General features: G+C 58.3%; 57 protein-coding genes, 1 tRNA gene and 1 other RNA gene (2 of these 59 only partly in view). 32 read left to right on the forward strand and 27 right to left on the reverse strand.

Annotated features, from left to right (window positions below):
- Positions 1-168: the end of a ComEC family competence protein gene (locus tag NZ705_02060; GenBank protein MCS7291746.1), read on the forward strand. Its footprint begins 2,067 nt before the window's first position; the window shows 168 of its 2,235 coding nt (coding positions 2,068-2,235); its start codon lies off the left edge, out of view; the stop codon is at positions 166-168.
- Here the strand turns inward: NZ705_02060 and NZ705_02065 are convergent.
- On the reverse strand, positions 157-1,581 hold the full coding sequence (locus tag NZ705_02065) for a TM0106 family RecB-like putative nuclease (GenBank protein MCS7291747.1): 1,425 nt from the start codon (positions 1,579-1,581) through the stop codon (positions 157-159). The genes NZ705_02060 and NZ705_02065 overlap by 12 nt on opposite strands.
- A 166-nt stretch (positions 1,582-1,747) precedes the next feature.
- On the opposite strand from NZ705_02065, the gene NZ705_02070 reads away from it, so the two are divergent.
- The 3 genes from NZ705_02070 to NZ705_02080 all read left to right on the forward strand — a co-directional run bounded on the left by NZ705_02070 (position 1,748) and on the right by NZ705_02080 (position 5,201).
- Positions 1,748-2,476 (forward strand): Crp/Fnr family transcriptional regulator, encoded by a 729-nt coding sequence (locus NZ705_02070; protein ID MCS7291748.1) that lies wholly within the window; start codon positions 1,748-1,750, stop codon positions 2,474-2,476.
- 36 nt (positions 2,477-2,512) lie between these two features.
- Positions 2,513-3,727 (forward strand): lipid-A-disaccharide synthase-related protein, encoded by a 1,215-nt coding sequence (locus NZ705_02075; GenBank protein MCS7291749.1) that lies wholly within the window; start codon positions 2,513-2,515, stop codon positions 3,725-3,727.
- Between the two features lie 208 nt (positions 3,728-3,935).
- Positions 3,936-5,201: a serine/threonine protein kinase gene (locus NZ705_02080; protein ID MCS7291750.1), complete on the forward strand. Its 1,266-nt coding sequence runs from the start codon at positions 3,936-3,938 to the stop codon at positions 5,199-5,201.
- A 1-nt stretch (position 5,202) separates the two neighbouring features.
- Here the strand turns inward: NZ705_02080 and NZ705_02085 are convergent, their stop codons facing one another.
- On the reverse strand, positions 5,203-5,967 hold the full coding sequence (locus NZ705_02085) for an ABC transporter permease (GenBank protein MCS7291751.1): 765 nt from the start codon (positions 5,965-5,967) through the stop codon (positions 5,203-5,205).
- Positions 5,968-5,971: 4 nt separating this feature from the next.
- A complete protein-coding gene (locus tag NZ705_02090; GenBank protein MCS7291752.1) occupies positions 5,972-6,955 on the reverse strand; it encodes a 30S ribosomal protein S1 in 984 nt (327 codons plus the stop codon).
- A gap of 99 nt (positions 6,956-7,054) precedes the next feature.
- On the opposite strand from NZ705_02090, the gene rnpB reads away from it, so the two are divergent.
- Positions 7,055-7,405: RNase P RNA component class A (gene rnpB / locus NZ705_02095), an RNA gene on the forward strand.
- Between the two features lie 5 nt (positions 7,406-7,410).
- On the opposite strand, the gene NZ705_02100 is transcribed toward rnpB, so the two are convergent.
- Complete coding sequence (locus NZ705_02100) at positions 7,411-7,833, reverse strand: hypothetical protein (protein ID MCS7291753.1); 423 nt, start codon at positions 7,831-7,833, stop codon at positions 7,411-7,413.
- 511 nt (positions 7,834-8,344) lie between these two features.
- On the opposite strand from NZ705_02100, the gene rpiA reads away from it, so the two are divergent.
- The 10 genes from rpiA (at position 8,345) to NZ705_02150 (ending at position 16,292) form a co-directional block, all read left to right on the forward strand.
- A complete protein-coding gene (gene rpiA / locus NZ705_02105; GenBank protein MCS7291754.1) occupies positions 8,345-9,055 on the forward strand; it encodes a ribose-5-phosphate isomerase RpiA in 711 nt (236 codons plus the stop codon).
- Positions 9,056-9,070: 15 nt separating this feature from the next.
- Entirely contained in the window at positions 9,071-10,123 is a 1,053-nt protein-coding gene (gene plsX, locus NZ705_02110) for a phosphate acyltransferase PlsX (protein MCS7291755.1), read from the forward strand.
- Complete coding sequence (locus NZ705_02115; protein MCS7291756.1) at positions 10,123-11,106, forward strand: ketoacyl-ACP synthase III; 984 nt, start codon at positions 10,123-10,125, stop codon at positions 11,104-11,106. Before plsX ends, NZ705_02115 begins: the two co-directional genes overlap by 1 nt.
- 61 nt (positions 11,107-11,167) lie before the next feature.
- Positions 11,168-11,911 carry a F0F1 ATP synthase subunit A gene (atpB, locus tag NZ705_02120; GenBank protein MCS7291757.1) on the forward strand — a complete coding sequence of 248 codons (744 nt, stop codon included), beginning with the start codon at positions 11,168-11,170 and terminating at the stop codon, positions 11,909-11,911.
- Between the two features lie 93 nt (positions 11,912-12,004).
- Positions 12,005-12,253, forward strand: a complete 249-nt coding sequence (gene atpE / locus NZ705_02125; protein ID MCS7291758.1) for an ATP synthase F0 subunit C — start codon at positions 12,005-12,007, stop codon at positions 12,251-12,253.
- A 4-nt stretch (positions 12,254-12,257) separates the two neighbouring features.
- Positions 12,258-12,719, forward strand: coding sequence for a F0F1 ATP synthase subunit B' (locus NZ705_02130; GenBank protein ID MCS7291759.1), 462 nt, complete (start codon positions 12,258-12,260; stop codon positions 12,717-12,719).
- Positions 12,720-12,722: 3 nt separating this feature from the next.
- The gene (locus NZ705_02135; GenBank protein ID MCS7291760.1) at positions 12,723-13,241 is read left to right on the forward strand and encodes a F0F1 ATP synthase subunit B; all 519 of its coding nucleotides are present in this window, start codon (positions 12,723-12,725) and stop codon (positions 13,239-13,241) included.
- A complete protein-coding gene (atpH, locus tag NZ705_02140; GenBank protein ID MCS7291761.1) occupies positions 13,238-13,792 on the forward strand; it encodes an ATP synthase F1 subunit delta in 555 nt (184 codons plus the stop codon). Before NZ705_02135 ends, atpH begins: the two co-directional genes overlap by 4 nt.
- A gap of 21 nt (positions 13,793-13,813) precedes the next feature.
- Positions 13,814-15,328: a F0F1 ATP synthase subunit alpha gene (gene atpA / locus NZ705_02145; GenBank protein ID MCS7291762.1), complete on the forward strand. Its 1,515-nt coding sequence runs from the start codon at positions 13,814-13,816 to the stop codon at positions 15,326-15,328.
- A gap of 10 nt (positions 15,329-15,338) precedes the next feature.
- Positions 15,339-16,292, forward strand: coding sequence for a F0F1 ATP synthase subunit gamma (locus tag NZ705_02150; protein ID MCS7291763.1), 954 nt, complete (start codon positions 15,339-15,341; stop codon positions 16,290-16,292).
- A 77-nt stretch (positions 16,293-16,369) separates the two neighbouring features.
- Here the strand turns inward: NZ705_02150 and NZ705_02155 are convergent, their stop codons facing one another.
- Both NZ705_02155 and NZ705_02160 read right to left on the reverse strand, forming a co-directional pair.
- Positions 16,370-18,508, reverse strand: a complete 2,139-nt coding sequence (locus tag NZ705_02155; GenBank protein MCS7291764.1) for a hypothetical protein — start codon at positions 18,506-18,508, stop codon at positions 16,370-16,372.
- Positions 18,505-19,509, reverse strand: a complete 1,005-nt coding sequence (locus tag NZ705_02160; GenBank protein MCS7291765.1) for a pentapeptide repeat-containing protein — start codon at positions 19,507-19,509, stop codon at positions 18,505-18,507. The genes NZ705_02155 and NZ705_02160 overlap by 4 nt, the downstream gene beginning before the upstream one ends.
- A gap of 111 nt (positions 19,510-19,620) precedes the next feature.
- On the opposite strand from NZ705_02160, the gene NZ705_02165 reads away from it, so the two are divergent.
- From NZ705_02165 to NZ705_02185, 5 genes are read left to right on the forward strand one after another with little or no spacing between them, the layout of a single operon-like run.
- Complete coding sequence (locus tag NZ705_02165; protein ID MCS7291766.1) at positions 19,621-23,001, forward strand: tubulin-like doman-containing protein; 3,381 nt, start codon at positions 19,621-19,623, stop codon at positions 22,999-23,001.
- A gap of 38 nt (positions 23,002-23,039) precedes the next feature.
- Positions 23,040-23,966 (forward strand): GDP-mannose 4,6-dehydratase, encoded by a 927-nt coding sequence (locus NZ705_02170; GenBank protein ID MCS7291767.1) that lies wholly within the window; start codon positions 23,040-23,042, stop codon positions 23,964-23,966.
- 27 nt (positions 23,967-23,993) lie between these two features.
- On the forward strand, positions 23,994-24,377 hold the full coding sequence (locus tag NZ705_02175) for a single-stranded DNA-binding protein (GenBank protein MCS7291768.1): 384 nt from the start codon (positions 23,994-23,996) through the stop codon (positions 24,375-24,377).
- Complete coding sequence (rdgB, locus tag NZ705_02180; GenBank protein MCS7291769.1) at positions 24,361-24,936, forward strand: RdgB/HAM1 family non-canonical purine NTP pyrophosphatase; 576 nt, start codon at positions 24,361-24,363, stop codon at positions 24,934-24,936. The genes NZ705_02175 and rdgB overlap by 17 nt, the downstream gene beginning before the upstream one ends.
- Entirely contained in the window at positions 24,933-25,820 is an 888-nt protein-coding gene (locus NZ705_02185; GenBank protein ID MCS7291770.1) for a hypothetical protein, read from the forward strand. The genes rdgB and NZ705_02185 overlap by 4 nt, the downstream gene beginning before the upstream one ends.
- A 299-nt stretch (positions 25,821-26,119) precedes the next feature.
- On the opposite strand, the gene purN is transcribed toward NZ705_02185, so the two are convergent.
- Both purN and NZ705_02195 read right to left on the reverse strand, forming a co-directional pair.
- Positions 26,120-26,722 carry a phosphoribosylglycinamide formyltransferase gene (gene purN / locus NZ705_02190; GenBank protein ID MCS7291771.1) on the reverse strand — a complete coding sequence of 201 codons (603 nt, stop codon included), beginning with the start codon at positions 26,720-26,722 and terminating at the stop codon, positions 26,120-26,122.
- A gap of 9 nt (positions 26,723-26,731) precedes the next feature.
- Complete coding sequence (locus tag NZ705_02195) at positions 26,732-27,028, reverse strand: hypothetical protein (protein MCS7291772.1); 297 nt, start codon at positions 27,026-27,028, stop codon at positions 26,732-26,734.
- 110 nt (positions 27,029-27,138) lie between these two features.
- On the opposite strand from NZ705_02195, the gene NZ705_02200 reads away from it, so the two are divergent.
- Genes NZ705_02200 through mutS form a run of 3 tightly spaced genes read left to right on the forward strand, consistent with a single transcriptional unit; the run spans position 27,139 to position 33,677 of the window.
- Complete coding sequence (locus tag NZ705_02200; GenBank protein ID MCS7291773.1) at positions 27,139-29,715, forward strand: TIGR03960 family B12-binding radical SAM protein; 2,577 nt, start codon at positions 27,139-27,141, stop codon at positions 29,713-29,715.
- Positions 29,715-31,082: a tRNA uridine-5-carboxymethylaminomethyl(34) synthesis GTPase MnmE gene (mnmE, locus tag NZ705_02205; protein MCS7291774.1), complete on the forward strand. Its 1,368-nt coding sequence runs from the start codon at positions 29,715-29,717 to the stop codon at positions 31,080-31,082. The genes NZ705_02200 and mnmE overlap by 1 nt, the downstream gene beginning before the upstream one ends.
- A 42-nt stretch (positions 31,083-31,124) precedes the next feature.
- Positions 31,125-33,677 carry a DNA mismatch repair protein MutS gene (mutS, locus tag NZ705_02210; GenBank protein ID MCS7291775.1) on the forward strand — a complete coding sequence of 851 codons (2,553 nt, stop codon included), beginning with the start codon at positions 31,125-31,127 and terminating at the stop codon, positions 33,675-33,677.
- Here mutS and NZ705_02215 read toward each other — a convergent pair.
- Entirely contained in the window at positions 33,661-34,797 is a 1,137-nt protein-coding gene (locus NZ705_02215) for a SpoIID/LytB domain-containing protein (GenBank protein MCS7291776.1), read from the reverse strand. The genes mutS and NZ705_02215 overlap by 17 nt on opposite strands.
- An 86-nt stretch (positions 34,798-34,883) precedes the next feature.
- On the opposite strand from NZ705_02215, the gene NZ705_02220 reads away from it, so the two are divergent.
- On the forward strand, positions 34,884-35,885 hold the full coding sequence (locus NZ705_02220) for an agmatine deiminase family protein (GenBank protein ID MCS7291777.1): 1,002 nt from the start codon (positions 34,884-34,886) through the stop codon (positions 35,883-35,885).
- Here NZ705_02220 and NZ705_02225 read toward each other — a convergent pair.
- The 9 genes from NZ705_02225 to NZ705_02265 are packed head-to-tail and all read right to left on the reverse strand — an operon-like array spanning position 35,882 to position 45,051.
- Positions 35,882-36,877: a pentapeptide repeat-containing protein gene (locus NZ705_02225; protein MCS7291778.1), complete on the reverse strand. Its 996-nt coding sequence runs from the start codon at positions 36,875-36,877 to the stop codon at positions 35,882-35,884. The two genes, NZ705_02220 and NZ705_02225, sit on opposite strands and share 4 nt — an antisense overlap.
- Before the next feature lie 2 nt (positions 36,878-36,879).
- A complete protein-coding gene (locus NZ705_02230) occupies positions 36,880-37,941 on the reverse strand; it encodes a hypothetical protein (protein MCS7291779.1) in 1,062 nt (353 codons plus the stop codon).
- Positions 37,942-37,972: 31 nt separating this feature from the next.
- Positions 37,973-38,581, reverse strand: a complete 609-nt coding sequence (locus tag NZ705_02235) for an ATP synthase F0 subunit B (protein MCS7291780.1) — start codon at positions 38,579-38,581, stop codon at positions 37,973-37,975.
- The gene (gene coaD, locus NZ705_02240) at positions 38,551-39,060 is read right to left on the reverse strand and encodes a pantetheine-phosphate adenylyltransferase (protein MCS7291781.1); all 510 of its coding nucleotides are present in this window, start codon (positions 39,058-39,060) and stop codon (positions 38,551-38,553) included. Before coaD ends, NZ705_02235 begins: the two co-directional genes overlap by 31 nt.
- A gap of 52 nt (positions 39,061-39,112) precedes the next feature.
- The gene (locus NZ705_02245) at positions 39,113-40,123 is read right to left on the reverse strand and encodes an ABC transporter permease (protein MCS7291782.1); all 1,011 of its coding nucleotides are present in this window, start codon (positions 40,121-40,123) and stop codon (positions 39,113-39,115) included.
- Positions 40,124-40,126: 3 nt separating this feature from the next.
- Complete coding sequence (locus NZ705_02250; protein ID MCS7291783.1) at positions 40,127-40,642, reverse strand: adenine phosphoribosyltransferase; 516 nt, start codon at positions 40,640-40,642, stop codon at positions 40,127-40,129.
- 30 nt (positions 40,643-40,672) lie between these two features.
- The gene (gene uvrA / locus NZ705_02255) at positions 40,673-43,516 is read right to left on the reverse strand and encodes an excinuclease ABC subunit UvrA (protein ID MCS7291784.1); all 2,844 of its coding nucleotides are present in this window, start codon (positions 43,514-43,516) and stop codon (positions 40,673-40,675) included.
- 12 nt (positions 43,517-43,528) lie between these two features.
- The gene (locus tag NZ705_02260; protein MCS7291785.1) at positions 43,529-43,873 is read right to left on the reverse strand and encodes a phage holin family protein; all 345 of its coding nucleotides are present in this window, start codon (positions 43,871-43,873) and stop codon (positions 43,529-43,531) included.
- Complete coding sequence (locus NZ705_02265; GenBank protein ID MCS7291786.1) at positions 43,867-45,051, reverse strand: hypothetical protein; 1,185 nt, start codon at positions 45,049-45,051, stop codon at positions 43,867-43,869. Before NZ705_02265 ends, NZ705_02260 begins: the two co-directional genes overlap by 7 nt.
- Before the next feature lie 134 nt (positions 45,052-45,185).
- Between NZ705_02265 and NZ705_02270 the strand changes: the two genes are divergently transcribed.
- The 4 genes from NZ705_02270 to proC all read left to right on the forward strand — a co-directional run bounded on the left by NZ705_02270 (position 45,186) and on the right by proC (position 47,812).
- Entirely contained in the window at positions 45,186-45,449 is a 264-nt protein-coding gene (locus NZ705_02270) for a PipX family protein (GenBank protein ID MCS7291787.1), read from the forward strand.
- Positions 45,446-46,120 (forward strand): YggS family pyridoxal phosphate-dependent enzyme, encoded by a 675-nt coding sequence (locus NZ705_02275; GenBank protein MCS7291788.1) that lies wholly within the window; start codon positions 45,446-45,448, stop codon positions 46,118-46,120. Before NZ705_02270 ends, NZ705_02275 begins: the two co-directional genes overlap by 4 nt.
- Before the next feature lie 327 nt (positions 46,121-46,447).
- Positions 46,448-47,014 carry a cell division protein SepF gene (locus tag NZ705_02280; GenBank protein ID MCS7291789.1) on the forward strand — a complete coding sequence of 189 codons (567 nt, stop codon included), beginning with the start codon at positions 46,448-46,450 and terminating at the stop codon, positions 47,012-47,014.
- Between the two features lie 3 nt (positions 47,015-47,017).
- A complete protein-coding gene (gene proC, locus NZ705_02285) occupies positions 47,018-47,812 on the forward strand; it encodes a pyrroline-5-carboxylate reductase (protein MCS7291790.1) in 795 nt (264 codons plus the stop codon).
- Here the strand turns inward: proC and NZ705_02290 are convergent.
- Complete coding sequence (locus NZ705_02290) at positions 47,809-48,636, reverse strand: tetratricopeptide repeat protein (protein ID MCS7291791.1); 828 nt, start codon at positions 48,634-48,636, stop codon at positions 47,809-47,811. The two genes, proC and NZ705_02290, sit on opposite strands and share 4 nt — an antisense overlap.
- 92 nt (positions 48,637-48,728) lie before the next feature.
- On the opposite strand from NZ705_02290, the gene NZ705_02295 reads away from it, so the two are divergent.
- From NZ705_02295 to NZ705_02305, 3 genes are all read left to right on the forward strand, one after another.
- Complete coding sequence (locus NZ705_02295; protein MCS7291792.1) at positions 48,729-49,217, forward strand: CGLD27 family protein; 489 nt, start codon at positions 48,729-48,731, stop codon at positions 49,215-49,217.
- Positions 49,202-50,167, forward strand: coding sequence for an asparaginase (locus NZ705_02300; protein MCS7291793.1), 966 nt, complete (start codon positions 49,202-49,204; stop codon positions 50,165-50,167). Before NZ705_02295 ends, NZ705_02300 begins: the two co-directional genes overlap by 16 nt.
- A gap of 47 nt (positions 50,168-50,214) precedes the next feature.
- Positions 50,215-50,288 (forward strand) — tRNA-Met (locus NZ705_02305).
- Here the strand turns inward: NZ705_02305 and NZ705_02310 are convergent.
- Entirely contained in the window at positions 50,262-50,390 is a 129-nt protein-coding gene (locus tag NZ705_02310; GenBank protein MCS7291794.1) for a hypothetical protein, read from the reverse strand. The genes NZ705_02305 and NZ705_02310 overlap by 27 nt on opposite strands.
- 40 nt (positions 50,391-50,430) lie before the next feature.
- Here NZ705_02310 and NZ705_02315 point away from each other — a divergent pair, with 40 nt between their 5' ends.
- Complete coding sequence (locus NZ705_02315) at positions 50,431-51,177, forward strand: phosphoribosyltransferase (GenBank protein ID MCS7291795.1); 747 nt, start codon at positions 50,431-50,433, stop codon at positions 51,175-51,177.
- A 272-nt stretch (positions 51,178-51,449) separates the two neighbouring features.
- Here the strand turns inward: NZ705_02315 and NZ705_02320 are convergent, their stop codons facing one another.
- The 7 genes from NZ705_02320 to urtB form a co-directional block, all read right to left on the reverse strand.
- A complete protein-coding gene (locus NZ705_02320) occupies positions 51,450-51,998 on the reverse strand; it encodes a fasciclin domain-containing protein (GenBank protein ID MCS7291796.1) in 549 nt (182 codons plus the stop codon).
- 85 nt (positions 51,999-52,083) lie between these two features.
- Positions 52,084-52,431 carry a carboxymuconolactone decarboxylase family protein gene (locus tag NZ705_02325; GenBank protein MCS7291797.1) on the reverse strand — a complete coding sequence of 116 codons (348 nt, stop codon included), beginning with the start codon at positions 52,429-52,431 and terminating at the stop codon, positions 52,084-52,086.
- Between the two features lie 11 nt (positions 52,432-52,442).
- Positions 52,443-53,030, reverse strand: coding sequence for a radical SAM protein (locus tag NZ705_02330; protein ID MCS7291798.1), 588 nt, complete (start codon positions 53,028-53,030; stop codon positions 52,443-52,445).
- An 82-nt stretch (positions 53,031-53,112) separates the two neighbouring features.
- Positions 53,113-53,817: an urea ABC transporter ATP-binding subunit UrtE gene (gene urtE, locus NZ705_02335; protein ID MCS7291799.1), complete on the reverse strand. Its 705-nt coding sequence runs from the start codon at positions 53,815-53,817 to the stop codon at positions 53,113-53,115.
- Positions 53,801-54,559 (reverse strand): urea ABC transporter ATP-binding protein UrtD, encoded by a 759-nt coding sequence (gene urtD / locus NZ705_02340; GenBank protein ID MCS7291800.1) that lies wholly within the window; start codon positions 54,557-54,559, stop codon positions 53,801-53,803. Before urtD ends, urtE begins: the two co-directional genes overlap by 17 nt.
- Positions 54,540-55,682 (reverse strand): urea ABC transporter permease subunit UrtC, encoded by a 1,143-nt coding sequence (urtC, locus tag NZ705_02345; GenBank protein MCS7291801.1) that lies wholly within the window; start codon positions 55,680-55,682, stop codon positions 54,540-54,542. Before urtC ends, urtD begins: the two co-directional genes overlap by 20 nt.
- A gap of 4 nt (positions 55,683-55,686) precedes the next feature.
- A protein-coding gene (gene urtB / locus NZ705_02350) for an urea ABC transporter permease subunit UrtB (protein MCS7291802.1) crosses the window boundary here: on the reverse strand, positions 55,687-56,593 show its 3' portion. The gene runs 245 nt beyond the window's last position; the window shows 907 of its 1,152 coding nt (coding positions 246-1,152); its start codon lies off the right edge, out of view; the stop codon is at positions 55,687-55,689.

Consider the following 56,593-nt stretch of genomic DNA (forward strand, 5'->3'; position numbering starts at 1 on the left):
CAACCTTACGGCGCGATTGCCTCCAACTTCCGGGTGCGCCGAGGGGAGATGGGCCGTTTAGAGCGACTCAAGATTCGCACCTTTGTCACGGGCCAGGCGGGAGCGGTGCAGTGGCAACCGGGGCGAGGCTTTAGCGGCGGGCGCCAGGAACAGGGCTCAGCCGGTTGAGGGCACAAGGGTTTGTTTCTGCATAAATTCCACCAGCCAGCGGTACAGGTGGTAGGTGGCCAGGCAATCGTCGTAATTGTAGCGTTGGAGCGCCTGCAAATAGCTGCGGTCGCCGGTTTGGAGCCACAGGTTGTACCACTGGGTGCATTGGACGCCGTCGGCGCGGGGATGGTGCCACTGAAACCCTAACCAGCGAGCAATCGCCTTCAAGGTGTAATTCTCCACCGGTAAGACCACTGAACGCACCAAGCGGGCGTGCAAATCCACGCAGCGCTGGCGAATGGCCTGCACCCGCTCCGGGGGCGTGCGATAGCGCTGGCCCAACCGCTGGATAGTCTGAGGTTCAAACGGGCAGAAGTGATAGATGGGGGCTTGGGGATAACGCTCCAGCACCTGCAAGAGCTCCTGCCAGATGCGCCCTTCGTCCTGCACCCGTTCTGCCACCAGGGAATAGAACTCTTGTCGCTGGGGAGTGATCAGGAGCACCCCGTGCAAGTACACACAGTCCAGGAAGGGGTCGGCCTCGATGTCAAAAAAGTAGCCGATGGCGGCCCGAGGCAAGCGGGTAATCGGCGCAATCGCCAGGGCCTGCTGCTGGGCAATCGCCTGGGCTTGGCGAACGAGCTTGTTGCTGCTGTTGAGACCCAAACTGGTGCGCCGGTGCAACTCCAACGGGTTCACCTGGGCCAACTGCTCAATGCGGGTCAACCCCAAGCTTTGCAGCTCCTGGTAACGCCGGTGGGTGACGCCGGGCACCAGACTGAGGTGGTGGGTTCGCTTGGCGACCGTACTGCAATCGTCCAGCCAGGGACACTGGTGACAACGGCTGCGGCTGATGAACACTTCCGGCGCTTCGGTTTGCTTTAGGGTTTCCAGGCAAGCCGCCAGCATCTGATGCATCGAAGGCAGCGCCTGCGCCAAATTCACCCGCAAAAACCGGGGACCTGGGAGTGCCAGTTCACCCCACAACGGCCACACCCCCTGGATCTGGGCAAGCAACCAACTGTGGAACGCCGCGACCGCCTGGTACTCCGGTTTCAAGCGCTGACCAAGACGAATCTCCAAAGGCCGGTAGTGCCAATCCCCCCAGCGGGATGCCCCCGGTTCGCGAATCAGCAGGTCCGGGCGTCCGACCAGCACAGCGGCGGGCGTTTCCACTCGCAAAACCCCCTGATGAATGGCGGGCACCCCCTGTTGCATGAGCGCCACCGTCGCCTGAAACCCCTTTTCCCAATCCGGCGGCTGGTAGGCCGGTCGCACACCAGGCCAGCGCTGGTAAATTTCTTCCCGGTGACGCGAGCGCTCCAGTTGATGCACCACCCCCTGGCGATGGTCCAGGAAACTGCGGCGGGCGCAGCGATGGTAATAGAACAAATGCTCGGTCACCACCACCGGGCGCGGGTGAGGAGCCATCCTCAACCCCCTTGACGGCAGTGACGATCCACGGTTTGCTTGAATAGTAGAGAAACCATGAGTAAACTCCCCACCCGCTGCGGTTTGTGTAGATGCTTTCTGTACAGACTGTAGCATACGGCCAAGTGACATCACGGCGATGACCTACCAGGAGGGCCGGTGACCGGTGGACAAAGCAACGCCTGACATCCTCACTGCCCTGCGCCGTTCGCCTCTGTTTGAGGGTTGGGAACCGGCAGCCCTGGAGCGCCTGAGTCAACGGATGTCCCTAGCCCATCACGAGGCCGACAAACTCCTGATTATGGAAGCGGAAGGGGGCGGGACGGTTTATTTCATCATTGAGGGATGGGTCAAAATTCGCACCCACAATCGCGACGGGCGGGAAATTACGTTGAACATCTTGGGGCCGGGGGAGATTTTTGGCGAAATGGCGGCTCTTGCTGCCTCGACCCGCTCCTGTGATGTGCTGAGCGTGACACCGGTGCTGGTGGGGAGCCTGTCGAGTCGGGACTTTATGCACGTGGTCCAAACGGAGCCGCTGATGGGGTTGCGGTTGTCCCAGTTGATGGCGCGGCGGCTGCGGCAGTTGAACCGGCGGTTGCGGGTGCGGGAGTCCGATAGCGTGGCGCGGGTGGCGGATGTGCTGCTGTTTCTCGCGGAAGGTCAAGGACGCACCAGCGCTCAGGGGATTGAAATTCCCAATTTGCCTCACCGGGAGCTGGGCAGCTTGAGCGGCCTGACGCGAGAGACGGTCACGCGGGTGCTGCGCAAGTTGGAACAGGAGGGCGTCATCGAGCGCATCAGCGGCAAACAGGCCCAACGCGCTGACGAGACCACCGGGCGCGGGTTGATTCGCGTGCCCAACCTGGCGGTTCTGGAGTCCCTGCTGAATTAAGCGGTAAGATGCAGTCCAGACATCGCGCGGCTGACCATGCGGTTGTTGTGCTTGAGTAACGGGCATGGGGAAGACCGGATTGCTGGCACCATCTTGACCGCCCTGCAGCAGGAACAGCCCGACGTCGTATTGCGGGCGTTGCCGTTGGTGGGTCGGGGGGAGACCTACCGGCGGTTGGGAATTCCCCTGATTGGGCCAGCGCGGGACTTGCCCTCGGGAGGCTTCCTACCCAAGGGGTGGTGGCAGGACCTGCGCGCAGGGTTGGGAGGGTTGGTCTGGCAACAATGGCGGGCGGTGCGGCAATGGGCGCGGGCGTCGCCCCAGGGATGGGTGCTGGCGGTGGGGGATATTTGGCCCCTGGGGTTGGCCTGGCAAAGCGGTCGCCCGTTTGTGTTCGTGGCAACGGCCAAGTCAGAGTACCACCTGCGGGACGAGCAGGGTCCCTTGCCCAAAACCCACTGGTTGGAAGGCTGGGCCGGCTCGGTGTTTTATCCCTGGGAGCGCTGGCTCATCCGCCGCTCGCGGGTCACCTTTCCACGGGATGAATTAACCACCACCTGGCTGAAACGCTGGCAATTGCCGGTGCTGTGGGTGGGCAACCCCATGATGGATGGTCTCGAACCGACGGGACAGCTATCGCTACCGCCGGCGTTTGCTGATGCCCTAGTGATTGTGCTACTCCCTGGTTCCCGCGTCCCTGAAGCCTACCGCAACTGGGAATTGATCCTGCAGGCCTTGCCGGGAGTTGTGGAGCACCTGACAGCGCCCCAGATTTTGTTCCTGGCGGCGATTGCCCCTACGGTGGACCCACGCGAGATCGAGAGGGCGTTACGTCGGCACCGCTGGCCGGTCTATCCAGGGGTGGGATTCGGTTATGGTCAGGTGGGATTGATGGTCACCCAGGGTTGCTTCAACGACTGCATACACCTGGCCCATGCGGGGATTGCCCTGGCGGGAACCGCCACCGAACAGTTGGTGGGCTTGGGCAAGCCGGTGGTGAGTTTTCCAGGACCAGGCCCCCAGTACACGCGCCATTTCGCCCGTTACCAGCAGCGCCTGCTCGGCCCTTCGTTGCGCTTGGTGGATCAACCGGAGGCCGTTGGCCCTGTGTTGCAAGAAATGCTCAGCGACCCCGATACCCTGCACCTGATTGCCCGCAACGGTCGCCAACGGATGGGCACGCCGGGCGCCAGTCTTGCGATTGCGCGCTGGCTGGCTCAGCACCTGCGCAAAGCTTCGCTAGACCTGTGACCAGGAGGCGCAGGTTCCATCTCGTTCACCCGTCCTTCTGACTACAATACAGGTAACCTGGTCGTGGCCAGGCACTACGTGAGCATTTATTCATGGGTTCATGGATTTTTACTGCACTCGCCCTGGCTGTCCTGGCCCTCTGAACCGCCTGGAAATAGACGAAGAGCAACTGCGAAGTATTCCCCAGCTTTACTGTCAAAGCTGCCAGATGCCCTTGATTTTAGCGGGGGCTTATATTCCCATTCGTCCGCTGGGGAAAGGGGGGTTTGGAGCGACCTACCTGGCGATTAATCGCTACTTGCCCACGATGGAATACTGCGTGGTCAAGCACTTTCGCCCCGAGGGCATGGACGCAGAAGAAGTGGCGATGGCCAAGCGGTTATTTGACCGGGAAGCGCGGGTGTTGCAGCAAGTGGGCAACGAGCATGACTGTATCCCCGACCTGTACGCCTATTTCCCCTTGGCGGTGCCCAAAATGGGCAATTCCCAACGGATGCAAGAACACTTTTATCTAGTGCAGGAATATATCGACGGCGAGGATTTAGAGCAGGAGCTGCGCCGTTTGGGACCCTACGATGAGCAAAAAATTATTGAGCTATTAAAAGCGCTGTTGCCAATTCTGGATTTTGTCCACGGGCGCAACATCATCCACCGTGACATCAAACCCGCCAACATCATGCGGCACCGGCACACGGGCAAAATTTATCTGCTGGATTTCGGGGCGGTACGGGATGTGTTTGCCGGCTCCAAGTGGACCACGATTGGCACGGTGGGCTACGCCGCCCCAGAGCAGTACCACGGGGGGGAAGTGTATCCCTCCACTGATTTGTACGGTCTTGGTGTCACGTGCCTGCGGCTGTTGACCGGACTGCCGCCGGAGGAGCTGTACGACGCCTACCGGGGGACATGGCAATGGCGGGATAAGGTGCGGGTGAGTCCAGAACTGGCGCAAATTCTCGACCGGATGGTGCGGCCGGTGGTGCAGGAGCGGTTTCCCAGCGCCCAGGCGGTGCTTGAACGGCTCAACCAGATGCCCCGCAAGGTGCAGTTGCCCCCTCATTCCAAGCCCTTGCGGCCCACGACGCCCCAGTCAACAGCGATTCCTCAACCATCTGGGCGGCCCGCAGCCCAGGCTTTACCACGGGTAACCCCACCCACTTGGGTAGAGCTGGGACAGGCGTTTTGGCTGGGTGCGGAAATTGGTCTCGGTGTGATGGCGGCGGGTGTGCATGGGGGCATCGCGCCAGGTCTCAGTCTCCTGCTGGGATTGCTCCTGTGGGGATGGGTTTGGTTTTGGGGCCGGAGTTGGTTGCCGGTATGGGGCTTGGCGGGCCTGTGGGTTGTGACCCTACTGGTGTTTGCCGTTTTCCAGCGGCAGGCTCTCCTCCGCCTAGCAATCGGGTCGCTGTTGTTGGGCCTGATCCTGACCGGCATGGTGGCCCTGCTGCAGTGGCTGTGGCGAAGTCTGCGTTAGGTCAATCCTGTTGGTGCGAAAACTGATAGGCGCCGATCCCCGCCAAAATGCTCCCAATCCCCAACAAGACCAGCGGCGCGTACCATGGGAAGGGCGCTCCTAGTGCGCTGGCCCGCAACCCAATACTGGCATAGGTCAGGGGAATGCAGTAAACGATGACCTTCAGGAAAGGCGGCACTGTTGCCGGGTCAAAAAACGTCCCCCCCAGGAACGACATGGGCACAATGAGAAAGTTGTTGTACAGACCCACCGTCTCCAGAGACGACACGCTCAGACCCACAATCACCCCCAGACCGGCAAACACGAGACTATTCAGCAACACCATCCCCAAAAACAAGGGGTGTAAAAAGCCTTGCCACCGGCCCGTAAAGAGAATGCTGATAAGGATAATGGCCGACGCCGTCAGCAACCCCCGCACGACACCCGCCATCACCTTGCCCAGATACACCCCCAGCGGATGCACAGGCGCCAACAGCAGTTCTTCAAAGGTTTTATTAAACAGGCGGTCGCCGCAGATCGAAAAGGTCGTCCCGGCAAAACTGATGATCATCGAAGACAGGGCCACCATCCCCGGCAATATGAATTCCAGGTAGGACGACCCCATAGGCGGCGAAGTCAGGGAACTGCCCACCCCAAAACCAAAGGCCAGGATATAAATCAACGGCGAAACCAGTCCCGAAGCAAAGACTTGGGGGAGCCGCACCCGCAGGTCCAGCCACTCCCCCCAAAACACCGTCAGGCTATCTTGCCAGATGTGGGCTAGCATTCCCCTAGACCGCTGCCGGCTCCAGGTCCTCCTCCCCTGTGGCTGCTGGGATGGCTTCCGCCGTCGCTCCTTCACTCGACTCCGGTAATCCCGCCAGCTTCGCCGCTTGCTTTTCTCGCCAGCGTTGCGCCATTTCCTCAGCCCGTTCAAACACCAGCGCCCGGTTGCGCACCATATCTCCCGGCTCCGGCTCCAACTGCTTGGTCGAGAGGGAAATCCGGCCCCGGTCCGCATCCAGGTCAATGATCATCACCTTCAGCTCGTCCCCTACCGAGAACACGTTGTGGGGCGTCTCGATGTGCTCATGGGAGATTTCAGAGATATGCAGTAGGCCGCTGACTCCGCCAATGTCAATGAACGCGCCGTAGGGCTTGATACCACGCACCGTCCCGGTCACCACTTCCCCAATTTCCAGCTTGTTCATTTGCCGTTCCACCAGAGCGCGCCGGTGGCTCAAGACCAGACGGTTGCGCTCCTCATCCACCTCCAAAAATTTCAGCGGCAACTCTTGGCCCATCAGGTCTTCCTTGGCGTGCCGCGTGCTGATGTGGGAACCGGGAATGAAACCCCGTAGCCCCTCGATCCGCACCAGAGCGCCCCCGCGGTTGATGGCAAACACCGTGGCCCGCACCGTCACATCCTCCCGCTGCAACTGGCGCACCCGCTCCCACGAGCGCATGTATTCAATCCGTCGGATTGAGAGCGTCAATTGCCCCTCCTCGTTCTCATCCGAGAGAATAAAAAACTCTCGCGTCTCGTTGGGTCGCAATACTTCTTCCGGGCTATCGACCCGGTTAATGGACATCTCTTGTAGGGGCAGAAACGCCGCCGTCTTCGCGCCAATGTCAATCAGCGCCCCCTTTGGCTCCAGGGCAAACACTGTGCCTTGAACCACGTCCCCTGGACTGAACCGATAGTCGTAGCGGTCTAACAGCGCAGCAAATTCCTCGTGGGTAAACCCCACCTTCGTTTTCTTCTTGTTCCCCAAGCGAACGTAACCTCCTAACCCGCAAACCCGATACGGACAGATACTGATTATAGCCCAGCCCCCAGGGGCTTGCCAAACAGCGAGTTAAAATAGAGCTAGGGGAGTAGGTGTGGCGATTGCGGATGCTACGGCATCTGAGGAAAGTCCGGGCTCTCGAAAGACCAAACCGCTGGGTAACGCCCAGTACGCGCGAGCGTGAGGAAAGTGCCACAGAAACATACCGCCGATGGAGGGTAACCTCACAGGCAAGGGTGCAAAGGTGCGGTAAGAGCGCACCAGCAGTACCGCGAGGTGCTGGCTCGGTAAACCCCGGTTGAGAGCAAGGTGGAGGGACAAGGGTTGGTCTTTTTCCCGTCCCGCTTGTAAGAACCGCTTGAGGTGGCGGGTAACCGTCATCCCAGATAGATAATCGCCCACGAACAGAACCCGGCTTACGGCCTGCTCCCCAAAGCTTTTCAACGTCGCACCTTGGCGCTAAACCCTAGGGCCTTAAACTGGGTCAACCGCAGGGGGGGTGGTTGCGCCGCTGGCACCATGATGGGCAGATGAAACTCGCTGATGCCAGGCGGGATTTCCTCAATCGTGCCCAGACGCCCGCGCTTGGGGATGGCGGGTTCCCCGTTGGCGTCGTACACCCGTCCAAACACATCGGCGTCGTACACGGTGCGATTGGTAGGATTTTCCGCCTGGCCGCTGATCCAGTAGCAACGGGCCGGCAATGTGTTACCCCCGCTCGTCACAGCCCCCTCCGCCAGTTCTGGGGGGCAATCTCCCACGCTGAGATTGAACAAGCGCACTTCCGTCAGGGCCTGAGTGGCGGTTATGGGTCCCCACCACAGTCCCAGCACCATTACCACCACCATCAACCAGCGCAACATCCCATCTCCCCCCTTTTTCGCTAGACTACCAGAACCGCGCTCCTTTAAACCAATATCTCCCTGCATCAAACTCTGCAAAGACTTATCACAAATGCGTAATAAATTCCCTGCGCTGGACGGAGATTTTCTATAGTGATAGTAGGCACCTAAAAGGCAGCAAAAAATGGGATCGAGACGTAGGTGCCCCGGTCGAGATCCTACCCAATTCCCGGCAGGGAGGGGATGAAACCCAGTGATTGCCCAATCGAGTTGGTTCAACCCATTAGTGCTGAGTCGGGTGGCAAAATAGAGAGGGCGCAGTTCAAGAAACGGCTCTGAAGTTGGGTCTGGATCGACCTAGGCCACCGTCAGCCCCGCAGCGTGGGATTGGGTTCTGTGTAAACCGTCCACTTAACCTGACGAAAGCTGATGAGGATGTCCTGAGGGTCTGGCGCTGCTGACAGCCAGGCCCTTGCCGCGTTTTGGGGAACTCGTTTGCGCTAGCCTGAAAGACAGTGGTGGAGGCAAACGCATGACAGTATCCCCCGAACTCATCCAACTGGCCAAGCAGGCGGTGGGGCAACAGGCGGCGCAACTGGTGACCTCGGGCATGGTGGTGGGGCTAGGGACCGGTTCGACGGCGGCGTGGATGATTCAGGCGCTTGGGGAGCGGCTGCGGCGGGGGGAAATCCAGGACATCCGGGGCGTGCCCACGTCGTTCCAGGCGACGGTGCTGGCCCGTCAAGCCGGAATTCCCCTGACCAGCTTGGACGAGGTGGAGACGTTAGACCTGGCCATTGACGGCGCTGACGAGGTGGACCCCCAGAAAAACTTGATCAAGGGAGGCGGCGCCGCCCACACGCGCGAAAAAATCGTAGACAGCTTGGCGCGTGAGTTGGTGGTGGTGGTGGATGAATCCAAGTTGGTGGAGCGCCTGGGCAGTCGGTTTCCAGTGCCGGTAGAGGTGTTGCCAATGGCGGTAAGGCCGGTGATGCGGGCGCTAGAAAAACTCGGGGGTCAGCCGGAGTTGCGCATGGCGGTAAAAAAGGACGGCCCGGTGATTACAGATCTGGGCAACATGGTGGTGGATGTGAAGTTTGCCGCGATTCCTGACCCGGCAGCCTTGGAGGCTCGGATCAACAACATCCCCGGCGTGGTGGAAAACGGCCTGTTTGTGGGGTTAGCAGGAAGAGTACTCATCGGGCGGGTAGTAGATGGCCAGCCCCACGTGCAGGTGTGGTGAGGGAATTCTGATACAATGCGTAACCGACGTGCGGACGAGAATGCCATGGCGCTCAACCGGCCTCGGATTGCAGTGGATGCGATGGGGGGAGACCACGCTCCCGAGGAAATCGTCACCGGTGCCCTGCGCGCCCAGGCCGAGTTGGAGGCGGAGATTTTGCTGGTGGGACAACCGGAGCGGTTGCGTCCCCTGCTGGCGGACCATCACCACCGGATGACCATCATTCCGGCGCCGGAGGCGATTGCCATGAACGAGGAGCCATTGACAGCACTGCGGCAAAAGCCCGGGGCCTCCATTGTGGTGGCGATGAACCTAGTTCGAGACGGAAAGGCGGATGCCGTGTATTCGGCAGGGCATACGGGCGCGGTGATGGCGGCGGCGTTGCTGCAACTGGGGCGTTTACCCGGAATTGACCGTCCAGCCATTGGCGTGGCGCTCCCCACGCTTATCCCCGATAAATCCGTGTTGTTGCTGGATGTGGGCGCCAATGTGGATTGCCGGCCCAAGTTTTTGAACCAGTTTGCCCTGATGGGTTCGATTTACAGCCAGTGCGTGCTGGGGGTTCCCCGCCCTAGGGTGGGCCTGTTGAATATTGGTGAGGAAGCCTGCAAGGGGAACGACGTGGCGGTGCGCGCCTATCAGCTCCTGGCCCAGAACCCTGAAATCGAATTTGTGGGCAATGCCGAGGGCCGGGATGTGATGTCAGGAAATTATGATGTCGTGGTGTGCGACGGGTTTGTGGGCAACATTCTGTTGAAATTCGCCGAAGGGGTGGGGCGAGTGATTGTGCAGTTATTGCGCGATGAATTGCCCCGCGGCTGGCGCGGGCAGATCGGTGTGCCCCTGCTGCGGGAAAACCTGCGGCGGGTCAAGCAACGCCTGGACGAAGCGGAACGGGGTGGCGCTTTGTTGTTGGGGGTGCCGGGCGTCTGTGTCATCGGCCACGGCAGTTCCCATGCCCCCTCCGTGTTCAACGCCATTCGGTTGGCGGCGGAAGCGGTGGAGCAGCGGGTGGTGCAGCGCCTGGCGGCAAAAGTGGGCGCCCTGACGCGGCAGGACGGTCGCTAGTGCTGGGCGTGCGCTTGACGGGGACGGGACGGGCCGATGTGGCTCCCGCGTTGGACAATCACCAGTTGAGCCGGTTGGTGGACACCAGTGATGAATGGATTGTCACCCGCACCGGTATCCGCACTCGTCGGCTGGCGGCTCCCCACCAGGGGGTTACCGACCTAGCGGTTCAGGCGGCGCAAAACGCCCTGGTCTCGGCGGGTTTAAGTCCCTTGGAAGTGGAGTTGGTCATCCTGGCGACCTCCACCCCGGACGACTTGTTTGGCTCGGCCAGCCTGGTGCTAGAGCAGTTGGGGGCCAAGCGGGCGGTGGCCTTTGACCTGACGGCGGCCTGTTCCGGGTTTGTGTTTGGTCTGGTGACGGCGGCCCAATTTCTCAAAACCGGGACCTACCGGCGGGCGGTGGTGATTGGGGCAGATGTGCTCTCGCGCTGGGTGGACTGGCGGGACCGGCGCACCTGTGTGTTGTTTGGCGATGGCGCCGGCGCTGTCGTTTTGGAGACCAGCCCCCAGGAAGGACTGTTGGGGTTTGAATTGCAAAACGATGGCAGCCAGAATGCCTGTCTCACCCTGGCCTACCAGGGCCAACCCCAGCCCTTGATCGACGACCTGACGGTAACCCTAGGCGCTTACCAGCCTATCGCCATGAACGGCCAGGAAGTGTATAAATTTGCCGTGAAACGGGTGCCGGAGGTGATTGAAAAGGCCTTATTTCGGGCGGGACTCACCAGCGACCAGATTGATTACTTCGTACTGCACCAGGCCAACCAGCGAATCTTAGAGGCGGTGGCGACCCGATTGGGCGTGCCTCCGGAACGCATGCTGAGCAACGTGGCCCGTTATGGCAACACGTCGGCGGCCTCGATTCCCCTGGTGCTGGACGAGGCGGTGCGGGCTGGGCAAATCCAAGCTGGGCATACCCTGGTGTTAGCAGGCTTCGGCGCGGGCCTGACCCTGGGAGCTGTGGTGTGTCGCTGGGGATAGCGTTGCCTTGGATGGGCAAGGCGGCTTACACTGGGTCTGATGTGTCACAGCAGGGATCACTATGTTCTTACCCTTGGCCAGTTTGGAGGTTGGGGAACACTTTTACTGGCGGCTTGGCAATTTAAAGGTTCACGGCCAGGTGTTGATGACCTCCTGGGTGGTGATGGCGCTGCTAATCCTGGCGGCCTTTCTGGCGACGCGCAACGCCCAGCGGGTGCCCCACGGCTGGCAGAACTTTATGGAGTATGTCCTGGATTTTGTACGCGGTCTGGCCCGGAATCAGTTGGGCGAAAAGGAGTACCGGGCCTGGTTACCCTTTGTGGGCACCCTGTTCCTGTTCATCTTTACCTGCAACTGGACGGGGATTTTAGTGCCCTGGCGGTTAATTGAACTGCCGGCGGGGGAACTGGCGGCCAGCACGAACGACATTAACACTACAGCGGCCTTGGCCCTGTTGACGTCCCTGGCCTACTTCTATGCGGGATTCAGCCGCAAGGGGTTGCTAGGGTACTTCAAGGGCTATCTCTACCCCTCGCCCATTATGCTGCCGTTCAAGGTGATTGAAGACTTCACCAAGCCCCTGTCCCTGAGCTTCCGTCTTTTTGGCAACATCCTAGCGGACGAACTGGTGGTGGGGGTGCTGGTGTTGCTGGTGCCGGTGCTAGTGCCCGTGCCGCTGATGGTACTTGGGCTGTTCCTGAGTGGGATTCAGGCGGTGATTTTTGCCACCCTGGCGGCCACCTACATCGCTGAGGCCCTGGAGGACCACGAACACGCCGAGGCGGCCGAGCAGGAAATGGCCTAAGATGGTGGTGGGGTTGGGAGCAAAACCTGGTATGGTGATCTGCGGGGATTTGTCTCCCGTACAGTCCAGTCAACTGAGTGCGAGGATGGGTGTATGGATGGATTGACGTCTGCAGCTTCGGTGATTGCGGCAAGTCTAGCGGTAGGTTTGGCATCGCTCGGGCCGGGTCTGGGCCAAGGGAATGCGGCCAGCCGCGCGGTGGAAGGGATTGCCCGGCAGCCAGAGGCTGATGGAAAGATTCGGGGAACGCTGCTGCTGAGCTTGGCCTTCATGGAAGCTTTGACCATTTACGGCCTAGTGGTGGCGCTGATCCTGTTGTTTGCCAACCCGTTTGCGGGCTAGGCCCATGACCGGATGGCTGGGGATAGCGTTGTTGGCCGAAGCCGGGGGTCTGTTTGACCTGGACGCTACCTTGCCGGTGATGGCAGCGCAGTTTCTGGTGCTGGTGGCGATTCTGAATGTCATCTTCTACAAACCGCTGCTGCGGGTGGTGGACGAGCGGGAGGAATACATCCGGTTCCACAGGGCGCAGGCCAAGGAATTACAGGCGAAGGCCGACAACCTTACCCGGCAGTACGACCAAGAGCTGGCCTTAGCGCGGCGGGATGCCCAACAGATTGTGGCCACCGCCCAGGCTCAGGCTAAGCAGGAGGCACAAGCCCAGATCCGGGTGGCCCAGCAGGAGGCGACAATGCAACTGGCGCAGGCTCGGGCGGAACTCGCTGAGCAGCAGGAAAAAGCCTTGGCCCAACTGGAACCCCAGGTGCAAACTCTAGGGGAAGCGATTTTGGCGAAGTTATTGAGTTGAGGTATGGATTCCCTTTTCTTAGCGGCGGAGGCGGGGGTACGTTTTAATCCGGATTTGCTGGGGACCAATACCCTCAATATCGCCGTGGTGCTGGGCCTGCTGGTCTACTACGGGCGCAGGTTTTTGGGGCGGTTGTTGCAGGAACGGCAACAGAGCATCGTCCAGGCAATCACCGAGGCGGAAACGGCCTATCAGCAGGCTAAGGCCGCACTTGCTGCAGCGCAACAGAATCTCGCCCAGGCCCAAACCCAAGCGGCCCAGATCCGGCAAGATGGGCAGGCCACAGCGGAACGGCTCCGGGAAACCCTGCTGGCCCAAGCAGCGCAGGAGGCAGAACGGATTGGTTTACAGGCCCAGCGCCGCATTGAGGTGGAGCAAGAACAGGCGGTAGCGGCGATTCGTCGGCGGCTAGCGGAACTGACCCTGGCCTACGTGACCGCCCAGTTGCAGCAACGGTTGACGCCGGAGCTCCACGCCCGCTTGATTGACGAAGGGATTGCGCGGTTGGGAGGTGAGCCATGACGGTGGCGGTGGCCCGCTTGACGGAACCCTACGCCGAGGCCCTGTTGGCGCTGGCCCAAGCCCACAACCAGTTGGACGCGATGGAACAGGAATTGACAGCCATCCAGCAACTGGTGCGACAAACACCGGAGCTAGCCAGTGTGTTGCAAAGGCCCACCATTCGCCCGGAGCAGAAAAAGGCTTTACTGCGGCGGATTTTCGGCACTCAGGTGCAGCCGCTGGTGTTGAACTTCCTGCTGCTGTTGGTGGACCGGGGCCGGATTGCTCTGCTCGAACGCATCATCAGTGCCTTTCAGGAACGGGCCAGGCAGGCGCGGGGAACCCAGTTGGCGCGGGTACGGGCGGCGGTGCCCTTGACGGCGGAACAGGCGGAACGTTTGAGCCAACGGCTAGCCCAACTGAGCGGTGCCCGGCGGGTGGAACTCGACGTGCAGGTGGACCCGTCGTTGCTAGGGGGATTCACGGTGCAGATGGGTTCCCAATTTTTAGACACCAGTTTGCGGAGCCAGTTGCAGCGACTAGCTTTACGATTGAGTCAGAGTGTTGTTTAGTCCCCACACAAAAGGAGGGTTATGATCAGCATTCGCCCCGATGAAATTAGCCAGATTATCCGGCAGCAGATTGAGCAGTACGACCAGGCGGTCGAGGTCAGCAACGTGGGCACGGTGCTCCAGGTGGGGGACGGCATTGCCCGCATTTACGGCCTGGAACGGGTGATGGCCTCGGAATTGCTGGAGTTTGAGGACGGCACCATCGGCATTGCCTTGAACCTGGAGCAGGACAATGTGGGGGCGGTGTTGATGGGGGATGGGCGCAACATCTCCGAAGGCAGCACGGTGAAAGCGACGGGTCGCATTGCGCAGGTGCCGGTGGGTGAAGCCCTGCTGGGGCGGGTGGTCAATCCCCTGGGACAACCCTTGGACGGCAAGGGACCCATTCACACGACCGAGAGCCGGTTGATTGAATCACCAGCGCCAGGCATCGTTGTGCGGCGGTCGGTGTACGAACCCTTGCAAACGGGGATTACGGCGATTGATGCGATGATTCCCATTGGGCGGGGCCAGCGGGAGTTGATCATTGGCGACCGGCAAACCGGGAAGACCGCCATCGCCATAGACACCATCCTCAACCAGGCTGACCAAGATGTGATTTGCGTCTACGTCGCCATCGGGCAAAAGGCTTCGTCAGTGGCCCAGGTGGTGGGGATTTTGGAGGAACGGGGCGCGATGAAGTACACCATTGTGGTGGCGGCCAATGCCGACGACCCGGCCACGTTACAGTATCTGGCGCCCTATGCCGGTGCGTCCATGGCGGAGTATTTCATGTACAAGGGCCGGGCCACGCTGGTGGTTTACGACGACCTGTCCAAGCAGGCCCAAGCGTACCGGCAGATGTCCCTGTTGTTGCGGCGGCCACCGGGACGGGAGGCCTATCCAGGGGATGTGTTTTACCTGCACTCGCGGCTGTTGGAACGGGCGGCCAAGTTGAACGATACCCTGGGTGGGGGCAGCATGACCGCCTTGCCGATTGTGGAAACCCAAGCGGGGGACGTGGCGGCCTACATTCCCACCAACGTGATTTCGATTACCGACGGGCAGATTTTCCTGTCAGCAGACCTGTTCAACGCTGGCGTGCGTCCTGCTATCAACGTGGGGATTTCCGTGTCGCGGGTGGGGTCGGCAGCCCAGATTAAGGCCATGAAGCAGGTGGCGGGGAAACTGAAACTGGAGCTGGCTCAGTTTGCCGAGCTTGAGGCCTTTTCCCAATTCGCGTCCGATTTGGACAAGGCCACCCAGGAGCAATTGGCGCGGGGGCAACGGATTCGGGAAATGCTCAAGCAACCCCAGTTTTCGCCGATTCCGGTGGAGGAGCAGGTGGCGATGATTTACACCTGTACCAATGGTTATGTGGATGATTTGGCGCTAGAGCAGGTGCAACCGTTTTTGACGGGGTTGCGGGAGTACCTGCGCACCAACAAGCCCCAATTTGGCGAGATCATCCGCACCACCAAGCAACTGACGCCTGAGGCGGAAGGATTGCTCAAGGAGGCCATTGCCGAGTACAAGGCCGGTTTCACGGCGGCCTAGGAGGGTAAAGATGCCCAGTTTGAAAGCTATTCGGGACCGGATCAATTCGGTCAAGAACACTCGCAAGATTACCGAGGCGATGCGGTTGGTGGCGGCGGCCAAGGTGCGGCGAGCGCAGGAGCAGGTCTTGGCGACCCGTCCCTTTGCCGACCGGTTGGCCCAGGTCCTGTATGGTCTCCAGTCCCGCTTACAGTTGGAGAATCTGGAGGTGCCGCTGTTGCAGCAACGGCCTGTGCGGCGGGTGGCCCTGGTGATTTTGTCGGGCGACCGAGGCTTGTGTGGGGCCTATAACGCCAACATCATCCGTCGGGCCGAGCAACGGATTCGTGAGCTAGGGGAGCTGGGCCTGGACTACACCCTGGTGCTGGTGGGGCGCAAGGCTGCCCAGTACTTCAGCCGGCGGCAACACCCGATTGACCGCTCGTTTACTGGTTTGGAGCAGATTCCTACCGCCGCTGAGGCGCGTCGGATTAGTCAAGAGATGCTCAGCCTTTTTCTGTCGGAGGACGTGGACCGGGTGGAGTTAATCTATACCCGCTTTGTGTCCCTGATCAGCTCTCGCCCGGTGGTGCAGACCCTCCTGCCCATGACGCTGCAAGGTTTGGAGCCCCAGGATGACGAAATTTTCCGGCTGACGACGCGGGAAGGGCGCTTTGCCGTGGAACGCCGTCCCCAAGCCCAACCGCCGAGGATGGTATTTCCTCAGGAAATGATCTTTGAGCAGGACCCGGTGCAAATCTTCAGCGCCCTCTTGCCCCTTTATCTCAACAACCAGGTGCTGCGGGCGCTCCAGGAGGCCGCCGCCAGTGAACTCGCCGCCCGGATGACGGCCATGAGCAACGCCAGCGACAACGCCAAGGCGCTCATCAAAAATCTCACCATTTCCTACAACAAAGCGCGGCAAGCGGCCATTACCCAGCAGATTATGGAGGTGGTCGCTGGAGCTAATGCGTTGAAGGACTAGGGGAGTGCTTCAGGCGATAGCTGCGCCTGCTAGCCATAGAGTGGGAACCAACAACGAGTCCAGGTCCTGCAAACAAGCTAAACGTCTTTAGCCACCGCTTCGGTGTATTTTTCCCACATCTGCTGAAATGCCGCCCCTAACTGCTGGGCAAAGCGTTGGCCATTCCACAGCGGCGACGTGTGCCGACTCTCTAGCAGGCGTTGTCGAATCTGCTGTCGCAAAGCCGCATCGGTACCCAGCCGCACCCCCCAGGCCACGTACTCCTCCGGCGTCTGGGCCATCCCTTCCGCAATCCCGCACTGGGTCAAAAACGCATAGCTACTGCGGGCCGCAAACTGCTGGCCCACGCGGGTCACCAGGGGAATCCCCAGCCACAGGGCCTCGAGCGCTGTTGTTGCGCCGTTGTAGGGGTAGGTATCGAGCACCACATCGGCTAAGGCTTGCAGGTTCGCCCGCTGGATAAACTCATTCGCAACGGGGGGTAGAAATCGCAGGCGGGCTGGGTCCACCCCCAACACCTGCGCTTGAGACAGAAGTTGCTCCTGCAGTCGTTTCTCATCGCCTTTCACACATAGGTAACTACCAGGCACCTGGCGCAGGATACGCAACTGCAAATCCACAGTAGCGGGGTGGCGTTCGTAGCTGCTTTGGGCCGTGTAGAAGATAACCGCGTCTGGCTCGATTCCCAGGTCTTCCCGCCGCAGGGTCGGCACATCCACCTCAAACCCGTCCACCGCGATGTAGGTCTCTGGCAAGCGCCAAATCGTTTCTTGATAGTAATCTTGGGCGTTCGCCGGTAGCACCAGGGGGTCTGCGATGAAGTAATCCACACTGTCTAATCCGCTGGCGTCCCAGCCTAACCAGGTCACCTGCACCGGTGCCGGTTTTTTCGCTAGCACCAAACAACTGCTGTCTACGGTCAAGCTGTCCATGTCCACCAGCACCTGGATGCCATCGCGGGCAATCTGCGCCGCCAGCACGCTAGGGTTCGTGTGGTAGTAGCAATGGTCGCACCGCTTCACAAACCAGGCGTGCCCAAACTCGTCCGGGGGCTGGCTGATGCAGTACAAAAACAGTTCCAACCGCTCTCGGTCATAGTGCTCGAAAAACCAGCGAGCTAGCCACCCCACCGCATGCTGGCGAAATGTCGAGGACAAAAAGCCCACCCGCAGTCGCTGGGACGTCGCCGGCGGTTGCCCAAACAGGGGTGTCGCACCCCGCACCGCTCGACCCATGCGCGTGCTGATGCAGTTGCACAAGGGGCGGTCCAGCGCCGGTTCATCCCGCAGGTAGGGGAGAAAAAAGGGTATCTGGAACAAAAGGGCGCCCAGGGTTTTCAAAGCTGGGGCAAAGTCGGTAGCAGGGTCGGCAATCGCCCGCAGCAACTGCAGGTAGGATTCCGCTTCGGCAAGGATTTCCGACCAGGCATCGCCGCCAGCGTCAAATAGCATTTGCAACCGGCAGTACTGGGCATAGCCCTGGGCCACCAGGGAATGGGTCTGCGCGACCGCCTTTTGCCGGTCACACCACTGCCGAGCTTGGTTGTACTGGCGCATTTCTCCGTACAGGTGCGCCAGCAGCCCGAGCACGTCCACGTTGTCCGGGTCCGTCTCCAGCGCCAGCAGCAGCCATTTCTCCCGCACGGCCGGCGGCGCATGCTCCCGCACTCGGCGGCTAACGGTCGCCAACGCTTGGGCGTAGGTCTGCGCTGGTAAATGCGCCTGGCAAGCCCCCACCAACCGCTCTACCAGGGGATTGAATTCCACGTGCGATGCCACTGCGACCAAGGTGGCGCAAAGGGGTGCCACCGGAAAGGTTGCCGTCGTCTCAAGGGCTTGAACCAAGCGCTCGAGGGCGTCGGCGGTTAACTGGTCCTGCACAGCGGCGGTTTCAATCCAGCAGCATAGCCGCTCGGGGGTAGGAGCCACTTCATAAGCCGCCTGGTACAGTCCCAAACCCACCGCCGGTTGCGTCGTCAGATAGGATTGCGCCTGGGTTTCCAACCACTGGGCCAATGCCGCTGCTTGGGAAACCGGCAAACGCGCCCTTGCCTGGCACCACCACGCCTGGGCCGCTTCAGGGTCCGCCTGCAACAGGTGCGCCAATCCCCCGTAGCCCCAAGCGCTCACATCTTCAGGTTCCTGGGCCAGCGCCCGTTCCACTTCCGCACGCAAGCCTGCGTAGTCCTGGGCGTCCAGCCAGGTTTGGGCATTCATGGCATTTCTAGCGAAGGCGGGTACAGCTCGCCGCTGGGTAGCGTGGCTCCCCACAGATTCGCCGTTGACAGGCTGTTGGGGTCTAAACGGGCGCCCGTCAAGTCCGCGCCGCTCAGGTTCGCACCCCACAACGACGCGCCCATCAGATTGGCCTCGCGTAAATTTGCCCCGATCAGCAGCGCCTCGCTCAAATTAGCCTCCTGCAGATTGGCCGCTGTCAGATTGGCCCCGCCTAGATTGGCACCCACCAAATTGGCCGCCATGAGATCCGCTTCACTCAGGTCCGTGCCAATCATCACCGCTCCAATCATCTGGCTATGGCGAAAATAGCCCCCAATCGCATCAGCGCCCGTAAGATTAGCGCCAATCAACCGGCTGTTCTCCAAAACTACCTCAGCCAAATTCGCCAGCATCAGGTGCGCACGGCTCAAGTCCACGCCGCTCAGGTTCACCCCCGCCAGATTCACCTGGAGCAGGTCCCATCCCTGGAAATTCCGTTCCCCAGCCCCATAGCGCTGCAACAACTGTTCGCGGTTCGAAGTGGCCGGGGTGGGCGATGGAGGCACGGGGGTCGGATTAGCGGCCTCCGCCAACCATTGTGTCAGCGTCCGGCTCCCATTCATGCGGCGGTCCGTCTCCGGCAACCGCGTCAACAGCCACTCCAACCGCTGGCTAATTGCCTGGTGGGTCGCCTGCAACTGTTGCATTTGTTGGGAGAGCATCGCCAGGCGTTCCTTGACCAAACGCCGGAAACTCCCGCAGGGGTCAATTCCCTGGGCCTGCAGTTGCACCAGTTGCTTGATGTCCTCCAGCGACAGGCCAAATTGTTTACAGTGCTGGATAAACCACAGGCGGGTCAGGGATTCCGGAGGATACAGCCGATAGCCACTCTTGTTGCGCTCTGGCGGCGCCAGCAGGCCCTCCCGCTCGTAGAACCGAATCGTCTGGGGCGACACCCCCGCCTGGCTACTCAATTCCCCAATCAACCAGCCCCGTACCATGCCTGCTGCCTTGCCCTACTGTCGTCCATTGTAGCGTTCGTTCAAGTTGAGGACAAAACCGCAGAAATTGCATACAATACAGCCAACGGCATCCCTCGAGAAACGGAAGCTATGGCGGAATACCAAGGCATGACCCCCAGCATCGTGGTGGGACTGGGCGGCACCGGCAAGGAAGTCATCATGAAAATCCGGCGGATGATTGTCGAGACCTACGGCAGTTTGGATGCGTTGCCGATTGTCTCTTTCCTGCACGTGGACACGGAACAAAACGCCAAGGTGTCGGAACCCCAGGTGGTGTTGAAACAAGATATTTCCCTGCGACCGGTGGAGCAAGTTTGGGCCAAAGTCGATAACGCCAAGGCTATTTTGAATCGCATCGCCGACTACGACTATCTCACCGAATGGTTTCCCCCCGAACTTACTGGTACGGACTCCATCTTGGCGGGCGCGGGGCAAATCCGAGCGCTGGGAAAATTCGCCTTTACCGTCAATTACCAGACCATCAAAAACGCCTTTGCCAATGCCCGTGCTCGCATTGTCGGTCATGAAAAATTCATGCTGGACCGCTGGGGCGTGCAACTGGATAAAGGCATCAACATTTTCATCGTGTGTTCCCTCAGCGGCGGGACGGGTTCTGGCATGGTGCTGGATATGGCCTACAACGTGCGGGAATGGGTGCCGCCGTCGGATTTACCCCAAACCTGTGCGTTTCTGGTGTTGCCGGGGGCCTTTTCGGGTCTGGGGGACCGCGTGATTGCCAATGCCTACGCCGCCCTGATGGAACTCGACCACTACTCCCGTCCCAACACGCGTTTTGAAACGCAATACAGCCACAACATTGCCGACCGGATCAGCAGTCAAAACGCGCAAGATACCCCCTTTGGTTTTTGTTACCTGGTGGGCAACAGCAACGACAAGGTCACCCTGCCCACTTTAGAGGCCGTTTTGGAAATGGTGGCCCAGAATATCTTTTTGGATTTCTCGTCTGGGTTTAGCCAATACAAAAAGCTGGTGCGGGACAACATTCGCAAGCACTGGTCCAGCCCTGACCCCCTTGGGTTTCCACAAAACTACATCACCTTTGGGTTGGCGAGTATCCAATTTCCGGTACAGCGGGTGCTCAATGCCTGTGCGTCACGGTTGGCCGTTGCACTCGTCGACTGGTGGGCCAATCCCACGCCGGCTCCGACGGCGATGCGGGATGTGATCAAAACAGAAATCTTACCCAACTTGGGCCTGGCCGAATCCGAAAACAATCACCAATTGCTGGATAGCATCAGCGTGGGCGACAACATGAAACCCTACAGCAAAGAAGTGTCGGATTGGGTGGCCAGCCTGCGCAAGCGTCGCAATGATTTAAACATTCCCTTTGAGAATTTGCAGCGGTTTATTTCAGTGGAGGAAGAAAAATATCGGGTGCATTTTAACGATGCCGATAGCGACCCCCGCCGCTGGAGTGATTACTTCCAAAAGATGTGGGATAACCTAAACCGGCTGATTCCCCAGAAAACCAGAGAACTGCGAGAGACAGTGGCACAGATGGTCGAAGACCGGTTCCGGGGGCCGAAATGGACGCGCCAGTTTTTAGAAGTCTTGATGGAAGTTTGGCTGGAGTTTCGCACCACCTTTGACCAGTCTCGCCAGAAGGAGTGGTTAGCCCGCGAGCGTTCCGCTAGTCAAGCCCTGCAAATCCTGCTCAAACAGATTGATAACCACGCCCGCCAGGTGATGCTGCTGAATCGCAAAAAAGTGATTGATGATGACTTCAACGCCATTATGCAGGCGCTGGAGTCCCTGTACGTATCCAAAGTTGAAGTCAAGGCGCGGGCGCTGGCGATTCCCCTGCTCGATGCCCTGCGCGAAGAAACCCAACGCCTGCTCAACGACCTGAATAACTTTGATAGAAACCTAGAGAATTTACGGCGGCAATTGGCGGAGCGGGAGGAAGTTTATACGCGCGAAACCAGCACCTTAACTGTCAATGGCATCCTACTCTATGACCCCAAAGACATCGAACAAATTTACCAAAAAACCCTAGCAAACCGGGGCGACAGTGTGTTTCAGAGCATGACCCAAGACATTTGGGGCGGGATGGGAGGACGCTTGTTTGATTTGCACACCTTTGAACACTTGCGGCAACAGGATTTGTATCAACGCATCCTCAACCGGGCGATTGACGAGTTCAGCAACAGTGAGCAACTCAAAGTTTCGGTGGCGGAGAAATTCATTGCCCAATATCCGACGGTGGAGCAACAGGAAGCCCAACTGAAAAGCACTTTTGAAAAAAGCGAAGCCTTTTTACGGTTCAGCCAGGAACAGGCGCGACTGGGTTGGGATGACCGCCCCGAAAAACGGCAAACCTTAGTGGGGATTCAAGGGGGCAATAAACCGACAGACCCCGCCGTCGCAGCGCTGCTACCCCTGCTGCGCAAAGCCACCACCTTGACGGACAAGGACATTCGGCCCTACAACGACCCCCACCACATCTATTTCGTGCGGGAAATTGGGGCGTTTCCCCTGCGCTTGATTGAGGGGATGGAACGGATGCGCACCATTTACCGAACCGTTGCCCAGATGGACCGCAATCCCCTGCATACTCACCACAATCGCCAGCAATTTGCCGACATCATGCCCGCTTCCAGCGAAGAAATTCAACTGCGGGAGAATTTGGTCTTGGGCCGCGTGTTTCAATTGCTCACCGAATCCCAAAATCAAATCACCGGCTACACGGAAATCAAGCTGAATTACCGGGATAGTGCGACGGGTTTAGCGCGGAGTTTGAACCTAGGGAGTACCTGGGAGGAAGCGGAGCAGTATTTATTAGCAGACCAGAACCGACGGGCGCGGGAATTGCTCAACGATGAGATCCAAAAAATTCTCAAGCAAGCGACCACCAAAGACGCCAAACGCGCCCTTTACGAACAGTTAATGAGCTACCTGCAAACCGTAGAACAAACGGTAGTAGGCGGGCGCGATAACCCCGAATACCAACGTGTCGAAGAAGCTATTAGCAACTGTGTGCGCACCTACCGCTTGTTTGAGCCGGGGATGACCACGAGTTCTACGCCCAAATCTACGGCAACGCCAACGGTGAGCAAGTCCACTTCTACATCTCGGCCCGTCGCTGAACCTGCTATCAGCGGCACCGATAGCGCCCTTGAAAAATTTACCAAGCTCGTCGAAGCCTGTTTCAAAGGAGGCAAAAAACCATCAGACAAAGAGTTAGACATCCTTGATAAATTGCGGGAAAAATACGGGGTGAGTAAGGAAAAAGCCCAAGAAATTATTGCCCGTTACCAGCCAAAGCAAAATGACCCCGAACTAGCGGCCTACGAATACGCCCTGATGTTCCGAGCCTTCTTGGAAAATGATGGTGAAATTGGCCTTGAGGAACGCGCGCAACTGCTGGAATTGCAAGAGGAATTGGGCCTAACGGATGAACAAGTAGCAACCATTGAAGCCAACATCCGGGATGAACTGGGCCTCGCCTGATGTGTTAAGTTACGAGGGATTGTTGCGTCGGATTGCCCATGCGCATCTTACTCACAGGTGGGGCAGGGTTTATTGGCTCCGCCGTACAAGATATTTACATCCAAGCCGGCCATGAAGTAGCAATTCTGGATAATTTCAGCACGGGCAACCCCGCCTATATCCATCCCTGCAGCCGGGTCTATCGAGCCGATTTGCGGGATGCCGCTGCGGTAGAACGCATTGTGCAGGAATGGCGACCGGAAGTTATCAATCATCACGCGGCCCAAATTGACGTGCGGTTTTCGGTGGCCCAACCGGTGGTAGATGCCCAAATGAACATCCTGGGGTCGCTTTATCTTCTCGATGCGGCAGTGCGAACTGGGGTGAAACAATTTATCTTTGCCTCGTCGGGAGGCGCTTGTTATGGGGAATTGCAGCAGATTCCTGCGCCGGAAACCCACCCGTTGCAACCCATTTCACCCTACGGCATCGGCAAAGTGACGGTGGAACGTTACCTGCATTTTTATCACCAAACCTATGGACTGCCCTACGTGATTTTGCGCTATGCCAATGTGTACGGCCCGCGCCAGGGAATGAAGGGTGAAGCAGGGGTGATTACGGCGTTTATTCGCGCTTTTTTGACCGGACAAACGCCGGTGATCTACGGCCAGGGCACCCAAACGCGGGATTATATCTATGTTGCAGATGTGGCGCAGGTGAATTTGCAAGTTCTGGGCTGGCCAGAACCGTTGACGCTCAATATCGGTACCGGCCAGGAAACGTCGGTTTTGGAGCTATACGAGTTGCTCCGGCAATTGATTCCGGCGAAGGCAACGCCCCAATTTCTACCGGCGCGTCCAGGGGAAGTGGCCCGCAGTGTGCTAGACATTTCCTATGCTCGCCAGGTACTAGGCTGGCAACCACAGACATCGTTGGCACAGGGACTCCAAGCCACCCTCGATTGGTATCGCCAGGTGCTACAGTAGATTACAATTCGCACGGATGTTGAGACCATGAACGTCTGTATCCTGCAAGCGGAAATCATCCGAGAGCCGCAACTGCGCTACACCCAGGACCAGCAACTGCCAGTGACGGATATGCTGGTGCAGTTTCCGGGTCTGCGGCCCGAGGACCCCTGTGGACGGTTGCGCGTCGTGGCCTGGGGCAATCTGGCGGAACAGACGGCCAAACAGTTCAAGGTGGGGGACCACATCATTATCGAAGGCCGGTTGGGGATGATCAAGGCGGATTTGCCGGGCGGCCTACGCACTACGCGAGCAGAGTTGACAGCGGCGCGGATTTTCCCTATTCAGGTGGGGACACCTGTGACGAGCGAAGCTCCTGCACCGGTGACGCCCGTTCTGGAAACGGAAGAGGAATATGCCACCCCCTTTTGACCTGGTGCTCGGGACGACCAACCCAGGCAAGGTGCGGGAAATTCGGGCTTACCTACGGGAATGGAATTGCCTGATCCCGCCAGCAGACCTGATCCTGGAGGAAACGGGGGAGACGTTTGCGGAAAATGCGCGGATGAAGGCGGTGCAGACGGCCCTGGCCTTGGGGTGTTGGGCGCTGGCGGACGATTCCGGCTTGGAAGTTACGAGTTTAGACGGGGCACCGGGAGTGTATTCGTCCCGCTATGGCCGGACTGATGCCGAGCGGATTGAGCGCCTTTTGTTGGAGCTGGGGGATGAACCGGAACGCTCAGCGCGGTTTGTCTGTGTGGTGGCGGTCGCGAATCCCCAGGGAGACATCGTGGCGGAGGCAACGGGCATTTGCGAAGGAGAAATTCTTACCGCCCCTAGGGGCACCGGTGGTTTCGGGTATGACCCCATCTTTTATGTGCCGGCGCTGGGCATGACCTTTGCGGAAATGACACCCGCCCAAAAACAGCAGGTGAGTCATCGCGGTCGGGCTTTGCAGGCGCTGGTGCCCCAACTGCGTGCCCTGCGGTGAAACGTTACTGGCGCTGGCTGGCCTGGGCGCTGGTGCTAGGGTTTCTCGGGCGCAAGCTGGTTCAGTCCTGGAGCGACGTGCAGCAGTTGTCCTGGCAACCGGGCTGGGAACAGTGGTGGCTCATGGCCGGGCTGGTGACCACCAGTGCGCACCTGTGGGCTGGCTGGCTTTGGGGACAAAGTTTAGGCTTCCTGGGCTATCCCGTGCCGAGTCGCTGGGCGGTGCCGTTGTATGTGCAGACCAATCTGGCGAAATACATTCCAGGCAATGTCTGGCATTTTTACGGGCGGGTGCGGGCGGCCCAAGCGCGGCAGATTCCCACCGGGATTGTGCTGGTGAGTATTTTGCTGGAGGCGCTGTTGCTGGCGGCGGCGGCGTTGCTGGTGGGAATCCATCGCTGGCAACAGGGGTCGTGGCCGTTGCTGGCGCTGGTGGTGGTGCTGGTGGGCATTCATCCCTGGTGTTTGAACCGCTTGTTGACCTGGGTGGGACGTCGTAAAGTTCAGGGGACAGCTTTACCCCCGTTGCGCCAGTACCCGTTGCCCTTGCTGCTGGGCAATCTCTTGTTTCTGGGATTGCGGGGATTGGGATTTTTGTGCGTGCTTGGGACCTGGGTGTCGCTTTCTTGGCGTCTGCTACCCGTCCTGTGGGGCGCTTTTGGGCTGGCCTGGCTGTTAGGGTTTATCGTGCCGCTAGCACCGGGTGGCTTGGGCGTTTTTGAAGCGACCTTGACCGTCAGTTTGCAGGGTGTGATCCCTACCGGCACCGTTTTGGCGGCGGCAATTGGGTATCGCCTGGTGAGTGTGCTGGCGGAAATCGCAGCGGCGGCGGTGGGTGTGGGCATCGAATGGGGGCGGAGGGACTTGAACCCTCACGACCTTTAGGGTCAACGGATTTTCATTCTCCACCGACTTTCGCCGGAGGGCCTAGGCCCCTGGAGAATTGGACTCTCCCTTTACCCACGACCATCCGTCGCTAGGGTAGCTCCCGTCGAGTCTCTGCACCTTCCGAACGGTTCCGCGTCCGGCTTGGCTCAGGATTGCCGTATCTGCATGCGCAGACGTAGGTTCCCCTGAATTTGAGAGCGTTCACTTGCAGGATTTCTCCCACAAGGCTCAATTGCTTAAGTCCGTAGCGTCTACCATTCCGCCACGCCCCCAGGTGAGTAATAAGCATAGCACATCTACTCCTGCACCGCCGCCCAGAGAATCGCCGGGGGATACAGCCGGTGTTCCTGTTCCTGAATGCGGGCATGGAGCGTCGCCACCGTATCACCCGGAAGGACGGGCACCGCTGCCTGCGCAATAATCGGCCCCTGGTCCACCGCCAAGATCACCCGATGCACCGTACAGCCCGTGATTTTCACTCCAGCAGCCAGCGCCTGTTCCACCGCACGGGTACCGGGAAACGACGGCAGCAAACTGGGATGGATGTTGAGAATCCGCGACCCAAAGGGTTCCAGCAAAACCGTCGTCGCTCGGCGCATCCACCCCGCCATGATCACCCACTCCGCTCCCCAGCGCTGCAACGTCTGGACAACGGCTGCATCAAAGCTCTCCCGGTCGGGATAATCGCGGTGGTTGATCAACGCACAGGGAACGCCCGCTTCCTTCGCCCGTTCTCGCACCGGCGCCTCAGGATTGTTATAGACCACGCCCGTGACTATCGCCGGTAATTTTCCCGTCGCAATCGCCTGCGCAATCGCCGTAAAGTTACTCCCCTTGCCGGAGGCCAAAACGCCCAATCGCAAAGGTTCGCCTCGGTATTCCGGCCAGTCTGGCGGCACGAGCAACACCTACCAGGCCCCCAACCAGTCCGCCAGCAGGAGTCCCAGCAACGTGCCAATCACTATCGGCAGATTGTTCCAGATGGGAGTGGGAATGCGGTCGAGCCAGGCGTTGATCCTATCGGCCAGCGTCGGCGGTTTGGGGGGCGTAGAGACCTTGGGCTTTACCCAGTGGGGGGGATGGTTTTGGAAATGGGCAATACCCGCACGCACTACGCTCTGGGTCTCCCGTACCGCTTCCCATGACGCCTGCCGACTCTGGGCTAACCGTTCCAAACGCCGGTCCAGCTCCTCCACATCCACCATTCCCGTTCCCCAGGCTCTCCCAGACTGTGCTAACGTTAGAAATACCCTTCGCTTGTCTATTCTACGCAAGTCCGTCTTGGAAAACCAAGCCCTTTCGGTGGGGAGTACCGATGGCGGTAGCAATTGAATCATTACTCCATTCCGGCATCAGTAAACCAGCGCGCTATTTAGGACAAGAGCTGGGGGCGGTGCGCAAACCCTGGGAAAGTGCTCAGGTGCGGTGGGTATTGAGCTATCCCGAACTGTACGAAGTGGGTGCCTCCAACCTAGGGCACATCATTCTCTACAACATCATCAACGCCCAGCCTGATCAACTATGCGACCGCGCCTATTTACCCGCTCCCGATTTAGCTGCCAAATTACGCGCAACCCAAACACCTTTATTCGCTGTGGAATCCCGCCGCAGTTTACGCGAATTTGACATTATTGGCTTCAGCTTGAGTTACGAATTGGGGGCGACCAATATCTTAGAAATGCTCGATTTGGCTGGGATTCCGTTAACGACACAGGAACGGCGCGACGGTCACTATCCACTCATTTTTGCCGGCGGTCCGACCGCAACCGGAAATCCAGAACCCTACGCGGACTTTTTTGACTTCTTTGCTATTGGGGATGGGGAAGAATTACTCCCCGAAATCGGCTTGGTGCTCTTAGAAGGGAAAGCCGCCGGTTTATCGCGTCAGGAATTACTCCTGGATTTGGCGCAAATTCCTGGGGTTTACGTGCCCGAGTTTTATGCGCCCCAGCCGGATGGCGCCGTTGTTCCCATTCGCGATGATGTGCCCCCGCGCATCCTACGTCGGGTTGCTGCGCCCATTCCTGCCTACGGCATTGGATTGGTCCCTTATGTGGAAACGGTGCATGACCGGTTGACGGTGGAAATTCGCCGGGGATGCACGCGGGGATGCCGGTTTTGCCAGCCGGGAATGCTCACTCGTCCGGCGCGGGATGTGGACCCGGAAACGGTGATTCAAACCATCGAAAAAGGGATGCGGGCAACGGGGTTCAATGAGTTTTCATTGCTGTCTTTGAGTTGCTCGGATTATTTGTCTTTGCCTGCTGTTGGGTTAGAAATTAAACGTCGTTTAGCCGACCAACCGGTGAGTTTATCCTTGCCCAGTCAACGGGTGGACCGTTTTGATGAACATATCGCCGAAATTGTGGGGGGAATGCGCAAAAGCGGACTCACCTTTGCGCCCGAAGCAGGCACCCAAAGGATGCGGGATATTATTAACAAGGGTCTCACGAATGAAGAGCTACTCCGGGGCGTCAAAACTGCTTGGGAACAAGGTTGGGACCGGGTGAAATTGTATTTCATGATTGGGTTGCCAGGCGAAACCGACGCGGATGTGATTGGCATTGCGGAGACGTTGAAATGGTTGCAGCGGGAATGCCGGGGCAATGGTCGCAAACCCATTGGTTTTAACGTCACCATTTCTAATTTCACGCCCAAGCCCCACACGCCCTTTCAATGGCATTCTGTGGCCACGTCAGAGTTCCTGCGCAAACAGGAATTACTCCGGCAAGAATTTAAGCATGTGCGCGCTCTCAAAGCCAATTTCACCGATGTCCGGATTTCGGCGATGGAAGACTTTTTGGGGCGGGGGGACCGCTCGTTAGGAAAAGTGATCCGCCGGGCTTGGGAATTGGGCGCTGGCATGGACGCCTGGTGGGAATCGCTCGACCGAGCTTATGCCGCCTGGGAGCAAGCAATCCGAGAAGCAGGGTTGACGTGGAAATATCGCTCGATTGAACAAGGACAATGGTTTGAAAAACTAGACAAAGCTTACCTGCTAAACCAGCCCTTGCCCTGGGACCATATTGATACGGGGATTGATAAAAAGTGGCTGGTGGAAGATTTAGAACGCGCTTTGGCTGCTGCCACCGTTCCCGACTGTTCCTTTGATAGCTGTTCCCATTGCGGCGTGTGTGGCGTGGATTTGGGTCACAATGTGGTCGTGCCCCCGCCGCCTTTACCAACGGCAAAAATCACGCCGAACATTCCCACGCAACGGGTGCAACGGTTACGGGTGCGATTTGGCAAATTAGGGGAAATGGCGCTGCTGAGTCACCTGGATTTAATGCGCTTGTTTGACCGGGCCATCCGGCGGGCAAATTTACCCATTGCCTTTACGGAAGGGTTTCATCCGAGTCCCCGCATTGTGCCTGCGACGGCCTTACCTTTGGGGGTAACCAGCACCGGTGAAATTGTGGATTTTGAGTTGCACCAAGTGTGTGATCCCCAAGCGTTTTTACAAGCATTGCAGGCGCAATTACCCGCCGATATTCCCCTGTATGAAGTGCAGGAAATTCCTGTGCGAGCGCCGGCCAGTACCGAATTGCTAGAAGCGGTCGAATACCGGTTAACATTCGCCCTTGATGCACCAGATGCCCGCGCCGATTGGTCCACGTGGATTCACCAGATTTTAGCGATGGAAGCCCTGTGGTGGGAAGGCCAGACCAAAAGCGGGAAACCAAAACGGATCAATTTGCGCGAAAAACTGTACCGGTTGGAGTTGGTGACAACCCAAGACCAGCAAGCAGACATTCTTTATCAAGGGTCATGGAGCGCTGATGGTCAATCCCTGCAACCCGAACACGTTTTATTCCTATTCCAAACCGTCGGGTCGCCGGACGTTCATCTGGTTCATATTCATCGAGAGCGGTTGATTTTCCGCAGCAGTTGATGCTGGATTTAGGGGATACAATTGCGGCGATTGCGACGGCGGTGGCACCGGAGCAAGGGAGTATTGCCATTGTGCGCTTGTCAGGCAAAGAGAGCGTTGCGATTGCTCGTAAAATTTTTCATGCGCCGGGGAAGCAAGTATGGGAAAGCCATCGCATTCTGTATGGTTTTGTGCGCACACCAGCGGGGCAAGTCATTGATGAAGCGCTGTTACTCCTGATGCTAGCTCCCCGTTCCTACACCCGCGAAGATGTGGTGGAATTTCACTGTCACGGGGGCATTATTACGGTGCAAAAGGTGTTGAATTTGTGTATTGAACAGGGAGCGCGACTGGCTCGACCGGGTGAGTTTACTTTGCGGGCGGTTCTGAATGGCCGGATTGACCTGACCCAAGCAGAAGCGATTGCCGATCTCATCGGGGCAAAATCATCGCTATCGGCGGAAATGGCGCTGGGTAGTTTGCAGGGGAAACTGGGACAACGCATTCGGCAACTGCGCAATCAATGTTTGGACATTCTGGCGGAACTGGAAGCTCGGATTGATTTCGATGAAGATTTACCACCGCTCAATTCGCAAGAGATTCAAGACCGGATTGGCGATATACTCCGCCAGATTGAAGAATTATTGGCAACAGCAGAGCGGGGTGTTTGGTTGCGGCGCGGGATCAAGGTGGCGATTGTCGGGCGTCCGAATGTGGGCAAATCGAGCTTGCTGAATGCTTGGAGTCAAACGGAACGGGCCATTGTTACCGATTTGCCGGGAACTACACGGGATGTGGTGGATGCCTATCTGGTAGTGCAGGGAATTCCAGTCGAAATTCTGGATACCGCCGGGATTCGTCATACAGATGACCCCGTGGAGCAAATCGGCATTCACCGTTCTCGCCAGGCCATGCAAAATGCCGATGTGATTTTACTGGTGATCAATGCTGCGGAAGGATGGACAGAAATGGACCAAGCTTTGTATCAAGAATTAGACGCTAGCAAAGTGATTTTTGTGGTTAATAAAACTGATTTGGTTCCATCTCTCCCGCGGCTACCTGCGCACCTACAACCGGTGGTTTATACATCTGCCCTGCAACGGAGCGGTATCGACCAGTTAGAGTCGGTCTTGCTAGAGCGGATTTTTCAAGGGAAAGTGCAGCAAACCAATCTCACCTATACGATTAACCAGCGACAGCAAACAGCTTTGCTCCAAGCCCAAAAAGCGCTGCAACAAATGCAAACGACTATGGCGCAACAATTGCCGGTGGATTTTTGGACGATTGACCTGCGCACAGCGATTCAAGCGCTGGGGAGTATTACTGGTGAAGAAATCACCGAAGCGATGCTGGATCGCATCTTCAGTAAGTTTTGTATCGGCAAATAAACGCTTGGGGTATAATCGGGGAGCAGTGGGGGAGCTGGAGCCATGTTGGAAAATAGCGACTATCGCCAGGTAGACCGTGAGCAATTGGTGGATATGTTGCGCCACTATTGCCAGGTCAAAGACCAGTACCAGCACGCGCTTTTGCTCTATCGGGTGGGCGATTTCTATGAGACGTTTTTCCAAGATGCCATAACGGTGGCGCGGGAGTTAGAACTCTATTTGACCAGTAAATACGGGGGCAAAGAAATTGGCAAAGTTCCCATGGCTGGCATCCCCTACCACGCGCTAGAACGATATGCCAATCAATTACTCAAAAAAGGCTATGCCGTAGCGATTTGCGACCAGACGGAAGATGCAGCGATTGCCGAAAAAGAACGACGCATGGTGCGGCGAGAAGTCACGCGGGTCTTTACACCGGGGACGCTGTTAGAAGAAGCGCTTTTGCCGGCACGGGAAAATAACTTTTTGGCGGCTTTGGTGTTGCAAGGGGAACACTGGGGATTGGCGCATGGAGATGTCTCGACAGGGGAATTTCGTTTGACGCAGGCGCAAGGTTTGGACAATCTCACGCAAGAACTGCTGCGCATTCAACCGGCGGAAATTGTTTTGCCCACGGAAATTCCTGATTTGATTGGGCTATTACGACCTGGGGAATCAGAAGGGAAAATTCCTGCTGGTCTGCCCACCCAATTTACCTATACATTGCAGCCGCAACGTTTTTTTCAACTGGCCCAGGCGCGACAACAATTGTTAGAAACCTATGGGTTGAAGTCGCTGGAAGGGCTGGGATGTGAGCATTTGCCGCTGGCGATTCGGGCGGCGGGGGGATTACTGGCGTATTTGGCGCAACATCAAGGGCACTACCATACGGGGCTGCAGTTGCCCACGACCTACTTCATCAGCGAGTTCATGCGGCTGGACCAGCAGACGCGCCGGAATTTGGAACTGACGCAGACCGTGCGGGAAGGGGCGTTTCACGGGTCGTTGCTCTGGGCGATTGACCGGACGGTGACGGGGATGGGGGCGCGTCTGCTCCGGCGTTGGCTGCTGCAACCGCTGCTGGATGTGGAGGCCATCAATGCCCGCCTGGATGCGATTGCAGAGCTGGTTAACAAGGGGTTGTTGCGGCAACAGGTGCGGGAGCATATCAAGCAAGTGTATGACCTAGAGCGGTTGCTAGGGCGGGTGCAGGCGGGAACGGCCAATGCCCGAGATTTGCTGGCGCTGGCGGATTCCCTGTTGGCGGCAAGTCGGCTGGCCCAGGTGCTGGCTGATGTCCAGTCCCAGTACTTGCGGGATTTGCAGTCCATACCGCCGGAACTAGAAGCGCTGGGGGAACGCATACGGGAATCTCTGGTGGAATCGCCGCCGGTGACGTTGACCGAAGGGGGGTTGATTCGTGCTGGCGTTGATGCAGAACTCGACCGCTTGCGCCAAACGCTCGCCGATGACCAAAACTGGATTGCCCAATTGGAAGTGACGGAAAAACAACGCACAGGGATTCCGACGCTGAAGGTGGGCTTTAATAAAACCTTTGGCTATTACATCAGCATCACCCGCTCCAAAAGTGAACAGGCGCCGCCGGATTATATTCGCAAGCAAACGCTCACCAACGAAGAACGTTACATTACACCAGAGTTGAAAGAGCGGGAAATTCGGATTTTGAATCTACAGACGGAAATCAATCAACGGGAGTATGAATTGTTTTTGCAATTGCGCCAGGCAGTGTCTTTGCACCAGCATCTAATCCGGCCCTTGGCCCAAAAAATTGCGCAGGTGGATGTGCTGGCGGGACTGGCGGAAGTGGCAGTGATCCACAACTATCACCGGCCAGAGATTGTCCAGGGACGGGAACTGGTGATCAAACAGGGACGGCACCCAGTAGTGGAGCAATTGTTACCGGCGGGGTGTTTTGTCCCGAACGATACGGAATTAGGCACGGGTACCGATTTGATGATCTTGACGGGGCCAAACGCCAGTGGCAAAAGCTGTTATTTGCGACAGGTGGGCTTGATTCAGTTGCTGGCCCAAATGGGTAGTTTTGTCCCAGCGACGCAGGCCAAAGTTGGCATTTGCGACCGCATTTTTACCCGCGTGGGGGCGGTGGATGACTTGGCAATGGGACAGTCCACGTTCATGGTAGAAATGTGCGAAACGGCCAACATTTTGCATCATGCGACGGACCGTTCGCTGGTGTTGCTGGATGAAATTGGACGGGGGACGGCCACCTTTGATGGGCTGGCGATTGCTTGGTCGGTGGCGGAATACCTGGCGGTTTATTTGCGTTGCCGGGCGATTTTTGCCACGCACTACCACGAGTTAAATCAACTGGAAAATACTTTGAAAAATGTGGCGAATTATCAAGTGGTGGTGCAGGAGCTAGCGGACCAGATTGTGTTTTTGCACCAGGTGCGACCGGGGGGCGCCGACCGTTCCTATGGCATTGAAGCCGGACGTTTGGCTGGTTTACCCCCCATCGTTATTAACCGGGCGCGGGAGATCATGCACCGGTTAGAAAAGCATTCTCAGATCACTTTGGGGGATACGGCGGTACAGGGAGAGTTGCCACTGTTTGCGCCTAACGCCACTGGCTGATTTCCACACCCTGGTAGTAGTACTGGAGAATTTGCTGGTAGTTGTACCCGCGTTGGGCCAAGGCGTAGGCTCCCCATTGACTCATGCCCAGCCCATGCCCGAAGCCCCGTCCTTGAAACGTAAAACCGCCAGGTGTGGGGTGGAGCAAATCGGCGCTGGCGACATCGCTGGGGGTAGGAATGACGTCAAACAAGGTACTGCGCAAGTCCAGCAGTTGCCGGAGTTCAGCCCCGCTGAAGGTGCGACTGCCCTGGGTGCCTGTGACCCGTATCTGGAGAACGCGACCACGGGGAGTGCGGCGCTCGACGGTAAAGCCCGTGACTCGACCCACGCCGGGGAGCAGGCGACTGAGTTCTGCCGGGGTAAAGGTTTTCTGCCAGCTATAAACAGGCGCTTCCTGGTCAAAGTCGGGTACACCGCGCAGGTAGGGCCGGGGCGACGCCCAAATATCTTCCACATTTTCCGTATGGCCCCCCGACGCCGCATGATACACCGCTTCGATGATCTGGCCCCGGTAGGTGAGCACTTGACCGGTGGTGGCTAACACGGCTTCGCGGGTGCGGTCCGATTCGCGGCTGTAGCCCTTGTAGGCTTGCCAAGTCACCGTGCGGCCCACGTCGAAATCCCGGTCAGCCGGGCGGCGCAGCCGGTACAGGACAAAGGAACGGGCGGCTACGGCCTGGGCTTTCAGGGCTTCCAAGGGCCAATCGGGGTACATTTCCGAACCCACCACGCTGAAGAGATACGCTTCCAACGGCACGTGATTGACCGCCAGCAGCCCGTCGGTTCGCGCCACTAAGCGCAGGCGTCCTCGGTACCAATCATCACTGATATAGACAAACCCGCCATCGGTCGGTCGCACCCACAAATCCCGCGCCTGGTAGGTGTGTAGCCGGACTTGTCCCCCCTGGAGTTGCGCCGTGAATCCCAGCATCGGTGGCAAAGGTCCCAGGGTGCGTCCAGCTCCATCGGTCACCACTGCTGCGCCGGAAACGCCGACCCGCACTGTTTTGACCCCTTGCTGAATACACACCCGCAGTTCGGTGGCCCAGGCGACGGCTCCCCAACTTAGCGCGATGACCCCAGCGACAACCGTCGTGCGCAACCAAAATAAGCTCATGAGCCATCACTCCCCAGCCCAACCCCCAAAAAGTATAACAGGGCACTCCAGTAGGTACAATCAGGGGGACGTGTAACGCTGTCCCAATGTCCCCCAAACGCCGCTTGCCTGCCGAATGGGAACCCCACCAAGCTACCTGGTTGTCCTGGCCCCACAACCGGGAAACCTGGCCGGAACACTTAGCCGCAGCCGAACAGGCGTTAGCCCAAGCGGTTGGTTACCTACAGCGGGGGGAAGTCGTGCATATCAACGTACTAGATGAAGCGCACCAAGCTCACGTGCAAACGCTATTAGGTGACTGTACAAACGTTATTTTTCATATCCTGCCCACCAACGATGCCTGGTGCCGCGACCACGGAGCCATCTTTATCGAGGAAGACCAAAAGCTCGTCGCCACCTGCTGGCAATACAACGCTTGGGGCCAAAAATATCCCCCCTGGGACCGCGACCAGCAAGTAGCCAGGCAAATGGCAGCCATTTTAGGCGTTCCCCGTCTCACGTTTGACCTGGTGTTGGAGGGAGGAGCGATTGAATCCAACGGCCAGGGAACCTTGCTGGCGTCTCGGTCCTGTTTGCTCCATCCCCAGCGCAATCCTGGGTTAACCACCGCCCAGTGGGACGCGATTTTTCGGGAAGTTTTTGGGGCGGCGCAGGTGATTTGGCTAGAGGTCGAAATTCAAGGCGATGACACCGATGGCCATGTGGATGTCACAACCCGTTTTGTTGCGCCCGATACGCTGGTGGTCGCGCGCGAAGCCAATCCCGGTGACCCCAACTACCCAGCGCTGGAGGCGAATTGGCAACAGCTGCAGGCCATTGCTGCCACCCAGGGCTGGCAACTCATCGCCTTACCCATGCCCCAGCCGGTATGCCAGCGCGGCCAGCGGTTACCCGCCAGCTACGCCAATTTCTACATCGGGAACCAGGTGGTGCTCGTTCCCACGTTTGCTGACCCCCAGGATGAGGTTGCCCTGACGCTCCTGCAAAAGTGCTTTCCCGAGCGGCGCGTCGTGGGCATTGATAGCCGGGCCATTATTGAAGGCTTGGGCGGGCTGCACTGTTTGACCCAACCGGTACCAGCGCTTTAGGTGACGCGACCATCCGGCATGGTGGTGTGGCGCAAAATCGCACCATTGAGATTGGCTCCCCCAATGTCGGCTCGGGCTAGGTTGGCGTGGCTCAGGTCGGCATCCCGCAAGTCCGCCTTGGTGAGATAGGCTTCGTGAAGTACTGCGTGGGTCAAACGGGCCTGGCACAGGTTCGTCAGGGTGAGGTCGGCGCGGGCGCATTTGGCTTCATCCATCTGGCAGCGCAGGAAAATGGCTTTGCTGGCCTTGGCTTCGGTTAAATTGGCCTGCTGGAATTGCGCGTCGGTGCAATCAGTTTCCAGTAGTACAGCTCGCACCAGTTGCGCCAGGTTCAGTTGGGTTCGATGCAGGATGGCTTGGCTCAGGTCCGCTTCGTTGAGATTGGCTTCATCCAAGATGGCATGGCTGAGGTTGGCATTCGCCAGGTGACAGTTTTGCAATTTCGCTCCCCTGAGATTGGCCCGGCGCAAGTCCGCCCAGCACAAATCCGCCCCCCGCAAATCCGCTCCCTGTAAATCCGCGCCCTGCAAATCTGCCCGGCGGAGGTTCACCCGCTCGCTACCGCCTTTGGCGGCTTTGCCCAAATTGGCATTCCGTAGGCAAGCCCCGCGCAACGTGGCACTGGAGAGATTGGCGCCCTGAAGATTGGCTTCCACCAGGCTGGCGTCTAGGAAATTGGCAAAGATGGCGTGGGCGCGGGAGAGATTGGCCCGGTACAAGACACTGCCATGCAACTGGGCGGCGTTCAGGTCGCTGGCCGAGAGATTGGCTTGCGAGAGATAGGCGCCGCTGAGGTTGGCCTGGTTGAGTTTGGCTTCCTGAAAATTCACCCGGCTGAGATAGGCAAAGACAAACTCGGCGCTGTGTAAATCGCAACGAGACAAGTTCACATTAATTAAATCCGCTCGGTTTAGCCGAACGCCCCGCAGGTCTTGCCCTGAAAAGTCGCTCTCTCCCTGGCTGTAGCGCTGGAGCAGTTCGGCGGCATCCATCGTCACGCCCCCCCTTGGTCTAACCGGTCAAGAATCTGGGTCAACCGGTTGGCAACGGCTTGCACCTGGCCGACAAACTCTCGCAGGTAACGGTAACGCAGCGAAGGCGGTAAATCACGGGCGACCGCTTCCAAATCCCCCTCCAACTGGCGAAAGACCTGCTCGATATGGGCCATGACCTGCTCCACCGCCGTGGATACTCGCTGGCGCAACACCACTTCCGTCGAAAGTTCCTGCCGTAACAAGTCGCTCACCCGTTCCACTGCTGGCGCGTCCGGTTCCGTGACCACTGGCGCGATGACCGGTTCGGGGGACATCTCCGGCTCAGGGCCGATGACCACCACCGGTTCCGGAGGCGACTCCACCGGCGGACTTGGTTGCACATCGGCAATGGTGGGGCGTTTTTGCAACCGTTGATACACGGGCTGGAGCACTTCTCGCAGCGTCCCAGCCACCTGTTGATATTCCTCCGGTTCTTCCAATTGTTCCGCAGTAGTCTCTAGGCGCTGGCATAGCTCGTCGTAATCGGGAAACGCCAACAACAGGTCCCGCAGCAGCCGTTCCAGCTCCAACCCCTTGACCATCAGCCAGGGAGCTGTCAGCAACATGTCGCCCTGGCGCAACACTCGGGCCACCAAGATTTTTAAGCGCAAGGGGTTGGTGCGGTTGAACAGTTCCAGGCGCAGGTCAAACCACTCTTGGGGCGGCAGAATCGCTGCTTGGTCCGGGGGTGTCTGGGTGCGCAACCACTCGGTAGGGTCTTCATCGGGGTAAAGGGCGGCCATCGCCCGCAGGATGGTTTCCGCCACCGCCATGTACTCCACCGGCTTATTCAAGTTGCGCACCAGATTTTCCAAGGTGGGTCGCAACTCCCGCATCGTGGGCCGCACCTCGAGGGTCTTGACCAGCAGGTCCCGCAGGTCCACCGCCGCCAACCGCTCCGGCTCGGTCTCCCACGTCCCAGTGCAGGCGAAAATCAATAACTTTTTAATCCGCAGGTAATGTGGGCTTTGCTCCAACTGGGCGCTGACGCTGGCAATCGTCGCCTCTTCGGTCAGGGTCATCGCTGTCCTCCGCCCCTACTCTTAGATAACTTTACCGCGAGGCTTCCGGCTGGCGTTGCTGCAACTGTTGCCGCCCCTGCTGCACCCGCTGGAGATTTTCGCCTAGCACCTGCTCTAGCAACGTCAACACCTGCTGGGCGTAGGTTTGCGCGCCCTGGATCAACTGTTGCCGTTCCGCCTCCGCCTGTTGCCGTTGCCGCGCTAATTCCTCCTGGGTTTGCTGGCGCAGGTGTTGCAACTCGGCAATCGTACTCTGGCGGAGCGCTGCGCATTCCTGCTGCACCTGATGCCGGAGACGCTGGGCCTCCTGTTGAGCCTGTTGCAGGATCACGTGCTGGTCCAGTAACCGCGCCGCCTGCTGCTCAGCTTGCAGGACAATCTGCTGGGCCTGGGTCTGGGCGTGGCGCAAGATCTGCTCCCGCTGCTGCAACACCTGCTCCGCTTCGACCACCAACGCCGGTAAGTTGTGGCGGATGTGGTCTAGCTGGGCAAAAATCATCTGCTCGTTCACCAGAAGCCGGCCACTCAGGGGCACGCGCGGGCTGTCGGCCACCAGGATTTCCTCCAGGCGGTCCAGTTCCTGGCGCAGGTGCAGGGTGGCCAATTGGGTCACGTCGCTGACATGCGAGGTCGGAAGCATTGTTCAATCTCCGCAACAAGGGATGGGGGTACCAGATGGTCAATACTGCCGCCGAAGCGAGCAATTTCCTTGACCACGCTACTACTTAAAAAACTGTACTCAGTGGTGGTAGTGAGAAACACGGTTTCAATCTCGGGAGCCAGGGAGCGGTTGGTGTGGGCCATCTGCAACTCGTACTCAAAGTCCGACAGCACCCGCAACCCCCGCAAGATTACCCGTGCCTGGCGCCGGCGAGCATAGGCCACCGTCAAGCCATCGAAGCTGTCCACCTCCACGTTGGGCAAATGGGCCGTCGCCTGCTTGATCTGCCGCACCCGCTGGGCGACCGGAAATAGAGGCGTTTTGCTGGGATTGGCCAGCACCGCGACAATCACCCGACTGAACAACCGGCTCCCCCGCTCGATGATGTCCAGATGACCCAGGGTAATAGGGTCAAAACTACCAGGGTAAACCGCAATCGCCAAGCCATCGCCAGCCATATACTCCTGTTAGCTTAACATTCCACTGCGCCCACAACCAAGCCGTTTTTTTCTAGTCCAAGGAAACAGGTTCCCGCTGGAATTGGATGCGCGGGTCCGCCCATTGCAGGAGTAGATCCGCCAGTAAATTGCCCACGATCAACATCACTGACCCCAGCATCAAACTGGCCATCACCAAGTACAGGTCCTGGGCGGTTACCGCCTGCAAAATCAAGCGTCCCAACCCCGGCCAATTGAAGAAATATTCCGAGATAAACGCCCCGCTCAACAGGGTAGCGAATTCAAACCCCAGCAGGGTAATCAAGGGATTAATGGCATTGCGCAGCGCATGGACGTAGATCACCCGCGTTTCCGGCAACCCCTTGGCCCTGGCCGTGCGGATATATTCCTGGCGCAACACGTCCAGCAAGTTTCCTCGCATCAAGCGTTGCAACCCGGCAAAACTGATAATCGTCAACGTCAACGCCGGCAAGCACAAGTGCCACAGCACATCCAATATCTTTCCCAACAACGTTAAATCCTCAAAATCCAGGCTTGTCATATCCCCGACCGGAAACCAGCCCGTGCGCTGGGCGATAAACAGCAGGATTAAACCGGCGATAAAACTGGGAAATCCCTGGGCGATATAACTCACTCCCTGCAGCAAATAATCCAACCGCCGGTTCTGGTTGACCGCCGCCACAATCCCCAAGGGAATCGCCAGGCCCCAGGTCAAGACCAGCGATGCGACTGCCAGGAGCAGTGTAGCTGGCACCCGTTCCCAGAGCAACAGGGCCACCGGTCGCCGATAGACAAAACTCTCCCCAAAATTGCCCCGCAACACCTGAGACAACCACAGAAAATACTGTTCCACCGGCGGTTTATCCAACCCAAATTGCTGGCGCAGGGCCTCCACCGTTTCCGCGGAAATCGTCGGGTTCTGCTGCAGTGTATTCAAATAATCCCCCGGCGCCAGTTGCATGATGGCAAACGACAGCGCCGACGCCAACCACAGGGTCAATAGAGCTTGCAACAGCCGCTTGAACCAATAGCTACCCAGCAGTCGCGTAACCAGGCGTTTCATCCCTTACTCGTAGGTCACCAAGGTTTCGATCACCGTGTCTGGCAAGCGTTTCCGTCCGCCCAGATAGGCCAACTCGATGATGAACCCAAACCCGATGAGTTCCCCTTGGGCCTGTTGCACCAGTTCGCCGACGGCTCGGGCGGTTCCGCCGGTTGCCAGCAAATCATCCACCACCAGCACCCGCTGCCCTGGCTGAATCCCGTCCTGATGAATTTCCAACTGGTCCGTTCCGTACTCTAGAGCGTATTCCCGCCGATGGACCGGCCCCGGTAATTTTCCCGGCTTGCGCACCGGCACAAAACCACATCCCAGCGCATAGGCCAACGGCACGCCAAAAATAAACCCCCGCGATTCCGGCCCAACAATGACATCAACCTGATGGTCGCGAAACCGCCGTGCCAACTCGTCAATCGTGTAACGCAATCCTTCGGGGTGTGCCAGTAGCGTGGTGATGTCGCGGAATAGAATGCCTGGCTGGGGAAAATCGGGAATTTCACGAATCAGGGCCTTCAAATCCATACCGCACTACCCGAGGGCCACCGGTTTTTATTATGCCGGATTTGACGGCGGGGGATGTTGCGCCAGCACCTTTTTCAGGTAGCGACCGGTGTGGGAATGGGGATTGTCCGCCACCTGTTCGGGCGTCCCCGTGGCCACAATTTCCCCACCCCGTTCACCTCCTTCCGGCCCCAAATCAATCACCCAATCACAACAGCGAATCACATCCAAATTGTGCTCAATCACCAGCACCGTATTTCCCTTGTCCACCAGCCGCTGGATGATGTCCAACAGGCGATGCACGTCATAAAACGATAAACCGGTGGTGGGTTCATCAATCAGGTAAAGCGTTTTACCCGTCGCCCGGCGGGACAGCTCGGTAGCCAGTTTAATCCGCTGCGCTTCCCCTCCCGACAGCGTAGGTGCCGTTTGCCCCAGGCGAATATACCCTAGCCCCACATCCACCAGCGTTTGCAGGCGGCTGACCGCCTGGGGAATTGCCGCAAAAAACTCGCAGGCCTCCTCCACTGTCATATCCAGCACGTCGGCAATGGATTTGCCCTTGTATTTCACCTCCAGCGTCTCGCGGCTATAGCGTTTGCCCTGGCACACCTCGCACTGCACATAGACATTGGGCAAAAAATTCATCTCAATTACATTCACCCCTTGGCCGCCGCAGGCTTCGCAGCGCCCCCCTTTGACATTGAAGGAAAAATGGCCCGCCTTGTAACCCCTGGCTTTAGCCGCTGGCGTCTCGGCAAAAATGGCTCGGATCACGTCAAACGCCCCCGTGTAGGTGGCCGGATTGGAACGGGGGGTGCGCCCAATCGGGGATTGGTCAATCACAATGACCTTATCCAGCGCTTCCAGGCCCTCAATCGCTCGCAGTTCCGATGGAAAGGGAATTTTGTGCCCGAAATGGTGCGCCAGCGCCGGATAGAGCAACTCGTTGATCAGGGTGGATTTGCCCGACCCCGACACCCCCGTCACACACACAAACATCCCGAGGGGAATCTCCACATCAATATGTTTGAGATTGTGGCGATGGGCGTCGAGTAATCGCAGGGTTTTGCCATTGCCAGGCCGTCGTCGGGCGGGTGTGACAATTTCTTTGCGGCCCGATAAATAGGCACCCGTGATGGACTCAGGATGGTTCAGAATGTCTTCCAACTTGCCTTGAGCGACAATGCGCCCGCCGTGGACCCCCGCGCCTGGGCCAATATCCACGATGTGGTCGGCACTGCGAATCGTCTCCTCGTCGTGCTCCACCACGATCAACGTATTGCCCAAATCCCGCAGGCGTTTGAGGGTGGCCAATAGCCGGCTGTTGTCCCGCTGGTGCAAGCCGATGCTCGGCTCATCCAACACGTACAAAACGCCGGTCAGTCCTGAGCCGATTTGAGTCGCCAGGCGGATGCGCTGGGCTTCCCCACCGGAAAGGGTCATGGCTGGGCGGTCCAGCGTTAAATAGTCCAGCCCCACGTCCACCAAAAACTGCAACCGCGCCCGGATTTCCTTAAGCACCAGATGGGCAATTTGGGCCTGGCGGGGCGTCAGTTCCAAGCGGTCGAGACGCTGCAGACATTCCTGTACCGAAACGCTGGTGAAATCGGTGATGCGGTAGCCGCCAACTCGCACCGCTAGCGCTTCCGGTTTCAAACGGGTTCCCAGGCACGTAGGGCAGAGAGCATCGAACCGGTACTGGTCTAACTTTTGCTGCACCAATTCTGACGTCGTTTCCCGATACTGGCGTTCCAAGATGTTTAACACCCCTTCGTATTTTTTCCAGTAGCCCTGCCGTGAGCCGCCTATCCAGATGGGTTCCGGCGCGCCATGCAGGATGATGTCCTGCTGTGCTGGCGTGAGCTTGTACCAGGGGGTCGCCAAATCAAAGCCGTAGGTTTTCCCCAAACTGTCCAACAGCCCCAAGTAATAGTCATGGGGCTTATCCGACCAGGGAGCAATCGCTTGATAAAGGGGCAATTTGGGATTGGGCACGACCAGTTCTGGGCTAAAGCGGCGCAAAAACCCCAAACCATGACATTCAGGACAGGCGCCATAGGGAGAATTAAAGGAAAATAAACGGGGCGACAACTCTGACATGACAGCCCCATGTTCAGGACAAGCAAATTTTTCTGAAAACACCCAATCGCGCCAGGTTTCCCCCTGCTGAATACTGGCAATCACCACCCCTTCGCCGTGCTGCAAACACGTTGTCAACGAATCCACCAAACGGCTGTGCAAATCCGGTTTGATGACCAAACGGTCTACCACGATTTCGATGCGATGGTTGTGGTTTTTATCCAGGGGCGGCACCTCGCTCAAGCTATAGACCGTGCCATTCACCCGCACCCGTGCAAATCCCTGCTGGGCAATATGGGCCAAGATTTTTTGGTGGGTTCCTTTTTTGCCCCTGACCACCGGCGCCAGGAGCTGGAAACGGGTTCCGGCGGGCAAGCTGAGAATCTGGTCGGCGATTTGGTCCACCGTTTGCGGGCTAATGTTGTGGTCGCAAATGGGGCAATGGGGCACACCGGCGCGCCCAAATAACAGGCGAAAATAATCGTAAATTTCTGTGACCGTTCCCACCGTCGAGCGGGGGTTGTGGGACGTGGATTTTTGGTCAATGGAAATCGCTGGACTCAATCCTTCAATCGCATCCACATCCGGCTTGTCCAGTTGACCCACAAACTGGCGGGCATAGGCGCTCAGGGACTCTACGTAGCGCCGCTGTCCTTCGGCAAAAATCGTGTCGAAGGCCAACGAAGATTTACCCGACCCCGATACCCCCGTAAACACAATCAACTGGTTGCGGGGCAATTCCAGGTCAATATTTTTGAGATTGTGCTGGCGGGCACCGCGAATCCGAATGACCTCGCCGCTACCGGATGCCATGGCAATGCTCGGCTAGGCCCCCAGGAGCCTAAACAGCACCCCATTCAGCACGGTCAACAGGATGGGGCCGACCAGCGCACTCACCCAACTGTCCAGCCGAAAGCCTTTCACTAGCGATGCAGCCAGGGCGAAAATCAGAGCGTTAATCACCAACGTAAACAGCCCCAGCGTCAGGAGATTCAGGGGCAACGTCAGCAGCAGCAACACCGGTCGCACCAAGGCGTTGAGCAGCCCCAGCACCAACGCGGTCCACAGCGCCGTGCCAAATCCCTGCAGCCGAATCCCCAGCGGCAACCGCGAGAGAATCCACAAACTCAGGGCATTGACCACCCAGGTCACCAGCAACTTGGTCAACATGGCGTTTCGGCGTCCTCGGAACGATGGTGCGCAATGAGCAATTCCCGCAAGTAGGCCCTGGCCTGCTCCCGACTTTCATTATACAGAGCCAAAAAACGAGCCTTTTTCTCCGGCGTGTTCAGCAAGTCACAATTGGCCCGCGCAATCGCTTCACCCGCCCACTGAATCGCCCCTTCCCCAGAGTAAAACTGGCTGCGGACGGACTCCACACATTCTTCGCGCGTCGGTTTGCGGTGAAAGACGCGGGTGTGGTTCGCCATGCGCAGGGCGTCCCGTTCCGGGTCAATCCGCCAGTTGCCCTGCTCGTCCTGTTGCCAGAGATTGGCCTTGGCGTAGGCCGCCTCCTGGTCTTCAGCGGCAAATTGCCGCATGCCCGCCGAGCGCCGGATATTGCCCGCCACAATCGTAGCCGCCGCCTCATCAATCAACAAACAACACTCTAAGGGCGTCAACCGCCGACCGACGGCCTTGTTCAGAATCCGCGCCACCCGGGGAAACAAGGGCGGCAACAGAGCCGGATTGGCAATCCCGCCGAACCCTTTGAGCACTTCCCCCTTGGGCCGCACATGGCCCACATCCACGGTGACCGTCCACACACCCCCGTCTACTGGTTCGCTGGCCAGTTCCAGCAGGCTTTGATACGCCCGCACCCAACCTTGCCGTGAATCTCCCACCCAAATCGTTACCTGGGTGCCCTGGCGTTCGATGCGGGTCTCCTGCCAGCGTTGCTCCGGCGGCACATCCCCCGGCTGCCCGACGACTTGCACCTCCAAACGGGTTACAATCGGCGGCAACTGGTTGACGTATTGGGGTTCCAGCACCGCGCCCGTCCCCGAACCTTGCATCGCCAGGTCCATCATCAGGCCAAAACCGCGCCAGTCCACAATCCGCTGCGACGTGCAGTTATAGGCTCCCGAGAAGTTTTCTGGCCGGTGAATCCAGTCGGTGCCCCCCACCCATAGCCAGCGGCCTGAAGTCAGCGCCTTCAGCGTTTGCTGCATTTCCATCACCAGCGCTTTTTCTTCGGGGGTGAAGCGCCCCAGGACGGCCAAATCCTCCACCGTGCGCTGGCACACCTGCGCCCAGGATTCCCGTTGTCCGTTGACCCGGCGGCTGTAGGTGCGGAAAAAGACAGGGTAGGCACAGGGCGCTTGCAGCGATAGTTCGGGATGCGTCATGGGCCATCGGTCAGGAAAAACCTCACCAGCACTATAGCGCATCGCCTGGTCCGGCAAAGCAGTCCGCCCACTCCTTAGCATAAAAAATGCAGCGCTCGTGTATTTTAGAGAAATTAGCCCTTGCGATGGACTCCATGACCGGCGAATCCTATCTCAACCATCCCAACTTTGGCCTGCTCTACCGGATTTGCCGCCTGGGAGATGGAAGTGAACTGTACATAACCCTGTACGCCCATCGCCTGTTTTTTCACGTGCGGTACCAGGGCGACCAGCTTGAAATCGAACCGGTGAGCCGTCATCAAGCCAAGATGCTCTTGGAAATGCACTTGCGCGACCTGCGACGCCTGGGCAAACACCAGGAGTACCAGAAACTCCAGCAGTGGGAAAAAGGGCTGTGATCTCCGAACAACAGCTTGCCCAGAACTGGGAGCGCCTGCGCCGCCAGATTCCTTCCCACGTGCGAGTGGTGGCTGTGACCAAACAGGTGCCGGTGGAGTTAGTGCGCCACGCCTATCATCTGGGGTTACGCGACTTTGGGGAAAACCGCATCCAGGAGGCCGTGCCCAAAATCCAAGCGCTCCAGGATCTACCCGACATTACCTGGCATTTCATTGGTCATTTACAAAGCAACAAAGCCCGCCAAGCGCTGACCTACTTCTCCTGGATTCACAGCGTGGACGACCTGGCCCTGGCGCAACGGCTCGACCACCTCAATCAAACCCTGCAGCGCCCCGTCCAGTTGCTCCTGCAGGTGAAACTCCGTCCCGACCCCAACAAGTACGGCTGGACTGTGCCTGCATTGCTCCAAGCGTTACCAGCGTTGGCCCAATTGCGCCACGTACGCATCAAGGGGTTAATGACCATTGCACCCTTGGGTTTATCGCCGGTGGAACTCCAAATGCTGTTTTCAGAACTGGTGGCGCTGGGCCATCAAATTAGCAGCCAATTGCCTCTCCAGGAATACTCGATGGGCATGTCCGATGATTATCCCTACGCGATAGCCGCTGGCGCAACCATGGTCCGTTTGGGACGCTGCTTGTTTGGCGAACGCCCCCAGCAAACCCGTTAAAAACTTGTGAAAATCCCCCGCGCTATCCGAGAACGCTCCCTATAATGACTCGAAACCGGTGAGCTTGGGCGCGTCCATGGGCAAAATCAACAAAATAAAAGGGTGGTGGATATTGATTTTGACGAAAAAAAGGGTTACGGTTCAGGTATCATCCCTTGTATTAAAGTACATTGGTAGGCCAACACCTGGCCAATCACCTGCAAGGGTGACCGGTCAAGGTTTGATGATGCACAGGCTCTACCAATGGCTGACAAACGCTTTGCCTCCTCAACACCTGGTTGATGCTTTAATGTCTACCTATACGCCTGTAGCGGGAGTACACATCCCATGCAACTGCTAAAACGCTTGCGGGAATGGATCAGCCTGGGAGAACCGGTGGAGTACGACTACGACCCCGGTCAATCTCAGAGCGCTCCTACACCCATGACGCCACCAACGACCGAGTACCGGGACGCCCCGCGCCGACGGGAACGTTCGCCGGTGACCACTACCCCAGAACCCTCTACCTCCCGAACGCCGATGAACAACGTGATTGGTTTGCCGACGGCCCACAACCAGCCCTTTGAGGTGGTAGTGATGGAGCCGCGTTCGTTTGAGGAAATGCCCCAGGCGATTCAAGCCCTGCGGGAGCGGAAATCGGTGGTGCTCAACGTCACGCTGATGGAACCGGAGCTGGCCCAGCGGGCGGTGGACTTTGTCGCCGGCGGCACCTATGCCATTGATGGGCACCAGGAGCGACTGGGGGAGAGCATTTTTCTCTTCACGCCCAGCGGGGTGCAGGTGACCACGCGGACCTCGATTCCCAATCCGACGCCCCTGGAGGCGCCCAGTTCTCTGCGCAACACGCCGCCGATTTGGACGCCAGAGTCCATGCCGGCCTACTTGGCTCAGTAGGGGATGACCAACCGGTTGGGCATCATTGGCGGGGGCGCTTTGGCCGAAGCCCTCGTCCAGGGTTGGTTGTCGGAAAAATTGCTTGCCCCTGGGGAAGTGGTCGTTAGCCATCCCCGTTTGGAACGGCGACGGTACTGGCAGGAGACCTATGGAGTGGCGGTCAGCAGTGAAAATCGGGTCGCCGCCGCTGCTAGCGAAGGGGTACTTGTCGCGGTGAAACCTCATCAGTTCAGCCAAATTGCGCCAGCCCTTCGTCACGCCCAACCGCAAGCAGTCCTAGTGTCGGTGCTGGCGGGAGTGGCTCTCGTGACTTTAGAGCAAGCTGTGCCGGAAGCGGCTTGGGTGCGCGCGATGCCTAACGCGCCGGTGCGAGTGCGGGCGGGAATCACGGCGGTGGCTTGGGGACAGCAGGTGAATGAAGAGCAAAAAGCGTGGGTGGAGCGACTGTTTCGCGCTGTCGGCCAGGTGGTGACGGTGCCAGAAACCTACATGAATGCCGTGACGGCCCTAGCCGGCTCAGGACCGGCCTACGTGGCGGTGCTGGTGGAGGGATTGATTGACGGCGGCGTGCTGGTGGGCTTACCCCGCGCATTGGCCACCCAGTTGGCGGTGCAGACGGTTGCTGGGACCGTGGCGCTGCTCCAGCAGCAGGACATCACGCCAGCGGAGCTGAAGGCCCAAGTGATGAGTCCAGCAGGAACCACGGCAGCCGGTCTGTTGTGTTTGGAATCCCAGGGTGTGCGGGGGCTTTTGATGCAGACGGTGCAGGCGGCCTACCAGCGGGCCCAAACCCTTTAGCCCATTTTTTCCAGCATTTGCTCCCGCTGTTGCTGAATCTGGCTGGCTTGAGGTTGCAGCGCTAGGGCCTTCTCAAAACAGGTCAGGGCGTCGTTGTAGCGCTGGCCATAGCTGAAGGCCACCCCCAAGTGATACCACACTTCCCAGGCGTCCGGTTGCTTTTGACTAGCCTGTTGCAAGTAAGCCACGGCATGGTCCCATCGCCCCAAGCGTTGCCAAACCCGCCCAAGCAGCAGGCAATCCTGAGCGCTCAAGGTGGGTTGGTCTGGCCGGAATTGCTCAAGCTGCTGGGATAAGTCTGCGGGCAACTCAAGACTCTCCTGGGCGAGCCACTGGCGCAGGCGTTCCAGCGGTGATGGCGTGGGTGGGACGGCAGTCAGGGGTTCGGTCACCTCCAGAGCGTGCAGCCGCTTTTGCCACTCCTGCTCCAGGGCTTGGCGGCTCTGGGCGGCGAGGGCGGCCAGCGTGAGCTGGTAGTGAGTCAGTTGCTGGGCCAACACCTCCGCCACGATGGTTTCTGCTTGGGTGCGCATGGGTTGTCGGGCTTGGTCAGCGGCCATTTGAACCAATTGCTGGAGAATGCTGCGGCGCAACCACCACAATCCCATGCCTGTCGCCACTAGCAACAGCACCAGCACCAGCAGCAAGAGATTCAACAGCAAGGTCGTGTGGCGAAAAGCCCGGTCCACTTCCATCTGCACCACCTCTTGCCAGGGCCGGTAAGCCGACGGTTCACCTCGATTCCCCCCACCACCGCCGCCTTGGGCTAGTACCGGTTGCATCGCCAGGAGCAGTCCCAATCCCAGCCAAACCCAGCGCGCCATAGTCATTCCCACCTTTTCTCTCCATCTTAACGCCCGCTGCAGGGGCCAAAGAGACGGATTAAAATGCGAGAAGACAGTCTTGATGGCCCGCCATGTCCCTTTGCCCAGTCCCTCTTGAGCAACAGCCACTTCAGGAATATCGAACTCTGCGGGATTCCTGGTTTTATTGCTGGCCGGCCTTGAGTTGGGGGGCCTATGTGCGGCGACTCCTGGCAGCGGCGGGGTTAGGGGCGCTTGTGGCACTGCCGGTGGCGGCAGCCAGCTTTGACCCCTGGCGACAACCGTGGCTGTTTGGTTGCGCTTCGGTCGCGGGCGCGGGTCTCCTGCCGAGTTTTTTGCTGTTGCGGCTGTACCTGGGATGGCGATATGTCCAGCAACGCTTGGCCAGTCGTACCATCGTGTACGAGGAATCTGGCTGGTATGATGGACGAACGTGGGAAAAACCCCCGACGCTGTTGGCGCAGGAACGACTGGTGAGCATCTATGAGGTGGGACCCCTGCTGCGGCGATTGCGGTGGAGTCTCGCGGGTGTAGCCCTGCTGTACGCCGTGCTTATGGGATTGGGGTGGCTGTGGCGGTAGCGCGGGGAAAACGCACCCAGGCGGAACCCCTCACCGTGCATCTGTTGCGGGAGGGCATTCCCGAGTCATTGCACTATGTCCACGCCGCCTTGGCCGATGAACGAGGACGGTTGTTGGCGGTCGCCGGGGATGGGGAAACGACAACCTTTGCCCGCAGTAGCCTCAAACCCTTCCAAGCGCTGGCGGTCGTCACCACCGGGACACTCGAGCACTTTCACCTGGGAGAACGGGATTTGGCGGTTATTTGCAGTTCGCATCAGGGGCAGGTAGCTGCTACCCGCCAGGTGTTTCGCATCCTCTGGCAGGCGGATATTGACCCGGCAGAACTCCAGTGCCCCGTGCCCCCTGGCAAACGCAGTGCATTGGAGCATGGCTGTTCTGGTAAACACGCGGGGATGTTAGCCGTATGCGCTCGCTATGATTGGCCCCGTCACACCTATCTCCAGCGGCAACACCCGGTGCAGGAGTTGATTCTCCGCCAGGTGGGCGAGCTACTGGGCGTACCCGGCGCTGAATTCATTGCCGTGCATGACGACTGCGGCGCACCCACCTATCTTTTGCAACTCCATCAACTGGCCGCCCTGTACAGTCGTTTGGCGACGGGACAACACCTGGGACTGGCGCAGATCAGCCGGGCGATGACCCAACATGCGGAATTGGTGGCGGGTGTTGGCCATTTCGACACCGAACTCATGCTGGCGACCCAGGGAACCCTTGTAAGCAAGGCCGGGGCTGAAGGGGTGCAGTGTCTCGCGCATCTGGAAACGGGGATGGGCTTGGCGATTCGAGTGCTAGACGGCGCGAAACGCGCCAAATATGCCACCGCCATTCATCTCCTGCACCAGTTGGGTTGGATTTCCCCAAGCATCCGTGAGCGCCTAGCAGAACAGTTCGTCCAATTGGGGCCCTACGTGCGGCTAGAGGTGCAGGGGGAATTGTCCTTGCTGTAACGAACTTGTCAGTACCCGAGAAATTGCGTTATGATACATATCTGCACCGCGGGGTAGAGCAGCCTGGTAGCTCGTTGGGCTCATAACCCAAAGGTCACTGGTTCAAATCCAGTCCCCGCAATTTCAGCCACACTAAGCTCATGTCGTAGGGTTCCAAGTAGGGGGGAGGTGCAACGAGCGTCCCCGTGGCGCCACCCAAGCTGAGCAGTGGGACCCCAGCCAACTCCCAGGGAAATCGCGTAACTTGGATCGTAGAGACAACCGTGCCTCTGTTTTTATCCGCTGGTTTAACCATTGCCCTGGTGTTCCTCGCTCAGCGTTTATCCCTGGGACGTCCCACAATGAAATTCCCTGCTTTTCGCAATCGGGTTGAGGCGGGTCGCCAACTGGCCCACCGGCTGGAGCATTATGCGCGTCATTCCAACGGTATTGTGCTGGCATTGCCCCGAGGTGGTGTCCCCATCGGCGCGGAAATCGCTCGTTATCTCCATCTACCGCTGGAGGTACTGGTGGTGCGCAAGCTGGGTGTCCCTCGGCAGCCGGAACTGGCGATGGGCGCTATTGGGGGCGGAGAGGTTGTCCTATGGCAAGCGCTGATTAATGCCCTGGGAATTACAGACGAAGAAATCAGAGCGGTGATTGCGCGGGAAAGGCAAGAAGTGGACCGGCGAGAACAGCGCTACCGGGCTGGTCGCCCCCCCCTTGCGTTGCACAACCGGGTGGTCATCCTCACCGATGATGGCGTGGCCACTGGCGCCACCATGCTCGTTGCTGTGCGCGTTGTCCGCCGGCATCAACCGGAGCGTATTGTGGTTGCTGCACCCGTCATTGCCCTAGAGAGCCTGGCGACGTTGCGGCAGGAAGCGGATGAAGTGGTTTATCTGGTCGCCCCTTTAGAGCTAGACGGCATCGGCCTCTGGTACGAGGACTTCCGGCAATTGACCGATGAGGAGGTACTCAAAACCCTAGAATGTCTGGGTGACCGTGACAGTCCGGTGGAGCAGGGTTAGCAGTGGCCTTTGCCAAGACCCCTGTAGCTAAACCACCTTAGATTGTCATCAAAAGAAACCGAGCTTTGCCCTGCGACTGATATAGCTAAGTCATCTATGCTTGTCATGTCTCAGGGTCGCAGGGCGTAGCCCCGTCTTGGGTTTTCCTGTCATCTTCTTGGCCAACCCAAGCAGCTCAGCTATCGCCTAAGCACACAATGTTTGGCATGAGCAGCAACTGGAAACCTTAACGTTTTCGCCTTGCCTGCTGCTTAAGCATGCCAACCTAGCCGTTACTTCGGCAACACCACCCGGTCGATCACATGGATCACCCCGTTGCTGGCGGGAATGTCCGTCTTGATGATGCGAGCGTTGTCCACTCGGGGTTGGCCCATGAGACTCACCGTGAGCGATTGCCCCTGCACCGTTTTGAGCGGCCCCGCCTTCAGGTCTTTAGACGTAACCCGCCCCGGCACCACGTGATAGGTCAAAATTGCCCGTAGCCTGTCCCGGTTTTCCGGTTTAAGCAGACTCTCCAACGTCCCCTTGGGCAACGCGGCGAAGGCTTCATCCGTCGGTGCAAATACAGTAAACGGCCCAGGACCGGATAACACGTCCACCAATCCTGCTGCCTGCACCGCCTGCACCAAAGTCTTGAACTGACCCGCCTGCTGCGCCACTTGCACAATTGTCCCTTGAGTCGCCGCTTGTTGGCCAGGATTGCCTGTCGCCACAACCGACGTTTTCCCTAGCTGGCCGCCAGCATTACCAGCCACAACTGGCCCAGCCTGTCCCATACTTAACCCGAGCGCAACAGCCAATACAGGCCACAACTTCCACATAAACCCAACCTCCAACGCCACTAATGTAAACGAATATGTAGATTCATCCAGTTTTATTACGGCGTTGGTCGGTGTCTGGTTTGCCTTAGGCGCTAGGATTTTGCAATTCGGCGAGGGCGTCAAGGGCGTGGGTCGCATACATCAGAGCCGGGCCGCCGCCCATCATCACTGCAACACTCAAGGTTTCCATAATTTCCTGCGCCGTCGCGCCCGCCTGCAATGCCGCCCGCGTGTGAAACCCGATACAGCCGTCGCACCGCAGTACCACGCCAATGGCCAGGGCCATCAGTTCCTTGGTTTTGGTGTCGAGAGCGCCAGGGGTCGAAGCCGACTTGCTCAGGGCATAAAACGCCTTCATGGTTTCGGGTACCGCTTGAGACAGTTGTCCCGTCCCCCGTTTAATCCGCTCCATTTCCTGCTGAAACGTGCTCATGGCATCCCCTGTCAGTCGGCAACGAATTGGCCTAGAAAACCGGTAAAGATGCGAGTGCCGTCTTTCAAAACATGCACTTCCGCCTGGTTACTGGCCCAGTCCAGCCGGTTTTGGAGCGCTGGGTTGAACACATGCACCCGCTGGTTCCGTGACGACACTAGGGAATGGGGGTCGTTGACCGCCAGGGACGCCACGTAGGGACCATCTACCAAGATATCGAGCTGGGAAAGTAAATCAGCAGCGCCCGGTGGGGCTTGGGGGCTTTGCAACTCGGCGAGGGTGTAACCGCTAAAGGACATGACATTGCGACCGGCGGCTTTCACAGCCCGAGCGACCTGAGCCAAGGCCACTGCCTGGAGAAACGGCTCGCCACCGGAAAAGGTCACCCCTTCATCGTCGGGGTCGGCCAAAATCCAGTCCACCAGTTCTGGCACCGGCACCAGCTCGCGAATTTCCCAGGCCCAGGATTGGGGGTTAAAACAGCCCGGACAAGCGCGGTAACACCCCTGCACCCAAACTACCGCGCGTCGCCCTGGCCCGTTCACTTCCGAGCCATGCACCCGCCCCATGAGATTCACATAACCTGCGGGAATTTCCATCACCAAGTTGCCGAATCCTTCCCTTTCTCACCTTAGCAATCCGGCCAACCCAACCCTGGCTTTTTTGGCAATCTCTTAACTTCTACACCGACAGATAGCGTTGGATAATTTCAGCCGTTAGTTCACTCGTGGGTCCCGCCGCCACAATCCCCCCTTTCTGCATGGCGTAGTAGAAATCCGCCTGCTTCACAAAATGCAAATGCTGTTCCACCAGCAAAACGCCAATGCCGCGGGTGCTGACAATTTGCCGGACTGCCGCTTCGATTTCCAACACAATTGAAGGTTGAATCCCTTCCGTCGGTTCATCCAGCAGCAGGAGACGGGGATGACTGACCAGCGCCCTGGCAATGGCCAACTGTTGTTGTTGCCCGCCGCTTAAGTTTCCCCCCAGGCGATGCTGCATCGCCTCGAGCGCGGGAAACAGGGTGAAGGCTTCGGTCAAGGCTCTCTCTTGCAGGGCAGCCGACGGTTCCGGATGAGCCGCCAGTCCCAGCAGCAGATTTTCCCGTACCGTCAAGCGCGGCAGAATTTCTCGGCCCTGGGGCACGTACCCAATCCCCAGTTTCGCCCGCGCGTAGGGAGGCAGGGGCAAAAGAGACTGATTTTGCCAGCGAATGTCCCCCTGGCGGGGCGTCAGTAAACCCATGATGGTTTTGAGAAGCGTGGTTTTCCCCACCCCATTGCGGCCAATCAAACAGACAATTTCCCCCGGATTTACCTTCAGGTCCACCTGCCGGAGAATGTGGCTTTCGCCGTAAAAAACATCCAAGTTACTGACATGCAACATCTGGCTGCTCCTGGCTACCCAAATAGACAGCAATCACGCGGGGGTCGGACTGAATCTCCGCAATCGTTCCTTCGCAGAGCACCGTCCCTTGATGCAAGACCGTTACTTTCTGGGCAATTTGCCGGACAAATTCCATGTCATGTTCGATGACGATAATCGAATGGTCCCCCGCCAGAGACAGCAGCAAATTGCCCGTTTTCTCTGTTTCTTCATCGGTGAGACCGGCCACCGGTTCATCCACCAACAACAGGTCTGGCGATTGGGCAACCAACATACCGATTTCCAACCACTGTTTTTCGCCGTGGGACAGTAAACCCGCCGGCCAGTCTTGCTTTTTAGCCAGACCGATAAAGGCCAGCAGTTCCTGAACCGACCGCTGTTCCGAAGGTTTGGGGCGCCCCCACAGCGTGTGCCACAGCGTCTTGCGACGGTTGCTGGCCAGTTCCAAATTCTCCCGCACCGACAGTTTGAGATACACGCGGGGCGTTTGAAACTTGCGACCTATCCCCATACGGGCAATGGCAAATTCTGGATAGCGGCTCAAGTCTTTTCCTTTGAACCGCACCTGCCCTGACGTTGGTTTCACCTTCCCTGTAATCACATCCAAAAACGTGGTTTTGCCAGCGCCGTTGGGACCAATAATGGTGCGGAGTTCTCCCGGTGCCATGCAGAAGTTCAAGTTATTGAGAGCCTTGAAACCATCAAAGCTAACCGTTAAGTTTTCAGTCTCGAGAAGGTTCATAGGACTCGTCCATCTCCAGTTCTAATTTGGGATAGGTGCGCAATTGCCGTTTGCCGGTGAGTTTTTCCCACCATTCCCAACCCGATGTGCGCAGCCAGCCCACGATGCCATCTGGCAATAGCATCACAATCGCTAGAAATAAGCCGCCTAGGAAAAACAACCAGACCTGGGGAAATGTCTCACTTAACAAACTTTTGGCAAAATTCACCACCAATGTCCCCAAAATGGCGCCTACTAGCGAAGCCCGTCCCCCGACCGCTACCCAGATCACCATCTCAATGGAAAAGGCAATGTCCATGGCTTTTGGCGAAATGATGCCTGTCTGGGGCGTGTACAGGGCGCCAGCAATCCCCGCCAGTGCTGCCGAAATCGCAAAAACAAACACCTTGACCGTCGTGGGATTGTAACCGGTCATGCGCACCCGAGGTTCATCATCGCGAATCGCCACCAATAGGCAACCAAATCGCCCACTGGTCAACCACCGGCACAGGGCATAGGCACCTACCAGACCCAGCACCGTCAGCCAATAAAACCACATCTGGGTTTGGGGGTCGCTGATGCGATAGCCAAATATGGTTTGGAAATCGGTCAATCCATTGGTGCCGTTGATGAGTTTCTGCTGCCCATTGAAAAAGTTAAAGAAAATGATGGTTAACGCCTGGGTCAGGATTGAAAAGTAAACCCCCCGGATGCGGTTGCGAAAGATCAAATATCCAATTAGCGCCCCGAACAAAGCCGGCACCAAAATCACCGCCGCTACGGTAAAGGGAAAAGAGAAAAAAGGCTTCCACAACCAGGGCAATTCCGTAACCCCATACAGGGGCATAAAGGAGGGAAGTTTGATTTCGGCATCGGGAGGAAACTGCAACTTCAGGTGCATCGCCAGCGCATAACCCCCCAGGCCAAAAAACACCCCATGACCTAAGCTCAATAAGCCCGTATAACCCCAAATCAAATCAATCGCCAGACCCACAATCGCCAATGCTAAAAATCGCCCCAGCAAATTCACCCGGAATCCTTGCCCCAACGCCACCAAAACAGGCGGCACCACAAACATCAGCACCAGCGCGATAGCGATGACTATCCCAACTTCCAGTAGGAGCGCCTGCTGCTTGTTTTTCATGGCCTTAGCTCTCCACCATACGACCCCGCTGCGGGAATAAACCAGCCGGACGGTACTGCAAGAAAGCCACAATCAACGCAAACAGCAGCACCTTGGCCATACTGGTACTGGCAAAAAAGTTGAAAAAGTCATAGATGCCTGGAAGCGGTTGCACCAAGGCGGCAATCGTCCCCGAACCCAGCAAGTAATTCAGCGTGCCAATGCCCAAGGCCGCCAGGATGGTTCCCAGTAGGTTGCCGACGCCCCCCACGACCACCACCATGAACATGTCCACGATGTAGTTTTGCCCGGTATTCGGCCCGACCGACCCCAAGAAACTCACCGCACAACCGGCAATGCCCGCCAGCCCCGACCCCAGCGCAAACGTCAAGGCATCTACATGGTCAGTATTGATCCCCAGACAGGCGCTCATGGCCCGGTTTTGGGTGACCGCCCGGATGCGCAACCCCCACGGCGAACGGTACAAAAACAACCACACCCCCACCAGGCAAAGGGTCGTCAGCACGATGATGAAAATGCGCGTGTAAGGAAGCTGCAACGTTTCGCTGACCCGCAACCCCGTCCGCAACCAGGCCGGCGCCGTCACATCCACATTCTGGGCACCAAACCAGGGTTTATTGACCGCCAGCCCGAACTGGCGCCCCAGCACCACCATCGTAGTGAGACCAATCGCCGCCGCCAGGGCCAGAAATACCCACTTTCCCCAGTCGGGTAAGCGTCGCCGCTGCCATTGCAAACAGCCCAACGCTCCCCAAAACAGCAGGACGAAGACCGCCAACCCCGCCACCAAGGCCCAATTCACGCTACGGACAAACTGCTGCAGGATGAGACTCACCCCCCAGGTCGCCAGCAGCGTTTCTAGAGGCCGGTCGTACAGGAAGCGAACCACCAGGCGCTCCAGGAACAACCCA

This window comes from Gloeomargarita sp. SKYB120, assembly GCA_025062155.1.
Classification (GTDB): domain Bacteria; phylum Cyanobacteriota; class Cyanobacteriia; order Gloeomargaritales; family Gloeomargaritaceae; genus Gloeomargarita.

Excerpts from the sequence above, each read along its gene's own strand:
- atpA (MCS7291762.1), top strand. The coding sequence starts at position 13,814 with ATGATCAGCATTCGCCCCGATGAAATTAGCCAGATTATCCGGCAGCAG.
- coaD (MCS7291781.1), bottom strand. The coding sequence starts at position 39,060 with ATGGCTGGCGATGGCTTGGCGATTGCGGTTTACCCTGGTAGTTTTGAC.
- NZ705_02160 (MCS7291765.1), bottom strand. The coding sequence starts at position 19,509 with ATGGTACGGGGCTGGTTGATTGGGGAATTGAGTAGCCAGGCGGGGGTG.
- atpH (MCS7291761.1), top strand. The coding sequence starts at position 13,238 with ATGACGGTGGCGGTGGCCCGCTTGACGGAACCCTACGCCGAGGCCCTG.
- NZ705_02155 (MCS7291764.1), bottom strand. The coding sequence starts at position 18,508 with ATGAATGCCCAAACCTGGCTGGACGCCCAGGACTACGCAGGCTTGCGT.
- NZ705_02100 (MCS7291753.1), bottom strand. The coding sequence starts at position 7,833 with ATGTTGCGCTGGTTGATGGTGGTGGTAATGGTGCTGGGACTGTGGTGG.
- urtC (MCS7291801.1), bottom strand. The coding sequence starts at position 55,682 with ATGAAAAACAAGCAGCAGGCGCTCCTACTGGAAGTTGGGATAGTCATC.
- NZ705_02135 (MCS7291760.1), top strand. The coding sequence starts at position 12,723 with ATGGATTCCCTTTTCTTAGCGGCGGAGGCGGGGGTACGTTTTAATCCG.
- mutS (MCS7291775.1), top strand. The coding sequence starts at position 31,125 with ATGTTGGAAAATAGCGACTATCGCCAGGTAGACCGTGAGCAATTGGTG.
- NZ705_02130 (MCS7291759.1), top strand. The coding sequence starts at position 12,258 with ATGACCGGATGGCTGGGGATAGCGTTGTTGGCCGAAGCCGGGGGTCTG.
- NZ705_02260 (MCS7291785.1), bottom strand. The coding sequence starts at position 43,873 with ATGTTGACCAAGTTGCTGGTGACCTGGGTGGTCAATGCCCTGAGTTTG.
- NZ705_02215 (MCS7291776.1), bottom strand. The coding sequence starts at position 34,797 with ATGAGCTTATTTTGGTTGCGCACGACGGTTGTCGCTGGGGTCATCGCG.
- NZ705_02330 (MCS7291798.1), bottom strand. The coding sequence starts at position 53,030 with ATGGAAATTCCCGCAGGTTATGTGAATCTCATGGGGCGGGTGCATGGC.
- NZ705_02150 (MCS7291763.1), top strand. The coding sequence starts at position 15,339 with ATGCCCAGTTTGAAAGCTATTCGGGACCGGATCAATTCGGTCAAGAAC.
- NZ705_02080 (MCS7291750.1), top strand. The coding sequence starts at position 3,936 with ATGCCCTTGATTTTAGCGGGGGCTTATATTCCCATTCGTCCGCTGGGG.
- NZ705_02320 (MCS7291796.1), bottom strand. The coding sequence starts at position 51,998 with ATGTGGAAGTTGTGGCCTGTATTGGCTGTTGCGCTCGGGTTAAGTATG.
- NZ705_02225 (MCS7291778.1), bottom strand. The coding sequence starts at position 36,877 with ATGGATGCCGCCGAACTGCTCCAGCGCTACAGCCAGGGAGAGAGCGAC.
- uvrA (MCS7291784.1), bottom strand. The coding sequence starts at position 43,516 with ATGGCATCCGGTAGCGGCGAGGTCATTCGGATTCGCGGTGCCCGCCAG.
- NZ705_02265 (MCS7291786.1), bottom strand. The coding sequence starts at position 45,051 with ATGACGCATCCCGAACTATCGCTGCAAGCGCCCTGTGCCTACCCTGTC.
- NZ705_02220 (MCS7291777.1), top strand. The coding sequence starts at position 34,884 with ATGTCCCCCAAACGCCGCTTGCCTGCCGAATGGGAACCCCACCAAGCT.
- NZ705_02270 (MCS7291787.1), top strand. The coding sequence starts at position 45,186 with ATGACCGGCGAATCCTATCTCAACCATCCCAACTTTGGCCTGCTCTAC.
- NZ705_02235 (MCS7291780.1), bottom strand. The coding sequence starts at position 38,581 with ATGCTTCCGACCTCGCATGTCAGCGACGTGACCCAATTGGCCACCCTG.
- NZ705_02170 (MCS7291767.1), top strand. The coding sequence starts at position 23,040 with ATGCGCATCTTACTCACAGGTGGGGCAGGGTTTATTGGCTCCGCCGTA.
- NZ705_02195 (MCS7291772.1), bottom strand. The coding sequence starts at position 27,028 with ATGGTGGATGTGGAGGAGCTGGACCGGCGTTTGGAACGGTTAGCCCAG.
- atpE (MCS7291758.1), top strand. The coding sequence starts at position 12,005 with ATGGATGGATTGACGTCTGCAGCTTCGGTGATTGCGGCAAGTCTAGCG.
- NZ705_02295 (MCS7291792.1), top strand. The coding sequence starts at position 48,729 with ATGTCCCTTTGCCCAGTCCCTCTTGAGCAACAGCCACTTCAGGAATAT.
- NZ705_02165 (MCS7291766.1), top strand. The coding sequence starts at position 19,621 with ATGGCGGAATACCAAGGCATGACCCCCAGCATCGTGGTGGGACTGGGC.
- NZ705_02200 (MCS7291773.1), top strand. The coding sequence starts at position 27,139 with ATGGCGGTAGCAATTGAATCATTACTCCATTCCGGCATCAGTAAACCA.
- plsX (MCS7291755.1), top strand. The coding sequence starts at position 9,071 with ATGCGTAACCGACGTGCGGACGAGAATGCCATGGCGCTCAACCGGCCT.
- NZ705_02230 (MCS7291779.1), bottom strand. The coding sequence starts at position 37,941 with ATGACCCTGACCGAAGAGGCGACGATTGCCAGCGTCAGCGCCCAGTTG.
- NZ705_02085 (MCS7291751.1), bottom strand. The coding sequence starts at position 5,967 with ATGCTAGCCCACATCTGGCAAGATAGCCTGACGGTGTTTTGGGGGGAG.
- NZ705_02245 (MCS7291782.1), bottom strand. The coding sequence starts at position 40,123 with ATGAAACGCCTGGTTACGCGACTGCTGGGTAGCTATTGGTTCAAGCGG.
- atpB (MCS7291757.1), top strand. The coding sequence starts at position 11,168 with ATGTTCTTACCCTTGGCCAGTTTGGAGGTTGGGGAACACTTTTACTGG.
- NZ705_02065 (MCS7291747.1), bottom strand. The coding sequence starts at position 1,581 with ATGGCTCCTCACCCGCGCCCGGTGGTGGTGACCGAGCATTTGTTCTAT.
- proC (MCS7291790.1), top strand. The coding sequence starts at position 47,018 with ATGACCAACCGGTTGGGCATCATTGGCGGGGGCGCTTTGGCCGAAGCC.
- NZ705_02290 (MCS7291791.1), bottom strand. The coding sequence starts at position 48,636 with ATGGCGCGCTGGGTTTGGCTGGGATTGGGACTGCTCCTGGCGATGCAA.
- rdgB (MCS7291769.1), top strand. The coding sequence starts at position 24,361 with ATGCCACCCCCTTTTGACCTGGTGCTCGGGACGACCAACCCAGGCAAG.
- NZ705_02280 (MCS7291789.1), top strand. The coding sequence starts at position 46,448 with ATGCAACTGCTAAAACGCTTGCGGGAATGGATCAGCCTGGGAGAACCG.
- urtE (MCS7291799.1), bottom strand. The coding sequence starts at position 53,817 with ATGTTGCATGTCAGTAACTTGGATGTTTTTTACGGCGAAAGCCACATT.
- NZ705_02250 (MCS7291783.1), bottom strand. The coding sequence starts at position 40,642 with ATGGATTTGAAGGCCCTGATTCGTGAAATTCCCGATTTTCCCCAGCCA.
- rpiA (MCS7291754.1), top strand. The coding sequence starts at position 8,345 with ATGACAGTATCCCCCGAACTCATCCAACTGGCCAAGCAGGCGGTGGGG.
- NZ705_02075 (MCS7291749.1), top strand. The coding sequence starts at position 2,513 with ATGCGGTTGTTGTGCTTGAGTAACGGGCATGGGGAAGACCGGATTGCT.
- urtD (MCS7291800.1), bottom strand. The coding sequence starts at position 54,559 with ATGAACCTTCTCGAGACTGAAAACTTAACGGTTAGCTTTGATGGTTTC.
- mnmE (MCS7291774.1), top strand. The coding sequence starts at position 29,715 with ATGCTGGATTTAGGGGATACAATTGCGGCGATTGCGACGGCGGTGGCA.
- NZ705_02175 (MCS7291768.1), top strand. The coding sequence starts at position 23,994 with ATGAACGTCTGTATCCTGCAAGCGGAAATCATCCGAGAGCCGCAACTG.
- NZ705_02325 (MCS7291797.1), bottom strand. The coding sequence starts at position 52,431 with ATGAGCACGTTTCAGCAGGAAATGGAGCGGATTAAACGGGGGACGGGA.